General features: G+C 39.9%; 56 protein-coding genes (2 of these 56 running past the window's edge). 6 read left to right on the top strand and 50 right to left on the bottom strand.

Features of this window, described 5'->3' with window-relative positions; translation table 11 throughout:
- Window positions 1-1,285, bottom strand: partial view of a sodium/proline symporter PutP gene (putP, locus tag I6E85_RS02160; RefSeq protein WP_101217622.1) — the 5' portion only. It extends 194 nt beyond the left edge of the window; the window shows 1,285 of its 1,479 coding nt (coding positions 1-1,285); the start codon lies at window positions 1,283-1,285; the stop codon falls past the left edge of the window.
- 332 nt (window positions 1,286-1,617) lie between these two features.
- On the opposite strand from putP, the gene I6E85_RS02155 reads away from it, so the two are divergent.
- Entirely contained in the window at window positions 1,618-2,844 is a 1,227-nt protein-coding gene (locus I6E85_RS02155; protein ID WP_007584100.1) for an EAL and HDOD domain-containing protein, read from the top strand.
- A 234-nt stretch (window positions 2,845-3,078) separates the two neighbouring features.
- Here I6E85_RS02155 and I6E85_RS02150 read toward each other — a convergent pair whose 3' ends face one another.
- From I6E85_RS02150 to ccmA, 10 genes are read right to left on the bottom strand one after another with little or no spacing between them, the layout of a single operon-like run.
- Complete coding sequence (locus I6E85_RS02150) at window positions 3,079-3,810, bottom strand: VacJ family lipoprotein (protein WP_007585858.1); 732 nt, start codon at window positions 3,808-3,810, stop codon at window positions 3,079-3,081.
- Between the two features lie 9 nt (window positions 3,811-3,819).
- Window positions 3,820-5,070, bottom strand: a complete 1,251-nt coding sequence (gene ccmI / locus I6E85_RS02145; RefSeq protein ID WP_024589929.1) for a c-type cytochrome biogenesis protein CcmI — start codon at window positions 5,068-5,070, stop codon at window positions 3,820-3,822.
- Entirely contained in the window at window positions 5,071-5,532 is a 462-nt protein-coding gene (locus tag I6E85_RS02140) for a cytochrome c-type biogenesis protein (protein WP_024589930.1), read from the bottom strand.
- On the bottom strand, window positions 5,532-6,101 hold the full coding sequence (locus tag I6E85_RS02135) for a redoxin family protein (protein ID WP_007585852.1): 570 nt from the start codon (window positions 6,099-6,101) through the stop codon (window positions 5,532-5,534). The genes I6E85_RS02140 and I6E85_RS02135 overlap by 1 nt, the downstream gene beginning before the upstream one ends.
- Window positions 6,098-8,068, bottom strand: coding sequence for a heme lyase CcmF/NrfE family subunit (locus I6E85_RS02130; RefSeq protein WP_024589932.1), 1,971 nt, complete (start codon window positions 8,066-8,068; stop codon window positions 6,098-6,100). The genes I6E85_RS02135 and I6E85_RS02130 overlap by 4 nt, the downstream gene beginning before the upstream one ends.
- A 2-nt stretch (window positions 8,069-8,070) precedes the next feature.
- The gene (ccmE, locus tag I6E85_RS02125; protein WP_007585848.1) at window positions 8,071-8,550 is read right to left on the bottom strand and encodes a cytochrome c maturation protein CcmE; all 480 of its coding nucleotides are present in this window, start codon (window positions 8,548-8,550) and stop codon (window positions 8,071-8,073) included.
- Window positions 8,547-8,750 (bottom strand): heme exporter protein CcmD, encoded by a 204-nt coding sequence (gene ccmD / locus I6E85_RS02120; RefSeq protein WP_197236514.1) that lies wholly within the window; start codon window positions 8,748-8,750, stop codon window positions 8,547-8,549. Before ccmD ends, ccmE begins: the two co-directional genes overlap by 4 nt.
- Window positions 8,751-8,752: 2 nt before the next feature.
- The gene (locus I6E85_RS02115) at window positions 8,753-9,490 is read right to left on the bottom strand and encodes a heme ABC transporter permease (RefSeq protein ID WP_007585844.1); all 738 of its coding nucleotides are present in this window, start codon (window positions 9,488-9,490) and stop codon (window positions 8,753-8,755) included.
- Window positions 9,490-10,176 (bottom strand): heme exporter protein CcmB, encoded by a 687-nt coding sequence (gene ccmB / locus I6E85_RS02110; protein ID WP_002959286.1) that lies wholly within the window; start codon window positions 10,174-10,176, stop codon window positions 9,490-9,492. Before ccmB ends, I6E85_RS02115 begins: the two co-directional genes overlap by 1 nt.
- Window positions 10,176-10,796: a cytochrome c biogenesis heme-transporting ATPase CcmA gene (gene ccmA / locus I6E85_RS02105; RefSeq protein ID WP_096058052.1), complete on the bottom strand. Its 621-nt coding sequence runs from the start codon at window positions 10,794-10,796 to the stop codon at window positions 10,176-10,178. Before ccmA ends, ccmB begins: the two co-directional genes overlap by 1 nt.
- 113 nt (window positions 10,797-10,909) lie before the next feature.
- Between ccmA and I6E85_RS02100 the strand changes: the two genes are divergently transcribed.
- Together I6E85_RS02100 and I6E85_RS02095 are read left to right on the top strand one after the other, a co-directional pair.
- On the top strand, window positions 10,910-13,363 hold the full coding sequence (locus I6E85_RS02100; RefSeq protein ID WP_197236513.1) for a flagellar hook-length control protein FliK: 2,454 nt from the start codon (window positions 10,910-10,912) through the stop codon (window positions 13,361-13,363).
- 2 nt (window positions 13,364-13,365) lie between these two features.
- Window positions 13,366-13,674, top strand: a complete 309-nt coding sequence (locus I6E85_RS02095) for an EscU/YscU/HrcU family type III secretion system export apparatus switch protein (RefSeq protein WP_024589934.1) — start codon at window positions 13,366-13,368, stop codon at window positions 13,672-13,674.
- Window positions 13,675-13,705: 31 nt separating this feature from the next.
- On the opposite strand, the gene I6E85_RS02090 is transcribed toward I6E85_RS02095, so the two are convergent.
- The 31 genes from I6E85_RS02090 to I6E85_RS01940 all read right to left on the bottom strand — a co-directional run bounded on the left by I6E85_RS02090 (window position 13,706) and on the right by I6E85_RS01940 (window position 43,964).
- Window positions 13,706-14,107, bottom strand: a complete 402-nt coding sequence (locus I6E85_RS02090; RefSeq protein ID WP_024589935.1) for a DUF2802 domain-containing protein — start codon at window positions 14,105-14,107, stop codon at window positions 13,706-13,708.
- Between the two features lie 17 nt (window positions 14,108-14,124).
- A complete protein-coding gene (locus I6E85_RS02085; RefSeq protein ID WP_002959294.1) occupies window positions 14,125-14,622 on the bottom strand; it encodes a chemotaxis protein CheW in 498 nt (165 codons plus the stop codon).
- Window positions 14,623-14,646: 24 nt separating this feature from the next.
- A complete protein-coding gene (locus I6E85_RS02080; protein WP_007585828.1) occupies window positions 14,647-15,441 on the bottom strand; it encodes a chemotaxis protein CheW in 795 nt (264 codons plus the stop codon).
- Between the two features lie 3 nt (window positions 15,442-15,444).
- Complete coding sequence (locus I6E85_RS02075; RefSeq protein ID WP_165721594.1) at window positions 15,445-16,215, bottom strand: ParA family protein; 771 nt, start codon at window positions 16,213-16,215, stop codon at window positions 15,445-15,447.
- A gap of 12 nt (window positions 16,216-16,227) precedes the next feature.
- Window positions 16,228-17,187, bottom strand: coding sequence for a flagellar motor protein MotB (locus I6E85_RS02070; RefSeq protein ID WP_165721593.1), 960 nt, complete (start codon window positions 17,185-17,187; stop codon window positions 16,228-16,230).
- A gap of 1 nt (window position 17,188) precedes the next feature.
- Window positions 17,189-17,953, bottom strand: a complete 765-nt coding sequence (locus tag I6E85_RS02065) for a flagellar motor protein (RefSeq protein ID WP_007585825.1) — start codon at window positions 17,951-17,953, stop codon at window positions 17,189-17,191.
- Entirely contained in the window at window positions 17,946-19,112 is a 1,167-nt protein-coding gene (locus tag I6E85_RS02060) for a chemotaxis response regulator protein-glutamate methylesterase (protein ID WP_165721592.1), read from the bottom strand. Before I6E85_RS02060 ends, I6E85_RS02065 begins: the two co-directional genes overlap by 8 nt.
- Window positions 19,113-19,170: 58 nt before the next feature.
- The gene (locus I6E85_RS02055; protein WP_197236512.1) at window positions 19,171-21,378 is read right to left on the bottom strand and encodes a chemotaxis protein CheA; all 2,208 of its coding nucleotides are present in this window, start codon (window positions 21,376-21,378) and stop codon (window positions 19,171-19,173) included.
- A gap of 15 nt (window positions 21,379-21,393) precedes the next feature.
- Window positions 21,394-22,167, bottom strand: a complete 774-nt coding sequence (locus tag I6E85_RS02050) for a protein phosphatase CheZ (protein ID WP_007585814.1) — start codon at window positions 22,165-22,167, stop codon at window positions 21,394-21,396.
- Window positions 22,168-22,184: 17 nt separating this feature from the next.
- Complete coding sequence (gene cheY, locus I6E85_RS02045; RefSeq protein ID WP_008132609.1) at window positions 22,185-22,568, bottom strand: chemotaxis response regulator CheY; 384 nt, start codon at window positions 22,566-22,568, stop codon at window positions 22,185-22,187.
- Between the two features lie 40 nt (window positions 22,569-22,608).
- Window positions 22,609-23,319, bottom strand: a complete 711-nt coding sequence (locus tag I6E85_RS02040; protein WP_007585810.1) for an RNA polymerase sigma factor FliA — start codon at window positions 23,317-23,319, stop codon at window positions 22,609-22,611.
- A gap of 26 nt (window positions 23,320-23,345) precedes the next feature.
- Window positions 23,346-24,206, bottom strand: coding sequence for a MinD/ParA family protein (locus I6E85_RS02035; RefSeq protein ID WP_007585809.1), 861 nt, complete (start codon window positions 24,204-24,206; stop codon window positions 23,346-23,348).
- The gene (gene flhF / locus I6E85_RS02030; protein WP_007585808.1) at window positions 24,199-25,680 is read right to left on the bottom strand and encodes a flagellar biosynthesis protein FlhF; all 1,482 of its coding nucleotides are present in this window, start codon (window positions 25,678-25,680) and stop codon (window positions 24,199-24,201) included. The genes I6E85_RS02035 and flhF overlap by 8 nt, the downstream gene beginning before the upstream one ends.
- Before the next feature lie 21 nt (window positions 25,681-25,701).
- Window positions 25,702-27,813 (bottom strand): flagellar biosynthesis protein FlhA, encoded by a 2,112-nt coding sequence (gene flhA, locus I6E85_RS02025; RefSeq protein ID WP_010553901.1) that lies wholly within the window; start codon window positions 27,811-27,813, stop codon window positions 25,702-25,704.
- A 72-nt stretch (window positions 27,814-27,885) separates the two neighbouring features.
- Window positions 27,886-29,016, bottom strand: a complete 1,131-nt coding sequence (gene flhB, locus I6E85_RS02020) for a flagellar biosynthesis protein FlhB (RefSeq protein ID WP_197236511.1) — start codon at window positions 29,014-29,016, stop codon at window positions 27,886-27,888.
- Window positions 29,017-29,025: 9 nt separating this feature from the next.
- Window positions 29,026-29,805, bottom strand: a complete 780-nt coding sequence (fliR, locus tag I6E85_RS02015; RefSeq protein WP_007585805.1) for a flagellar biosynthetic protein FliR — start codon at window positions 29,803-29,805, stop codon at window positions 29,026-29,028.
- A gap of 2 nt (window positions 29,806-29,807) precedes the next feature.
- Window positions 29,808-30,077 carry a flagellar biosynthesis protein FliQ gene (gene fliQ / locus I6E85_RS02010; protein ID WP_002959325.1) on the bottom strand — a complete coding sequence of 90 codons (270 nt, stop codon included), beginning with the start codon at window positions 30,075-30,077 and terminating at the stop codon, window positions 29,808-29,810.
- 40 nt (window positions 30,078-30,117) lie between these two features.
- Window positions 30,118-30,858 (bottom strand): flagellar type III secretion system pore protein FliP, encoded by a 741-nt coding sequence (gene fliP / locus I6E85_RS02005; RefSeq protein WP_007585804.1) that lies wholly within the window; start codon window positions 30,856-30,858, stop codon window positions 30,118-30,120.
- A 4-nt stretch (window positions 30,859-30,862) separates the two neighbouring features.
- On the bottom strand, window positions 30,863-31,246 hold the full coding sequence (gene fliO / locus I6E85_RS02000) for a flagellar biosynthetic protein FliO (RefSeq protein ID WP_007377952.1): 384 nt from the start codon (window positions 31,244-31,246) through the stop codon (window positions 30,863-30,865).
- Window positions 31,243-31,641 carry a flagellar motor switch protein FliN gene (gene fliN, locus I6E85_RS01995; RefSeq protein ID WP_007585803.1) on the bottom strand — a complete coding sequence of 133 codons (399 nt, stop codon included), beginning with the start codon at window positions 31,639-31,641 and terminating at the stop codon, window positions 31,243-31,245. Before fliN ends, fliO begins: the two co-directional genes overlap by 4 nt.
- A 20-nt stretch (window positions 31,642-31,661) precedes the next feature.
- Window positions 31,662-32,753: a flagellar motor switch protein FliM gene (gene fliM / locus I6E85_RS01990; protein WP_024592743.1), complete on the bottom strand. Its 1,092-nt coding sequence runs from the start codon at window positions 32,751-32,753 to the stop codon at window positions 31,662-31,664.
- 9 nt (window positions 32,754-32,762) lie between these two features.
- The gene (fliL, locus tag I6E85_RS01985) at window positions 32,763-33,293 is read right to left on the bottom strand and encodes a flagellar basal body-associated protein FliL (RefSeq protein ID WP_007585800.1); all 531 of its coding nucleotides are present in this window, start codon (window positions 33,291-33,293) and stop codon (window positions 32,763-32,765) included.
- Between the two features lie 57 nt (window positions 33,294-33,350).
- On the bottom strand, window positions 33,351-35,432 hold the full coding sequence (locus I6E85_RS01980; RefSeq protein ID WP_197236510.1) for a flagellar hook-length control protein FliK: 2,082 nt from the start codon (window positions 35,430-35,432) through the stop codon (window positions 33,351-33,353).
- 89 nt (window positions 35,433-35,521) lie between these two features.
- Window positions 35,522-35,968 carry a flagellar export protein FliJ gene (gene fliJ / locus I6E85_RS01975; RefSeq protein ID WP_024589948.1) on the bottom strand — a complete coding sequence of 149 codons (447 nt, stop codon included), beginning with the start codon at window positions 35,966-35,968 and terminating at the stop codon, window positions 35,522-35,524.
- On the bottom strand, window positions 35,968-37,302 hold the full coding sequence (gene fliI / locus I6E85_RS01970) for a flagellar protein export ATPase FliI (protein ID WP_024589949.1): 1,335 nt from the start codon (window positions 37,300-37,302) through the stop codon (window positions 35,968-35,970). Before fliI ends, fliJ begins: the two co-directional genes overlap by 1 nt.
- A gap of 18 nt (window positions 37,303-37,320) precedes the next feature.
- Window positions 37,321-38,127 (bottom strand): flagellar assembly protein FliH, encoded by an 807-nt coding sequence (gene fliH, locus I6E85_RS01965; protein ID WP_024589950.1) that lies wholly within the window; start codon window positions 38,125-38,127, stop codon window positions 37,321-37,323.
- A 3-nt stretch (window positions 38,128-38,130) separates the two neighbouring features.
- Window positions 38,131-39,171, bottom strand: a complete 1,041-nt coding sequence (gene fliG / locus I6E85_RS01960; protein ID WP_007581881.1) for a flagellar motor switch protein FliG — start codon at window positions 39,169-39,171, stop codon at window positions 38,131-38,133.
- Window positions 39,164-40,879: a flagellar basal-body MS-ring/collar protein FliF gene (gene fliF / locus I6E85_RS01955; protein WP_007581880.1), complete on the bottom strand. Its 1,716-nt coding sequence runs from the start codon at window positions 40,877-40,879 to the stop codon at window positions 39,164-39,166. The genes fliG and fliF overlap by 8 nt, the downstream gene beginning before the upstream one ends.
- Window positions 40,880-40,899: 20 nt before the next feature.
- Window positions 40,900-41,232, bottom strand: coding sequence for a flagellar hook-basal body complex protein FliE (gene fliE, locus I6E85_RS01950; protein WP_008168784.1), 333 nt, complete (start codon window positions 41,230-41,232; stop codon window positions 40,900-40,902).
- Between the two features lie 156 nt (window positions 41,233-41,388).
- Window positions 41,389-42,855, bottom strand: a complete 1,467-nt coding sequence (locus tag I6E85_RS01945; protein ID WP_169044482.1) for a sigma-54 dependent transcriptional regulator — start codon at window positions 42,853-42,855, stop codon at window positions 41,389-41,391.
- A complete protein-coding gene (locus tag I6E85_RS01940) occupies window positions 42,852-43,964 on the bottom strand; it encodes a PAS domain-containing sensor histidine kinase (protein ID WP_007581877.1) in 1,113 nt (370 codons plus the stop codon). The genes I6E85_RS01945 and I6E85_RS01940 overlap by 4 nt, the downstream gene beginning before the upstream one ends.
- A gap of 132 nt (window positions 43,965-44,096) precedes the next feature.
- On the opposite strand from I6E85_RS01940, the gene I6E85_RS01935 reads away from it, so the two are divergent.
- On the top strand, window positions 44,097-44,693 hold the full coding sequence (locus I6E85_RS01935; RefSeq protein WP_197236509.1) for a DNA-3-methyladenine glycosylase I: 597 nt from the start codon (window positions 44,097-44,099) through the stop codon (window positions 44,691-44,693).
- A gap of 304 nt (window positions 44,694-44,997) precedes the next feature.
- Here I6E85_RS01935 and I6E85_RS01930 read toward each other — a convergent pair whose 3' ends face one another.
- Window positions 44,998-46,434, bottom strand: coding sequence for a sigma-54-dependent Fis family transcriptional regulator (locus I6E85_RS01930; RefSeq protein WP_197236508.1), 1,437 nt, complete (start codon window positions 46,432-46,434; stop codon window positions 44,998-45,000).
- Window positions 46,435-46,829: 395 nt separating this feature from the next.
- On the opposite strand from I6E85_RS01930, the gene fliS reads away from it, so the two are divergent.
- Window positions 46,830-47,231: a flagellar export chaperone FliS gene (fliS, locus tag I6E85_RS01925; RefSeq protein ID WP_121953973.1), complete on the top strand. Its 402-nt coding sequence runs from the start codon at window positions 46,830-46,832 to the stop codon at window positions 47,229-47,231.
- Window positions 47,232-47,239: 8 nt separating this feature from the next.
- A complete protein-coding gene (locus I6E85_RS01920) occupies window positions 47,240-47,554 on the top strand; it encodes a hypothetical protein (RefSeq protein ID WP_197174034.1) in 315 nt (104 codons plus the stop codon).
- 95 nt (window positions 47,555-47,649) lie between these two features.
- Here I6E85_RS01920 and fliD read toward each other — a convergent pair whose 3' ends face one another.
- The 7 genes from fliD to flgJ form a co-directional block, all read right to left on the bottom strand.
- On the bottom strand, window positions 47,650-49,083 hold the full coding sequence (fliD, locus tag I6E85_RS01915) for a flagellar filament capping protein FliD (RefSeq protein ID WP_197236507.1): 1,434 nt from the start codon (window positions 49,081-49,083) through the stop codon (window positions 47,650-47,652).
- 61 nt (window positions 49,084-49,144) lie between these two features.
- The gene (locus tag I6E85_RS01910; RefSeq protein WP_197236506.1) at window positions 49,145-49,567 is read right to left on the bottom strand and encodes a flagellar protein FlaG; all 423 of its coding nucleotides are present in this window, start codon (window positions 49,565-49,567) and stop codon (window positions 49,145-49,147) included.
- 151 nt (window positions 49,568-49,718) lie between these two features.
- The gene (locus I6E85_RS01905) at window positions 49,719-51,272 is read right to left on the bottom strand and encodes a flagellin (protein WP_197236505.1); all 1,554 of its coding nucleotides are present in this window, start codon (window positions 51,270-51,272) and stop codon (window positions 49,719-49,721) included.
- Window positions 51,273-51,583: 311 nt separating this feature from the next.
- Window positions 51,584-53,056 carry a flagellin gene (locus I6E85_RS21135; protein WP_197236504.1) on the bottom strand — a complete coding sequence of 491 codons (1,473 nt, stop codon included), beginning with the start codon at window positions 53,054-53,056 and terminating at the stop codon, window positions 51,584-51,586.
- A gap of 309 nt (window positions 53,057-53,365) precedes the next feature.
- Complete coding sequence (gene flgL / locus I6E85_RS01895) at window positions 53,366-54,634, bottom strand: flagellar hook-associated protein FlgL (protein ID WP_197236503.1); 1,269 nt, start codon at window positions 54,632-54,634, stop codon at window positions 53,366-53,368.
- A gap of 2 nt (window positions 54,635-54,636) precedes the next feature.
- A complete protein-coding gene (gene flgK, locus I6E85_RS01890; RefSeq protein WP_197236502.1) occupies window positions 54,637-56,739 on the bottom strand; it encodes a flagellar hook-associated protein FlgK in 2,103 nt (700 codons plus the stop codon).
- A 1-nt stretch (window position 56,740) separates the two neighbouring features.
- Window positions 56,741-57,671: the 3' portion of a flagellar assembly peptidoglycan hydrolase FlgJ gene (gene flgJ, locus I6E85_RS01885; protein WP_197236501.1), read on the bottom strand. 86 nt of this gene lie beyond the right edge of the window; 931 of the gene's 1,017 nt are visible here — the last part of the coding sequence; its start codon lies beyond the right edge, outside the window; it ends in the stop codon at window positions 56,741-56,743.

Below are 57,671 nucleotides of genomic sequence, written 5' to 3'. Positions count from 1 at the left end.
CTAACATACCAGATAAGGCGCCAGCAAAATTCATACGTTTCCAATAAAGGCTAAACAATACAAGAGGTCCAAAAGCAGCACCAAAGCCTGCCCATGCATTACTTACTAGGTCTAAAATAGAGCTATCTCTATCGTACGCTAAATAAATTGCAAACAGGGCAACAAATGCAACGCTAATTCGACCAACAGTAACTAATTCAAAGTCGCTAGCATCTTTACGTAAAAATGTTTTATATAAATCTTCAGTCAATGAACTTGAGCTTACTAGCAATTGCGATGAGATAGTACTCATGATAGCAGCCAAAATTGCAGCTAGTAAAAAGCCAGCAATAAGTGGATGGAACAATAACTCAGAAAGAATTAGGAAAATCGTTTCAGGATCTTCAACTACAATATTATTCTCATAAGTATAAGCAGCACCAAATATACCAGTACCAACAGCACCAAGGGCAGCAACAATCATCCATGTCATACCAATACGGCGAGCTTTAGGCATATCCTTAACACTACGTACCGACATAAAACGAACGATGATATGTGGTTGACCAAAATAACCTAAACCCCATGCCATTGCAGAAATAATACCTAATGCAGAGCCTGCTCCAATCCAGTTAAGCATATCTGGATTTACACTATGTAAAGTAGATTCTAGAGGTTGTTCAAGTAAAGAGTATGCAACGGTAGGCACTAGAATCAGCGCGATGAACATAATACAACCTTGCACGAAATCAGTTAAGCTAACCGCTAAAAAACCACCAAACAAAGTGTATAAAACAACGACACCCGTTGTAATGTATAAACCCACTTCATAACTTAAACCAAATGAGCTTTCAAACAATTTTCCGCCGGCTACAACACCAGATGACGTGTAAAGAGTAAAGAAGACTATAATCACAACAGCTGATACAACACGTAATAAGTTTGACTTATCATTGAAGCGATTTGAGAAGTAATCTGGGATTGTTATAGAGTCATTTGCTTTTTCAGTGTACACACGTAATCTAGGTGCAACTAACAGGTAATTTAACCAAGCACCAATCACCAAACCAATTGCTATCCATGTACTACTAAAACCAGTAACAAACATCGCACCAGGTAGGCCCATTAAAATCCAGCCACTCATGTCAGATGCACCTGCAGATAGTGCAGCAACACTTGGTGATAGATTTCGTCCACCTAACATGTAACCTGATACATCGCCAGTAGATTGCTTATATGCATATAGTCCGATACCTAACATTACAACAAAATATAATGCTAGTGAAATAATCATTCCTGTTTCCAAATTAGCCTCCGCATAATTATTAATAACAGGCTCTTGATCCGAATATTGACTCTTAAAATATTATAATAAAGACACTATTAGGATAAAAACCATTCTCGCTGACTATATCATGCCTAACAATAAAATCTCCAACTTGTTGCTTCCAGCTGATACAAAAATACTCATGTTGAATAATTTTAAAGCGAATTGGTAAAATATAATAAATTAAATAGAAGAAACACCTTAATTTATAATGATAATTTATTAATCATGCAAATATACGTAATGCTATTTTGAATCTTTTGCCATATATTATTACAATACCCAATTACATCACTCTTACGGAACTGTTTATGTATTTTTACGCTGCACGTCAACCGATTTTAGATAGAGATAAAAAACTTATCGGTTATGAGCTTTTATTTCGTGATGGCGTTGATAACGTATTTCCCGATATAGATGGTGACGAAGCAACAACACGACTTATAGAGGGTAGCCAGTTTAATTTTGGTTTAGAAGATTTAACCGACAATAAACCTGCTTATATAAACTTCACCCTAGAAACACTATCAAAGGGTTACCCTACACTACTAGGTAAAGACACTATAGTTGTAGAAATACTTGAAACTATCCAGCCTGGTAAGCGTTTATTAGCTATCGTTAAAGATTTAAAAGATAAAGGTTACACTATTGCTCTTGATGACTACATTCATCAACCTGTATGGCGTCATTTTTACCCATTTATTGATATTATTAAAATAGACTTTTTAGCATCCGATATAGATACAATAAAAACGGTTCTAAACGATTTAAAACCGCACTCACATATTAAGTTACTTGCCGAAAAAGTAGAAACCTATGAAATTTACCAACAAGCTTTAGAGCTTGGGTTTGATTATTTCCAAGGATTTTTCTTCTCAAAACCTGAAATGGTACAAAGTAAGGCTCTACCACCATCAGAAATGGCATTAGCTGAATTACTTTACGAAACATCAAGTGTTGATATGGATCTTAAGAAAATCACTGATGTGTTTGAACGTGATGTAAACCTATCTTATAAATTACTTAGGTATTCAAATTCTGCCGCATTTGCAAGACGCGCAGAAATAAGTACCATTAAGCAAGCTCTTATAGTGCTTGGCGCCAACGAAATTAAAAAGCTATTGTCACTACTGTTTGCAGCACAAGTATCAGCAGATAAACCTGTAGAGCTAATAAGGCTATCGCTTACGCGCGCTCGATTTGCTGAATTGCTCGCTATATCCCATGGGCAGTTTAAAGATACCGGCATGGCATTTTTAACCGGTATGATGTCGCTAATGGATGCAATTTTGGATGAGAGCATGGAAAGCGTGATGAAAAAGCTTCCACTTTCTAATGACATAAAAGCAGCGCTATTAAACGATGAAGGCTTGCTAGCAAAATATTTAAACTTAGTTAAATACTACGAGCAAGCAAACTGGTCAGCTGCAAACGAGCTAACGAAAGAACTAAATCTAGGTGAAAAAGTTCCCGATGCTTATCATGAAGCGCTAGCTTGGGTTAATGAACAAATGCAGTTAGTAGTGAACGAAAAATAAACTACCTGAACTCTGGTTAAGATATTTAAATTTATTTTTCTCTAGCCAGAGATTTTCAGTGAAAACAAGGCGAACTTACGCGTCAATAGTTGACCTATTGCAAGTAAATTCAACGTAGTTAGCGCTGAAAATAACTGCTCGAGATAGATTTATTATCCAGAGTTCAGGTTAAATATATAAACAGCAAATAAAAACGCCAGCATTTAGCTGGCGTTTTTATGAGTGGCTTTTCAATTATAAACTTTCTAAAAAGTCTTCATCAAAATCAGCTGGCTCTTCTTTTATAGGTGGGTTGCCATCGTACAGCTCATAAATTTGACGCTGGAAGTAAATATCTTTTACAAATAAGTACGGATCAAGTGAATCATTTAATAACCCTTCTTGTGGGATTAATGATGCACGTGCCTCAACTGCTTTTAAAACAAACACTAGAATAGTTTGTGGAGTCGTTAGCGCAACTTCAGGTAATACAAAGTTGTCGACTACATCACCGGTCAGGTTACGTGCTGTTGTAGGACCCATGCCAGGTAGCATTAAATAAGCGCCATCACCCACGCCCCATACACCTAACGTTTGTCCAAAGTCTTCATCTACAATTTCAAGACCAAGTGAACTGGCAACATCAAAAATACCAAAAATACCAACCGTAGAGTTAACTAAAAAACGCGCTAAGCTCACACTTGCATTACCCGGCTTACCTTGCAAACCCGCATTAATCATATCGACAGGTGCTGTAATATTACCTGTGAAATTAACAATACCATTTCTTACCGGTACAGGCGTTACTTCAACATAACCTACAGCAACTGGGCGCAATAAATAAGCATCCAGTACATCCATATTAAAGTCGTATAACGGACGATTAATACTTTGCAGCGGATCTCTGTCATCTACTTTGCTTTGTGGTACTTGAGCACACCCGGCTAGTATCAATAAACATAAAAAAGTAAAACTGTGTTTTAACATCTAACGTCCTTAAGGTATTAATGTATCAATTTGAAGTTGGTAGTCACTTACACTTTCACGCTTTAACGACTCTGAATGACCTTCTAGCTCACCAGAACTTGGCATAACCGAGTCATCTATAGAAATACGCGCCGAAATAATAATATTTTCTGCACTAGATAAGTTAAGCCCTGCAACCATTGCACTACTATCACTCAACTCAACTGTAATTGGAAATGAATATTTAGCGAGTTTAACAGCAGCTAATGGCATTGGCGAACCACTTGCTGCTTTTGCAAATATAAACAAGATACCGTCTTTTGGCTGTTTATCTATAAGCTCTTTTGCAATGTCGACTGTAACTGCAATAGCACCCGTTGTAGTAACTGGCATAACAGAACCTTCCGCTCGCATTTGCTTCTCTATATCAGCAATACGCTCAGAGATCATGCTATAACGAGAATCATTTTTTTCCATACTCGCAAGTAAAACTTCAAATGCAGCTTTGGCTTGAGGCCAATCTTTACGCTCATAAGCAATGAGTGCTAATAACGAAATTGCATCTAAATTGGTAGGCTCTACTTTTAGTACTTTTGAGAGCATACCTGCCGCACGGGTCATATTAGCTTCGCTACCTTCTAGCAATAAAACTTGGCTGTAACTAATAAGTACCTGCATATTATCAGGATTCATACGAAGTGCTTTATCAAATGACTGCTGCGCCATGTCAAATTCATTAAGCGACATAGCAACTCGTCCAAGTAGCATCCAAGCGACTTCGTCATCACCTGAGCGGCTAAGCTTTGTACGAAGTGCCAATGCAAAAGCCTGCAGCTCATTTTGGCTAAGCGGCTCACCTTTTTGCATTACAGCACGCTCGCCGTAATCAGCTAAATTATCCATTGCATCATGCCAAGCCGAAATTTGCTGCTGGCTACCCGTTAAACCATAAAAAACACCTGTTAGAGCAAGAACAAATGCGCCACCAGTTAAAGCAAAAATACGATTATTACCTTTGCTGTTTAGTGATTTTTCTGGTGATAACTCATTCAATAAACGGCGTTTTAATTCAATAATTGATTCTGCATGATTTACGGTATCAATACGCTGATTATCTAAATCGGTTTGTAAATCAACTAAACGCTGCTCATAAATGCTAATTAGCTCAGCATTGGCGTTATGAGTAATTGTTTGAACGCGCTCTTTTTTTAAAAAAGGCAACATCACAAACCCAAGAGCAACCAGTGTGAGTAAAGCAAAACACGCCCACATTAAAATCATTTAACTTTGCTCCTGACGTTTATTTTGTTCAATTAGCTTCGTTAACAGCATTTCGTCGTCACTGCTCCACGTTTGTTTTACTGATGCTTTTCGCTGGCGAATAACAATAAAACCAAAGCCGACTATGACAATTAATACAGGTAATACCCAAAGTACTAAAGTCGCTGGTGTAACTGGTGGGTCGTAATGAACAAAATAGCCAAAGCGGTCAATCATGTAATCAATCACTTCGTCTTTGCTCTTACCTTCTTTAACCAATACGAGCACTTTATCGCGCAAGTCTTTAGCAACAACAGCGTCAGAATCCGCAATGTTTTGATTTTGACACTTAGGACAGCGCAGCTCTTTAGTTAGCTCTTCAAACAATATTGCTTGTTTGTTGTTATCAAATTGATAGCGATCTTGCTCTGCAAACGCACTGATGCTTACAAAAAGGCTAAGCGTAAGTAGTAACCATTTCATTATTTAAGCTCCTGCATAATTGGCGCAAATTTGGCTCGCCATACTCGCGGGTTTATATCGCCCGTGTGATGCAACAAAATAGTGCCGTTTTTATCGACTAAAAATGTTTCAGGCGCACCCGAAACACCTAAATCCAACGACAAAGTACGATGTAAATCCAAGATATTAAATTGATATGGGTCACCCGCACGTTGTAGCATATCGCTCACTTCGGTGCGAAGTGATTGCATATCAAAAGGGCCATCAAAGTCAGCGTCGTAACCTTGTACGTAATAAAGCCCAATAATTTTAACGCCTTGCTCACGTAACTTAGTTAAATAACCAAGTTCAACTAAACATGTTGGGCACCAAGTACCCCATACATTTAGTAAGTAAACTTCGCCTTTTAAAGACTCGTTAGTCCACGGCTTATTGTCTTGCATTAAATCAGGTAGATTAAATGCTGGCATTTCTTGACCTAACCGACCCGTTTGAATTTCACGAGGATTAGCAAAAAGGCCTTGGTATAAAAATACACACACAAAAGCAAATACTAAAAGCGGCGCAATAGCTAAAATTTTACGGTTCATAAAACATTCTCCGATGCAGCTCTACGCGCTGTTTTAGCTGATGTACGGTAGCGTTTATCAAATAAAATCATAAATCCAGCTAGGGAAATAAGCACACCACCAATCCACATCCAACGAACAAACGGTTTATGATAAATGCGAAGTGACCATGCACCTTGGCTCAACTGCTCACCTAACGCTAAGTATAAATCACGTGTAAAGCCTGCATCTATTGCCGCCTCGGTCATAAACTGCATACCAATATCATACTTACGCTTTTCGGCGTGTAAGCGTGTTACTAGCTCATTGTTTTTAAGCACCGATACAACACCAGCATGACCACTGTAGTTCGGCCCGCGAATAGTTTTAACACCATCAAAGCGGTATTCATACTCGTTAAGCTGAACTGTGTCGCCTTGTTTCATCGATACGTCACGCTCAACTGAATATGCTGATGTAAGCGTTACACCTGCAATAACAAACGAAATACCAATATGCCCAAGCACCATAGCCCAGTAACTTACACCTAAGCGTTTTAAACCTTCTTTTAAGGTGCCGTGTACAGCAGATTTAGTATAAATGTCGATCCCAGTTGATATTGCAATCCAAACCGCAAGCGTAGTGGCTAGTAGCGTAAGTGGTTTTACTAAATCGTAACTTGAAAACAACCAAGCACAGGTAATCACTACACTGGCTAATACGCCCATTAATATTTTGTTTTGTAAGAAAGCCCATTTATTTTGCTTCCAGCGTAAAAATGGCCCTATCCCCATCAAAATAGCAAACGGCACTAAAATTATTGCAAACATCTTATTAAAAAACGGTTCGCCAATAGAAATACTGCCCAAGCCCATTTCTTTATGAACCATAGGTAATAAAGTACCCAGCAATACGATTAATGTAGCAACTACTAAAAATATATTATTGAGCCATAACGCCACTTCGCGTGATACAAACTTGTATCGACCTTCACTATGTACTTGCGATACACGCAGTGCATATAACGCTAAGCCACCACCTACAACTATGCCTAAAAAGGCGAGTATAAATAAGCCTCTATCAGGGTCTGTTGCAAAAGCATGTACCGATACAATAATACCCGAGCGCACAATAAATGTGCCTAATAAGCTCAATGAAAATGCTGCTATAGCAAGTAATACGGTCCACGATTTAAACACACCGCGTTTTTCAGTTACGCTTAACGAGTGCAGTAATGCGGTCGCAACAAGCCATGGCATTAATGATGCGTTTTCTACTGGATCCCAAAACCACCAGCCACCCCAGCCAAGTTCTGAGTATGCCCACCAGCTACCAATTGTAATACCTAGTGTTAAAAAGCCCCACGCAGTCATTGTCCAAGGACGTGACCATTTAGCCCACGTGTTATCAAGCTTGCCAGTTAATAGCGCAGCAATAGCAAAAGAGAAAGCAACTGATAGCCCTACATAACCCATGTAGAGTAATGGCGGGTGAATAATCATGCCCGGATCTTGAAGTAACGGATTTAAATCACGCCCTTCTACCGGGAAATAAGGAAGTAGGCGCTCAAACGGGCTTGAAAGTAGTAAGGTGTACATCATAAAACCTACACCTAAAAAACCAAGTACGCCCAATACTCGGGCACGTAGCACCCAAGGGAGTGATTTAGAACGCGCAGCGACAACTGCAGTCCAACCTGCTTGCATTACTAACCACAGTAAAATAGCGCCTTCATGGCCGCCCCATGTAGAGGTGATTTTGTAATACCAAGGTAGCGTACTACTTGAATGATATGCCACATACGATACGGTAAAATCATCCGTTACACTGGCGTAAATAAGTGCTGCAAAAGAGATTAAAACAAAAGCGAATTGCCCAATTGCTAAAGAGGGAGCTGCACGCATTAATCGAAGATTACCGGTATGCGCGCCCCAAAGAGGAAAAATACACAGTAAAACGCTTAGCACCATGGCAAGCGTTAAAGAAAAATAACCAATTTCTGGGATCATAGCTAATTACCACTATCTAAGTTGTATTTTGGTTTTTCGTGCTTAATACCTTTAACTGCCTCTGCAACTTCTGCTGGCATATATTCTTCGTCATGCTTTGCAAGCACTTCAAATGCTTCAATAACATTAGGTTCGATTAATACGCCCTGCGCTACAATGCCTTGCCCCTCACGAAACAAGTCTGGCAATATGCCTTGATAACGCACGGTCACTAATGGACCTGTATCAATTAGCTTAAAGCTTACTTGTAAGCTCTGTTCATTACGCTCAACCGTGCCTGGCACAACCATGCCACCAATACGTAGCTTTTGGCCAATGAATGGTTTTTCTTTATTAGGCCCTTTGCCATCAATAAGTTCGCTTGGCGTATAAAAAAGATTAATATTTTCTTGAAGTGCATAAAGCACTAAACCAATTGATCCACCAATACCAAACAGTACGGCAATAATTACCAATAGGCGCTTTTTACGTCTTGGATTCATGAGGCTTGTTCCTGTTTAGCTTTTTTAATTCGCGCTTCACGTATTATTTTTTGCTCAACTGAAGCCATAATACGTTTGGTATCTCTTAAAGAGTTCACTAAAATACCGAGTAAAATAAGGGCGCATGTACCAAAAGAAAGCCAGATATAAAACCCATAGCCTCCCATTGCAATAAAATCAGAAAAAGAGTCAAACTGCATAATTACCCCTTATTTAACAACAAACGCACCCACGGTCGGTGCTTTTCGCGTTGTAAAATTTCATTTTTAAGACGAATTAAAGTCACTGTTCCTACAAAAGCAGCAAAGGCTAAAATATTAACCATAAGTGGCCAAAACATACTTGGGTCTATTGCTTTAGTGTCTAGTTTTGTAATGCTTGCGCCTTGGTGTAGCGTATTCCACCACTCAACTGAGTAATGAATAATAGGTAAGTTAATTACGCCAACAATTGCTAAAATAGAAGCTGCACGCCCTGCTGACTTCTTATCTTCAAATGCATGATAAAGCGAAAGCACGCCAAGATATAAAAATAATAAAATAAGTTCAGACGTTAAACGCGCATCCCATACCCACCAAGCACCCCACATAGGTTTACCCCATGCAGCGCCAGTAATAAGCGCAATAGCAGTAATACAAGCACCAACAGGCGCTATAGCAATAACGGCAAGTTCGGCATTTCGTAGTTGCCATACAAGTGCAACAACAGCTGCAATAGCCATTGATGAGTAAGCCCCCATAGACAAAATGGCAGAAGGAACATGAATAAAGATGATACGGTAGCTGTCTTTTTGTTGGTAATCGGCAGGTGCAAAACCAAGCCCCCATACCCATCCAACAATCATACTAACTACAGTAACTACGGCAAAATAAGGCAGTAACGTATTGCATAACTGGTATGCACGCTCTGCTTTAGCATAGGGATGTAACCACTTCCACATTAACTTACACTCACTTTTAAAGCTGACGATATGGCAATTGGTGCGCTAATAATAGCAATAAGTAACATTGCACCAAGGATGGCAAGCTGCCCACTATAATCCAGCGACATGGTGCTGGTATCGATAGCCGACGTTGCAAAAATCAAAACAGGAATATACAAAGGCAGTACGAGTAAACTCATCAAAATACCCCCTTTTTGTAATCCTACAGTAAGCCCTGCGCCTATTGCGCCAATAAAGCTCAATAGTGGAGTGCCTAATAATAATGTTAAAACAGTCGCTGTTAACGCCGTACTTTCTAGGTTTAACAACAATGCAAATAGCGGCGTCATTAATACAAGCGGTAAACCTGTTACCACCCAGTGAGCAGCCACTTTAGCAAGTACGGTTAACGATAACGGGTAAGACGATGCAATTAACTGCTCCAATGAGCCATCATTAAAATCATCTCTAAACAGCTTATCCAAGCCCAACATGGTAGAAAGTAATGCGGCAACCCAAATAATTCCCGGTGCCATTCTCGCTAGTAAACCAGGCTCAGGCCCTATTGCTAACGGAAATAATGAAATTACAATTAAGAAGAACAAAATAGGATTTACAATTTCAGCGCGCTGGCGAAACGCAAGTTTTACATCTTTGGTAAATACCGCACTAAATAGCAACCAATAAGAATGTTGACGAGTCATTAGTGACGATACTCCAGTGTAACCGTTTGCAAGTTACTAAAATGGGTCGTTAAATCTTGGTGGGTCGTTAACAAAATAGCTCCACCGTTTAGTAAGTGCTCGGTAAATCGCTGCTGTAAAAAGGCAACACCGCTTTTATCAAGCGCGGTAAATGGCTCATCAAGTACCCATAATTTAGCATCACTTAACCAAAGCCTAACCAAAGCTACACGTCTTTGTTGTCCAGCAGATAACATTCTAACCGGTACATCTTCAAGTCCAACAAGGCCAAGTTGCGCTAAAATGGGATACAAGTCAGGCTGGTTTATGTAGCCATTAATTTGTAACCAATGACGAACATTTTCAACGGCACTAAGCTGAGTATTTACACCTGTCTTGTGGCCTATAAAGAGTAGTTCTCTGGCATACTCTTCGTAATACTTAGATATAGGCTGTTCTTGAAATAAAACAGCTCCTTCATCAGGCACAGAAAAGCCTGCGATAATACGCAATAGCGATGTTTTACCAGCCCCATTAGGACCCGCTAATTGCATGATTTGACCGCTATTAAGGCTAAAATTAAGATCCGCAAACAAACAACGATCTTGCTTGATGCAGGTGACGGACTTAATGTGTAACAAGATGACGATTCTCTCTGCCAAAAATTAGGCGTTAGTCTACCATAATGATAGGGTAATACGAATATTGCTTTAAAATCGATTCACTTAAAATAGAGAAAACTTGATTTAAAATAATGAATACGCCAACGCAAATAACATTATCTAATTCATTGGTTATCAATCAATCGACAAATCCTCAAACCAATGAGTTATCGCAATTACCTAATGAGATACTTGCGGCTAAAAACATTCAATTTTCGAAAGACTCGATTACGCTTGATGTATTTATTGATAAACATTGGCAGACATTAAGACTTGGCACTACAAGCGCACCTCAAAATTTACAAAAAATAGCCAGTGCTAACATACAACTTAGTCCCGATGGCAAACAGCTGAACATCACGCCAAACACTACAACCCTTACTTTAAATCAACCAGTACAATTACAGCGTTTATTAAATTATGTAAGCACGGGCACTGAGGTACAAAGCAAACCAATGGATTTACAAGTGGTTATGTCCCCTACCCCAAAATTAGTAGTTGATAAACTTAACGCCAGTATTGCCATAAATAAAGACGTAGCGCAGTTACTTTTAACCGAGCAGCCTTTAAAAGTAGTTGTTAGCACGACTAACAAAGGCGCACAGCTTAATGTTATTAATCGCTTTGCAGATACAATTCATACGCAACCACTTAGCCAAACTAAACTTACTAAATTACTCGTGGCCTTATTACCTAGTGCGCAACTTCAAGCAACACCTAAACTAGCTATTTTGACTCATCCTCAAAAGTCAGGTTCGTTTACGACGCCTATAACTAATCAACAAGTTAGTGAGCTACCTAGCACGCCCATTAAGGTAAATTTAATAAATCAGGCTGATAAATTACTTATTAAAACCGATACTAATAATATAAAAGTGACGCTTAATAACTCATTTTCTAAACCGTTTAACGAGTTACTTTTAGCTCAAAAAAGCAGTGTTCCTGAAATACCTTTTTCTGCGTCCACTATTAAAGCAAGCCCACTGCTTACACCTAATAGCCCAATAAAATCGTGGCTACAAAATAGCTTTAGTGATTTAAAAACGCGAATTAATGATGCAGTTAAATATTTTGAAAGTAAGCCCTTTGCAGCAGCAAATAAACCTGAGTTAATGCCGCCGTCTGCATCATCTGCGATACAAAGGCCGGGCTTAGTTATGCAATTAACAGTATCACCGTTAAATAGAGTGAACATTACCCAAAATGTAAGTACTGCGTTAAATAGTAATACTAGCAATACTTTACCAGAGCACTTTTCAAGACTCCCACCACTTGTACAATTAACTCAGCAAATAAAAGGAAGTGTTAGTGTTTGGCAATCACCTTCAAACACAGCAACAACCTACACGCCAATAACAAGTAACATTACTCAAAATGAAGTGGCGAGCGCTAAGCCAAGTAATTTAAACGCGAGTCAATTGAGTGCTCGGAGTATTAGTACTAACAGTAAAATTGATACGTTAATTAAGCCTACAAGTGAAGTTGTTACTAAAGGGCAAACAACGTCTTCAGTGCAACCAGTAATAAACGGCAACAATCAAAACAGTGTAAACCCAGCCACGATTAAAAACATTCTCCCATTAGCAGAGCCGTTATCTAATATTGCCTCTCGTAGTCAAATGCTACAACCAATAGAAGCAAAGCTATTAAGCACACTATTAAAGCTTCCTGATGCCACAATCCCTATGGATAGAGTAGCTGGTAACAAACAGCTTTTAAGTAGTCAAATTACTGATATTACAAATAGAGCAACAAAAGAAACGCCCGATTTAACTCGCTTAATTAACCAAGCATTTAATCGCATGGTCTCTAGTAATAATATTAACCCTGCGACCATACAGCGTGAAGTATTAGCCACCTTACAGCCATCTCAATTAACGGGTGATATACTACAAAGTAGCTTCACTAAAGGACTTGAACAAGTTGCAGTGAGTATTTTAGCAGCCCCTATAATTAGCCAATCAGTAACACCGATAAGCTTTAATAACCAAACTGGCTTAGATGCACTTTTACAAGTACTCATACCTACTTTTAAAACAGGAAACGCGGGAGCAAAAATACTTGAGCAACTGCAGCAAGCTCAAGTTCAAGCATTGGCTAGCGAAATCGTACAAGTTAAAAACACACTTACCCAAGTAAGTGTTTCAACACCAAATCAACAACCAGACACAAACCCGCTTGCACAATTTTTATTACCAATGAAATTGCCGCCTGAGGCCGCCCAAACAGAAATAACATTGGGGCAATATAAAAAGCCAAGCGCAGATAAATTAGAAGATAAAAATGTATGGTTTGTCAGGTTAAACTTTGATTATGCACAGATTGGGCAGTTACAGATTACCGCTGAGTTAATGGATAAAGCACTCGATTGCCAGCTATTAGCCTCAAGCCAAGAAGTAAGCGCAATTGCTCACCCTCACTTAGATAATTTAAGATCCAAACTAGCTAAGCATGGTTTACAGGTTGGAGAGCTCAACTTAAAGCGAGGCGATGCAAATAATCAGGCATTTTATAAATCTCATGCAATTATTAATATTAAGGTTTAGTAATGAGTGATACACCTATTAATAAGTCAGCCATTGGGCTTTTATACGAAGCTGGCAACACCCCCACTGTAAGCGTAAAAGGGTTTGGTGAGTTAGCTGACGAAATAATTGCAGCGGCAAAATTAAAAGGAATTATGATCCACGAAGATGCAGCGCTTGCTAAAACGTTGTCGCATTTAAGCTTAGGGGAAGAAATCCCTAAAGAGCTTTATTATGTAATTGCAGAGCTTATTGCGTTTTCGTATGTATTAAGAGGTCAATTTCCGCCAGGCTGGCAAGACTTTCAAGGTAAGTTAAATATTAAAGCGTGAGATTATTTACACGCTTATAACTAAAAAGGCGCTAAGCGCCTTTTTGTTTATGTAGTGAAAATAGTAATTCGGCTTCTGCTCGCGGTAATTCGCATTCGCGTATCACCTCATCGAGGTCCGCACCTAACTCTACCATTTTTACTGCACGAGAGTAAATTTTAGCATCAGGGTCATCGTATTTCTGCGCAGCTTGTTGTTGTATTAAATCTTGATTTTGTTGCTCAACCTCAAGCACTCGCTTACCAATACTTAAAAGCCCTGTTCTAAGCTCTGAAATTTCACTTCGCAAAATATGAGTTTGCTCTGAGCTATCTTTAAGCTGCTGTAATACAGCATTAACTTCATTCACTTGTTTGTTTTTTAATGCAATTATTAGCGCAAGCGATATAAGTCCTACCGCTAACGCTGATATAGCTATACTAAGTAACAGCATAATTTATTTGGTAAAGCTTATATATCGCTTAACTCATCCCATTCATCATCGCTGAGTAACTTGTTTAAATCGACTAAAATCAGTAGCTCATTATCACGATTACAAACGCCTTGAATAAACTTAGCACTTTCTTCAGTACCAACATTTGGTGCACTATCGATCTCAGAGCTGCGTAAATAAACGACTTCAGATACGCTGTCGGCTAAAATGCCGATAACTTGCTCTTCAGCTTCAATAATTAATATACGAGAATTATCGGTTGCATCAGCAGCTAACAAACCAAAACGTGCACGAGTATCAATAACAGTTACAACGTTACCGCGTAAGTTAATAATACCAATAACGTAAGAAGGTGCACCTGGTACAGGGGCTATCTCTGTATAACGAAGTATTTCTTGTACTTGCATTACATTTACGCCGTAGGTTTCTTCCTCTAGCTTAAACGTAACCCACTGTAAAATTTCATCATTATTATCTGCGTTTTTATTTGCTGACAGTAATTTATCTTGATTCATGCTATTACCCCGTAATGGTCATTACTACTGACGGCTATCTAAGCCTTTCTCTAATAATATATTTAAATTATCTACATCTATTAAAGCACACATTTTTTCTTTTATAACACCAGCAAGCCATGGGCGCTTACTTTTATTTGTACGCCATTTTACATCTTCTTTACTCAATGTAATGTTATTTATCAACTTTTCAGCTAATAAGCCCCACTGGCTATCACCTAAGGTAATTAAATACTGATAATCTAAAGACGCCTCTAATTTATCATCATACTTTTCTGGCATTACCCAACGAGCAGTATCAACAACATTAAGCTTTTCTTCTCTGTTGAGCATAACGCCTTTAAACCACTTTGGCTTACCAAATAAATGATTTACTTCACCTAGTTGATGTATACCGCCTAATGCTTTTAATGGCACAGCCAATGTTAAACCAGCAACTTCAAAAAATAATGCCTGAAATTCACCATCAAAATAGTCAGATTGGCTAGTGGTTATAATCTGTGGTTCTGGTTCTTCTGTAATCGTACTTATCGGCTCTATTACTTCATCGTCAATGGCTTTATTAACTTTTTCGGCTTCAAAAATAGGTTCAACTATTGGCTTAATTTCAGAATTAAGTAAGTCTTGATCAAATATTTTTTCTGCCGCTTTTATCTGTTCTTTTGGTTTTAAATGAATATGTTCTTGCTGCGAGTCATGTGGCATTTGCTCAAGTAATTTTGCGACTGGCTCAAGGTTATCTACAGGCTCGTCTTCACATAACAAAGCCCCTAGGTATTGTTTCATTACTTTTTCATTAGCAAATAATTGCTTACTCATTCATTAACCTTGTTCAATTAAATATTCTAGCAGTGCTTTATATGCGTATACACCACGCGAACGAGGACAATACTCTACAGGCACTTTTTGCGCAAAGCTTGCATCTCTAAATTTAGTATCTACCGGTATCACACCTGGCCAGACTTTATCACCATACGTACTTTGCAGTGTTTTATATGCTTCTAACGATGCTTTAGTACGTTTATCATACATAGTAGGGATTATAGTATATTGATAATCTTTCGCTTGAGAGGTTTGCATTAATTCCATAGTGCGCATCATTCTATCAAGCCCTTTCAGTGCTAAAAATTCCGTTTGCACTGGCACTAAAATTCGCTCACTTGCTGCAAGCGCATTAACCATTAACACCCCTAAAACTGGGGGGCAATCTAAAATGGCATAATCGTAATGTTCACTGATTTTTGCAAGCGCTTTTTTTAGTATTAATCCCATACCTGTTTTATTACCCATGCTTCTATCAAGCGTGGCTATCGCCATTGTTGCGGGTAAAATATCTAGGTTTTCAAGTGTTGATGGGCATAAAGCTTGAAGTATCTCTTCACTTTGCATGCTCGTGCCACGCGCAAAAATATCATATACGCTGGCTTCCAAATCTTCTGAGTCAATGCCAAAGTAATAAGTGAGTGATGCATGAGGGTCTGTATCAATAAGCAACACACGCTTACCCTGCAAAGCTAAAATACCAGCAAGGCTCACTGCTGTTGTTGTTTTACCAACACCACCTTTTTGATTTGCGACAGTCCAAATCTTCACATTACATCCTAATTACTGTTCATTGCGCGTTGTTATGCGAATACCACCATGAGGCAAACGAATTATTTTTATTGTATCGTCATCTGAAGGGAGCTCAATTTCAGGCTCTGCCACTACTGGCTTGACGGCCTGTTCATCACCTTTAATGTCTTGTATTGGCGGTAAACCATACTTAGAAAGTGCAATAACAACTTTACGATTTTCTGCTCGCCCTTGTTCTGTATCGTTACTTACAAAAGGTGAATATTGACCATAACCTTCTATCGCCATTCTGGCAGAATTAATACCTAATGCTTCCAACTCTACTAAAATAGATGTTGCTCTAGCAACCGAGAGTTCCCAATTTGAGCGAAATATTTCATTGCGAATACTTTCATCATCAGTATAGCCACGCACCCTAATATAGTTATCTACTGGAGCAATAATATCTTTAACAATTTTGACGACTTGCTTTGCCCTAGAGTGTGCAACTGAGCTACCACTTGAAAATAACATACCTGAGCTTAGCTCTATAATCAGCCAATCTTGATTAAGCTCTAAACTGGCTTCTCCATCACGAATTTCATCAATAAGCGCTGACTGCAGCTTAGCAAGTAAGCTATCGAGTGGTTTTCCTAAATATTTTTGTTGTATGTTACTTGTATCACTTTGACCGTCGAGTAACTCTGGACCTTGTTCTTCTTTTAAAATACTTTCACCATAAAGAACTTCTTGTTCAGGTGTCACTCTATCAGTCAATATTCCATTACCATTGACGCCCTCACCTTGCTGGGAGTGCTGGCGGGCAGATTTATCAAAAACGTGTTCAAGGGAGTCTGACAATATTTGAAATTGTTCTTCTTTGTTGATCGCTATCGCATACAGCACCACAAAAAAAGCAAACATAATGGTCATGTAATCGGCATACGATACAAGCCAACGCTCTGTATGTTGACTTTTAGGAGCAGAGTGACGCAGTCGTCGGCGTAGCATGTTATTCGTCCACTAAATTAGGACGCTCTACACGATAGGCTTCAAGCTTTAATTCTATATTTACTGGGCTTTCACCAACGCTTATTGCAATCACACCTTCGGCAAGCATTTCATGGTAAAGCATTTTTTGCTCTACACGCTGTTTTAACTTATTTGCCATAGGTAAAAACAATAAATTAGCTAAACCAACACCATAAATGGTCGCAATAAATGCCGTTGCAACTCCTGCACCAAGCATTTGTGGATCGGTAATAAACGACATTGCCTGTATTAAACCAAGCACAGCACCTAAAATACCAATGGTAGGACTGTAGCCCCCCATCGCTTCATAAACACGTGCGGCTTCAAGCAAGCGATCGCGTTCTAGCAGTAAATCAATTTCAAGCGTGTCACGTAGTTTTTGCTCTGAGCAGCCATCTACAAGCAAGCTTAAACCTTTTGCTGCATATGCATCTGGGTGAGCTAGCGCTTCGTTTTCAAGCGCTAAGTAACCTTCTTGACGTGCCTTATGAGACCACCGCTTAACTTGCTCTATTGCATCTTCAATATCATATTGTGGCGCAACAAAAACCCAAGAGCTCATATTTAGCATTTTTTTAAAGGTACTTGCTGATGTTTGCAACATAACAGCACCAAGCGTGCCGCCTAATACAATAATAAGGGCAGGACCATTAAATAAAGCAGAAACAACGCCGCCTTCTAAAGAGTAACCTAGACCTATTGCACCAAGTGCTACAAATAGTCCAAATATTGAGAGTTTATCCACAACCTACCTCTCTCTTGATACGTGCTGCAACATCGCTTAATGCTAAACTTTCACTCGAAAGCCCCGCATTAGCAATGGCTTGAGGCATTCCATAAACAACACAGCTTTTTTCATCCTGTGCCCAAATGGTTGCACCCGTTTGTTTTAACATTCTTGCACCGTCACGTCCATCAGCGCCCATGCCTGTTAAAACGATAGCAAGCACATCGCCTTGATACGTTTTTGCTGCACTGGCAAAAGTTACATCTACACTCGGTTTATAACTTATTCTCTCGCTATGATCTTCAAATACGCGCAGAGTTCTATTTGCACCACGCCCTTCTACCATCATCTGCTGTCCGCCAGGCGCTAGATAAGCAGTTCCTGGTTGTAAGCGGTCACCTTGTTGCGCTTCTTTCACTTTTATTTGGCACAGACCATTTAAACGTGCCGCAAATGCAGGTGTAAAAGCAGCTGGCATATGCTGAATAAGCAAAATAGGATGAGGGAAATTAGCAGGCAATTGAGTTAATATAGTTTGTAGTGCAACAGGGCCACCTGTAGAAGTGCCAATAGCCACAAGCTGGTATTGCTTTCCACTTGCTCGCATTGAGGCAATATTTGAACCTGACGATGTTGTAGGGGCTGCTCTTTGAAAGCTTCTATCGGGTTGTTTTATCGAAGGCGTTAGTGTGTTTGTTCTTTGCGAAAGTGAGCTTGTTATCGGTTTAGTTGATATTACTGGCTTAGGTGGTGTTGCAGCTTTAAACGTTCGCGGTAAACGTCTTCGCCCTATATCTTTCACTTTATTTTGTAAAAGCTTTATAGCGTCTTCATTATTGCGAGCGATGTCTTCAAATTTTTTCGGTAAAAAATCCATTGCTCCAGCATCTAGCGCATCAAACGTTGCTGTTGCGCCATCACGTGTTAGTGATGAAAACATTAAGATCGGGGTTGGATTACTCGCCATTATCTCTTTAACTGCGCTAATACCATCAAGCACAGGCATTTCTACATCCATAGTGATCATATCTGGACGTAGCTGAGCTGCTTTTTCAACAGCTTCTCTGCCATTCACAGCAAAGCCTATAACTTGTATGTCGCTATCTTGCTCAAGAATTTCGCTTACCCTGCGGCGAAAAAAGCTTGAATCATCAACAACTAAAACTTTAACGGCCATTTAGCTCTCTTATTAAATTTATGCGTAGGTATATATTAAATATATACCTACTTTATTATTAGCCTGCGTAATGTTTTAACATGTTTGGAACGTCTAAAATCAGTGCAATGCCACCATCTGAAGTAATTGTAGCGCCTGCCATACCTGGGGTACCTTGTAGTAACGCATCAAGTGGTTTAATTACAACTTCTTCTTGGCCAATTAATGAGTCAACAACAAAACCAATTTGCTGCGTACCAATTTGCACAATAACTACATGGCCTTTTGCTTTTCGCTGTGAACGATCTGAGCCTTTAACTAACCAGTGCTCGAGGTAGAATAACGGTATTGCCTTTTTACGCACAATAATTGTTAATTGCCCATCAACCACATTTGTTTTCGTTAAATCTAAGTTGAATATTTCACTAACACCTGCAAGTGGTAACGCAAATGTTTGTGCGCCAACAATTACCATTAAGGTCGGTAATATGGCTAAGGTAAGTGGTACTTTTATCTCTAAAATAGTACCTACACCTAACTCAGATTGAATACTTACAGAGCCGTTTAATTGGGTGATTTTAGTTTTCACCACATCCATTCCAACACCACGACCTGAAATATCAGATATCTCTTCTTTTGTAGAAAAGCCAGGTGCAAAAATTAGGTTGTATGCTTCAGTGTCAGAAAGTCGACTCGCTTGATCGTGGTCGAGCACGCCTTTACTAATTGCTATTTTTTTCAGTTTCTCAGCATCCATACCAGCGCCATCATCTTTAATGGTCAACAAAATATGGTCGCCTTCCTGAGACGCTGATAAAGTAACATTACCTGTTCTAGGCTTACCGGCAGCCTCACGAACAGCTGGCATTTCAATACCGTGGTCAACTGAGTTTCGAACTAAATGCACAAGCGGATCGGCTAGTGCTTCCACTAAGTTTTTATCTAAATCGGTTTCTTCACCTACAAGTTGTAAGTCAATGTCTTTGTTTAAGCTGCGTGCTAAATCGCGTACTACGCGAGGGAAACGACCAAATACCTTTTTAATTGGTTGCATTCGCGTTTGCATAACCGCGCCTTGAATATCAGCAGTCACTACATCTAAGTTAGAGATTGCTTTACCCATTGCTTCACTGTCTGAATTGGTCGCTAAACTAACCAAACGATTTCGCACAAGTACTAACTCACCAACCATATTCATAATTTGGTCAAGTCGTTTTGTATCTACGCGAACTGTCGTCTCTGCTGCTGGTGGCGCTGATTTTTTAGGCGTTGCTGGCGCTGCTTTAGCAACCGGTTTTTCTACCGGTTTAGAAACGGGTGCTTTTACAGGTTCTGGTTTTTTTACAGGCACACTCGCTTTTGCAGTTGGTTTAGCTGGGATATTGGGCTGTTTCACAGCTGGAGTGCTTTCTATTGATTTAGGTGCAGTGCCTTTACCATGAAGTTCATCAAGAAGCGCTTCAAATTCATCATCACTAATTTCATCATCTGATGAATTAGCAGTATTTGACGCTGGTTTAGCTGGTTCTACAGGTGCTTTAACTGCACTACTTTGCTCAGGTGCTTTACTCGCAACCTCACCAAAACTGCCAACTCCATGTAACTCGTCTAATAAGCTGTCAAATTCATCATCAGTAATATCACCATTAAAATCACTACTACTTGCTACTGGCTTTTCAACTGCAGGACCTTGTCCTTTACCGTGTAGTTCATCAAGTAAGTTTTCAAATTCATCTTCAGTGATTTCGTTTATTTCAGCATCACTAACCGAAGGAGTTCCGCTAAACATTTCATCAAATGCAAATGGATCTTCCTCATCAGCTATTGGCGTATCAACTACTTCATCAAGAGGTTGTTCAACGTCAGTTTCTGAAGCGACTCCGTTAAGCTCGGCTTCTGTTGGAGGTAGGCCCAAAATATGGAGGGTTTGAAGTAACTCAGGATCTGCTGGTTCTGGCTTATCCCTATTTTGGATAGTCGCGAACATTTCATTAATGGTGTCGAGCGCTTGTAAAATAACATCCATTAACTCTGAATTGACCGTTCGCACGCCTTGACGTAGTAAATCAAATACGTTTTCAGCGCCGTGGCAAGCATCAACAAGTTCTGTCATAGCTAAAAAGCCTGCACCACCTTTTACAGTGTGAAAGCCTCTAAATATGGCATTTAGTAACTCGGTATCTTCTGGATTATTTTCCAGTTCAACTAACTGTTCAGATAAAAGCTCTAGGATTTCTCCTGCCTCTACAAGAAAGTCTTGTAAAATATCTTCATCGACTTCAAACATGCAGTTACTCTCCTCTTAGAAGCCCAAACTTGATAAAAGATCATCGACTTCATCTTGATCAGACACAACATCATTACGCGATTCTTTATCAATAATAGGGCCTTCAGGACCTGCTAAAGTTTGTGTGGCAACTGGTTCTTTTATTTTTTGTTGTTCTACTTTATTCGCTGTGTTGTCACTGTCATCTTGTTCAGCAAACGCTGTTAAAAGATGAAGTAAGCTTTCTTCTACTTCTCTAACAAGTTCTATAACACGGCGAATAACTTGACCTGTTAAGTCTTGATAGTCTTGAGCCATTAGTACATTTGTCATTAAGCTTTGAAGCTCATCCGTTTTATGATGAGAGTTATTCATAAACTTATCGATACTATGGCAAAGTTGTTTAAACTCACCAAGCTCAATCTCCCGGCTCATTAAACGATCCCATGTCGGTTTGATATGAGATATTTCATCTGCAAGTTGCTGAGCTATAGGTAAACTAGCCTCAACAGCATCCATTGTTTTATTAGCCGCATTTTCTGTCATTTCTATAACATAATTAAGCCGCTTTTTAGCATCTGGAATCGCATCTGTCGTTATGTTAGTTAAGCGAGTATCAAGCTCAAAGCTTTTAAGTGCTTCGTGCAGTTGACGAGTCAACTTCCCAACTTCAGCAAATAATTTAGACTGCTCTTGCGAAGCTGTCTCTAAAATCAACTGATTAGCTTTATCTTGCTCATCGTTTTCTAAATAAATGACGAGTTGACGAGCTTGTTCTAACGTTATTTGAGGCGCAGCTGGTGCTGACATAAGCCTCTCCCCCATCATTAGCCTAAGCGTTCAAATACTTTTTCTAATTTAGTTTTTAATGTTCCAGCCGTAAATGGCTTAACAATATAACCATTAACGCCAGCTTGCGCTGCAGCTATTATTTGTTCTTTTTTAGCTTCTGCCGTTACCATCAGTACAGGGATATGTTTTAACTTATCATCTGCACGAATTGCTCTTAAAAGGTCAATACCTTGCATTCCCGGCATATTCCAATCTGTAACCACAAAATCAAACACTTGATTTTGTAACATAGGCAAAGCTGTAGACCCGTCATCAGCTTCTTGAACGTTAGTGAAACCTAAGTCACGTAATAGGTTTTTTATAATTCGTCTCATCGTTGAAAAATCATCAACTACAAGAATTTTCATGTTTTTATCCAAAACATCCCCCAGTGAGGTATTAACCTTAGTTTACTTACTACTAGTTTATCCAGTCATTGATTTTAGCTTTAAGCTTAATCATCGCCTGACCATGTATCTGACTTACACGCGATTCGCTTACATCGAGTATATGTCCTATTTCTTTTAAATTCATTTCATCGTTATAGTATAAAGAAAGTACCATCGCATCACGCTCTGGTAATGACTTTATTGCATTTAGCAAAGACTCATTAAACCGATCATTTTTAACATTATTAAAAGGTTTGTCTAGCGCTAAATCTTGGCCTACGGGAGTAATAACATCCTCATCTACACCAAGGTCTTCTATGCCTAATACTTTACTGGTATTAACATCATTTAAAATATGATGGTACTCATTGAGTGAAATTTCAAGTTTTTCAGCAACTTCTGTATCTGTTGGTTCGCGATTCAGACTGCTTTCGAGCCCAGTAATTGCCTCTGCAACTTGTCGGCTTTTACGGTGTACTGAACGAGGAGCCCAATCACCACGGCGCATTTCATCAAGCATAGCCCCGCGAATACGAATACCGGCAAAGGTTTCAAAGCTTGCGCCTTTTGTTGCATCAAAGTTTTTTGAAGCTTCTATTAAACCTATCATTCCTGATTGAATTAAATCATCAAGCTGAACGCTAGGTGGTAATCGAGCAATTAGATGACATGCCACTTTTTTGACAAGTGATGCATGTTTCTCAACAATCACATTTAAGTTTTGTGTTGATTGATATCCCATAGCTCTATTCACCAATGTTGTCATAATTAGCCGTTTACTAGTTTCTCAATGAAAAACTCTAAATGCCCAGATGGTTGATTTGGTATTGGCCATTTAACTGCTTTTGTCGCCAGCGCTTTAAACGCGAGAGCGGCTGGCGAACTTGGAAAGAGCTCAACAATCACCTTTTGGCGACGTGTTGCTTTGCGCATATTTTCGTCATAAGGAACCGTTGCTACTAGCTCCATTGAAACATCTAAAAAGCGATCGGTAACTTTAGATAGTTTTGCAAATAATTCAGTGCCTTCACGCATACTGCGGACCATATTGGCAACAATTTTGAACTTATAAACACCGTGCTCGCGGCTTAATACTTTAATAAGTGCGTAAGCATCGGTTATTGATGTTGGTTCATCGCACACTACAACCATTACATCTTGTGCTGCTCGTGAGAAGCTTAGCACCATGTCTGAAATACCAGCGGCTGTATCTACAATTAAAATATCAAATTCGGTATTCAATTCGCTAAATGCACGAATTAGCCCGGCATGCTCAGATGGCGATAGTTCAACCATACTTTGCGAGCCCGATGTAGCGGGTACAATTTTAATACCAGCAGGGCCTTCAACTAAAATCTCGTCAAGCTCACATTCACCTGACAAAACGTGTGATAAATTGCGCTCTACACGTAAACCAAGCATCACATCACAGTTTGCTAAACCTAAGTCAGCATCCAGCACTAATACTCTATTACCTTGTTGCCCTAGTGCAATAGCGGTATTTAGAGAAACATTTGTTTTCCCTACCCCACCTTTACCACCGGTTACAGCGATAACTTTTACGCCGTTGTTATTGTTTTGACTCATTTTGCGCAGGCCGCTTGCTTGATCTAATACTGTGTTAATCATACATCCCTACTGTACTTGGCGCCACTGCTTGGTGCCTTGAATGTTGTGCTTTTGTTCTTTTTAAATATAATTGCTCAGCCTTTTTCACTAGTTTCTCAGCATTTGCAACACGAATATCTTCTGGCACTCGTTGACCGTTAGTAAGATACCCTATTGGGAGGCGATTTTGAATCGCAATACTAATAATCTCACCCAAACTTAATGATTCATCTAACTTAGTGAAAATACAACCACTTAACTGTACTTTTTTAAAGTGACGTACTGTTTCTTGTAATACATTAATTTGTGCCGTCGCGCTTAGTACTAAGTAGCTGCGAATATCCACACGTTGGTTACGCATTAACGTGTTTAACTGCTCAGTCAAACGTAAATCTCGCTGACTCATACCTGCTGTATCAATTAATACTAGACGTTTATTTCGTAAATGATATAAAACTTCAGCTAATTCATTAGCATCTTTAACTTGCTTTACACCACAACCAATAATACGGCCGTAAGTAGCAAGCTGTTCATAAGCACCAATTCTGTATGTATCAGTGGTTATTAAGGCCACTTTATCAGCGCCATATTTTTGTGCACCTAACGCTGCAAGCTTAGCAACTGTTGTTGTTTTACCAACACCTGTTGGACCCACTAACGCATATACACCACCTTGGCGAAGTATTTCATTATTGGTTGTTTGCATTTGATCTTCGACCATCGTTAACAACGCTTTCCAGCCTTGCTTACGAGATACATCATCAGGTACAAAACATGCCATTTGTTGCGCTACTTCTTTATCAATACCCATACCGACTAAGCGGTCAACCATGCAAGCGCGTGTTGGATCGCGACGCGCCATATCTTGCTGCATTAAGCCTGATACTTGATGCTCAAGTAATTGACGAATTGCGTTCATTTCTTCACGCATTGTTGTCATTTCTTCGCTTTCATTATTGGGTGTTTGTTGGCGAGCAGTTACTGGACTATCTAAATCATCAAAGTCGCTGTCTAAATCATCAAAACCTAAGCTATCCGCTTGAGTTTGTGGACGAACTGGCGCTGCATTTTCAGGTGCAAACATATTTTTAGTACGCTGTTCCATAACTGGTTCTTGATAGTTATCGGTAGTATCAATACCTGATTGTGAAAACATTGATGCAAGCTCAGGAGAACGAGGACGCGGTGATTGACGCTCTAATAAAGCCTGTAGGCTGTCAGCCACTTTTGCTTGCGGCTCTGGTTTGGCACGCTGAGGCTCTGGTTTTACAAAATTATGCATGCTTTGCTGTGGTGCTTGAGCGCGCGGTTCTGCAGTACGTTGTGGTTGCGCTGCTACTTTAGGGGCTGCTTTGTCATAATCAACTGCCGCTACAATTTCTACACCGTTAGCCAGCTTCTTATTTGACATAATAACCGCATCAACACCTAACTCATCTTTAACTTCTTTAAGTGCTGTGCGCATATCTTTAGCAAAAAAACGTTTAATTTTCATGATTCAACCCCTGTTAAAATCTTATTGTTGGCCTACAGAGCTAACAATCTTGATCTGTCTTTCGTCTGGTACCTCTTGATAAGACATCACTCTCAATCCTGGAATGGTGTACTTAACAAAACGAGATAACACAGTGCGTAACATTCCTGACGTTAGCAATATAGAAGGTTCACCGGCCATTTCTTGATTTTGATGCGCTTGTGTCAATGACACTTGAAGTCGCTCTGCAAGTCCAGGCTCAATACCGGCACCTTCATCGCCTGCATTTTGTAATGACTGATGCAACATCTGTTCCAACTCAGGTGCCAAGGTTATGACAGGGATTTCTGATGACATACCAACCGCATCTTGAACAATTAACCTACGCAGAGAAATACGCACTGCAGCCGTTAATACATCAGGGTCTTGGCTACGCGGGCCATACTCAACAAGGGTTTGAACAATTGAGCGCATATCGCGAATAGCTACACCTTCATTCAATAAATTTTGCAGTACTTTTACAATTGCAGTTAATGGCAACACATCTGGTACTAGCCCTTCTACTAAGCGAGGGTGGCTTTTAGCGAGCATATCAAGCAGGTTTTGGACTTCTTCATGCCCTAGTAGCAACGCCGCGCTGTTAGTTAATAACTGGCTAATATGAGTGGCAACTACCGTGGCTGAATCTACAACGGTATAACCTAGTGATTGCGCTTCATCTTTTTGATCTGGCTTGATCCATACTGCATCAAGGCCAAACGCAGGATCTTTAGTTTCAACCCCTTTAATTGGGCCAAATACTTGCCCTGGGTTAATCGCTAGCTCGTCACCATGTTTAAGTTCGCTTTCACCGGTTGAAACACCCATTAGCGTTATTCTGTAAGCATTAGGGTCAAGCTCTAAATTATCGCGAATATGAACAGGTGGTACTAAAAAACCAAGTTCTTGAGAAAGCTTTTTACGTACACCTTTAATACGATTAAGTAGCTCACCACCTTGAGATTGATCTACCAACGGAATTAATCTATAGCCTACTTCTAAGCCAATTACGTCAACCTGTTGAACATCATCCCAACCAAGTTCTTTTTGCTCTTGTTTATTGGCAATACCTGTTGCAGCGCTTCCGCCACTGGCGGCTTCTTCGGCCTCTGCTGCAGCGGCTTTTAACTTAGTTTGCTGTGTGTAGTAAGCTAAATAACCCAGTAACGCACCTAAACTTAAAAAAGCAAAATGCGGCATACCAGGCACTAACCCCATGATGATCAAAATACCTGAAGCAATAAAGAGTGATTTTTCGTTACCTAGTTGTTTCTTAAATTGGTCACCCATATTGAGCGACTCATTTTGGCGTGTTACAACAATCGCGGTACCAATTGAAAGCAGTAAAGAAGGGAGTTGAGCAACTAAGCCATCGCCAATGGTAAGTAATGTATATACTTCCATTGCGTTGCCAAAACTCAAATTATGCTGAATCATACCTACAAATAAACCACCAACAATATTGATGATTAATATAACAATACCTGCAATGGCATCGCCTTTTACAAATTTACTCGCACCATCCATTGAGCCGTAAAAATCGGCTTCGCGAGTTACTTCCTCACGGCGGTCACGCGCTTGCTCTGCGCTGATAAAGCCTGCGTTTAAATCGGCGTCAATTGCCATTTGTTTACCCGGCATTGCATCAAGGGTGAAACGTGCAGATACCTCAGATATACGCCCAGCACCTTTAGTAATTACCACAAAGTTAATAATGATCAGGATTAAAAATACGACCAAACCAACAGCGTAGTTACCACCAATAACAACTGAGCCAAACGCTTCAATTACCTTGCCGGCAGAATCACCACCATTATGACCTTCAAGTAATACAACTCGAGTGCTGGCAACATTAAGCGCTAAGCGCATAATCGTAGCGATTAGTAATACAGAGGGGAATATACCAAACTCAACCGGCTTCATCGTGTAAACAGTCACGAGTAAAACCACTAATGCGAGGGCAATATTAAACGAGAAAAGGATATCGAGTAAAAATGGCGGTAACGGTAAAATCACCATTCCCAAGGCAGCAAGCACAAGCAAAGGAGTACCTACCCCTTTGGCATAGTCTTTTTTGTCTCTGTTAAGTTGTTGTAATACCGCTTTAAAACTCATAATTCTACAATTTCAAAAAATTGACACTACGTAGAATTAGCAATAACTATTCCAAGTTACTAAGTTAGCAGTTTAATACTTATAGTCGTCGGGGATTGGGAGCTTGTTATTGAGCTTAGTTGGACGTTTACCGCGCCCTTTATTAAAGCGCTTAAGCTGAAATACATACGCTAAAACTTGCGCTACAGCAGTAAATAGCTGATCAGGTATTTGCTCTCCTACTTCAGCCGTATGGTAAAGCGCTCGGGTCAACATGGGGGATTCTAAAATAGGTACTTCGTTCCCTATTGCTACTTTTCTAATTTGCATCGCCATTTCATCAATACCTTTAGCAAGTACTATAGGCGCACCTGCGCGCTCTGTATCGTATTTTAATGCTACAGAGTAGTGAGTTGGGTTGGTAACAATAACATCAGCGTCAGGGACATCTTGCATCATACGGTTTTGCGACATTTGCCTTTGTGTTTGCCTAATACGCGCTTTTATTTGTGGGTCACCTTCAGAGTTTTTATACTCATCTTTAATTTCTTGCATTGTCATTTTAAGTTGTTTGTTATGGTTATAACTTTGAAATGGTGCATCAATAGCCGCAATAATAATTAAAGTGCATGAAAGGCCTAAAAACATCCAGCCTAAAATCTCTAAGGCATGAATAATATTACCTGGTGCACTTTCTAAACTTAAATGCAGTATTTCATCAAAATAGGTATTAATTAAAAATATAGCAAAACTTGCAACCAAACCAAATTTTAAAAGTGACTTTACAAGCTCAATAGCCGCTTGCGGGCCAAACATACGTTTAAAGCCTTTCATTGGCGACATTTTACTTGCTTTAGGTGCAGCGGCTTCCCAGCTAAAATTAAAACCACCTAGTAACGTATTCCCAATAAATGCAGCCAAAACTATAATTAATACAAACATAGCCATAGGAAACATTAAAGCGTCTGCAACCTCTCCCCATACGGCAAACATTTTAGTGGTATCAAAGGCTTCGTTGCGATTTAAGCTAAGGGTTCGGCCCATTACATTGTATAAACCTTTGCCAATTTCTGGCCCATACATCAAAAGCGATATAGCCGAAAAAATAAGTACAAACATGGTACCTAGCTCTTTTGAGCGCGCTATTTGGCCTTTCTTTTTAGATTCTTCAAGCTTTTTGGATGTGGGTTCTTCTGTTTTTTCTTGTCCTGAGTCTTCAGACATGACTTTCCCCTAAGGTGAGCAACCAACTAAAGTACACATTAGCTCAACCATTTTTAACCATTGAAACTCAAACTGAGTAACAAAGTTACCTAGTGTCGCCCAAATAATAATAAGTCCCGCTACCAAGGTAAACGGAAAACCAATAGAGAAAATATTTAATTGCGGTGCTGCACGCGTCATAATACCAAACGACATATTAATAACGAGCATCGCGGTAAGCGGTGCAAGTGAAAGTACAAGTGCTGTAGTAAACATCCAGCCGCCCCAGGTCACTATGTCCCAGTAATGATCTACAGACCACCATGTGCCATCAATGGGTAGCACTTGAAAACTATGCACCACCATTTGAATCATCATTAAATGACCGTTAAAAGCAAAAAATAATAGGGTGGCCAAAATAAGGAAAAACTGGCCCACAGCAGGCACACTCGCGCCATTAGAAGGGTCAATAACCGAAGCAAAACCTAAACCGGTTTGCATCGCGAGTATTTGCCCTGCTAACACAAAAGTATTTAGTAAAAGTATAGATGCAAAACCAATAGCAACACCAATCAGCATTTGTTGAATAACGACTAAAATCATCTCAAACGAAAATAAATTAGTGAATGTAGCTGGGGGCAAAACAGGAACTACAACAAAAGTTACAACAACCGATAAACCCATTTTTATACGTGTAGGAACATTTTTAGCCCCCAAACCAGCCATAATCATAATCATTGAGCTAATGCGTACCAGCGGCAACAAAAAATCGCTCAACCATTGAATAACGACAGCAAAGGGGTATTCCACGTTTAACCTGCAATTTCAGGAATAAGTAATACTAGGCGAGTAAAAAAGTCCATTAGTTCTTGAGTAAGCCAATGCCCACCCACAATAAGCGCACTAATGGTAATTAATAAACGAGGTAAAAAGCTCAATGTTTGTTCATTGATAGACGTTGCGGCCTGAAACACAGCTACAACTAAACCAATAATTAAGCCTGGGACTACAATTGCAGACACCAGCTTAATAACTAAAAAAAGAGCGTCACTTAGGATATCAACAAAAATTTCCGGTTCCATGTTGTACTCCTATTGTTGGGTCATGTTAATGCTTTGCATACTAAGTCCCTAAACCAAAGCTTTTGGCTAGAGTCCCCATCACTAAGCTCCAGCCGTCTACAAGTACAAATAACATAATTTTAAACGGTAAGGACACAATCATGGGTGAAAGCATCATCATACCCATCGCCATTAATACCGAGGCGACCACTAAATCAACAATTAAAAATGGGATAAAAAACATAAACCCTATTATAAATGCGGTTTGCAATTCGCTGGTTACAAAGGCGGGTATAAGCACTATTAACGGTGTATCTTGTGGCGAATCTAGCTGATCGTAACCGGCAATTTTAGCAAACGTTTCTAAATCTTTTAAACGCACTTGCGAAAGCATAAATGCTTTCATTGGCTCTTTAGCCAGCTCTAAAGCCTGTACTGAAGTAACCTGCTCATTTAAGTAAGGTTCTATAGCTCGCTCGTTTACCTGCTGATAAATAGGCGACATTATAAAAATACTTAGAAAAAGCGACATCCCTAATAACACTTGGTTTGACGGTGTTTGCTGCAAACCAATTGCTTGGCGCAAAATGGCGAGTACAACAATTATTCGTGTAAAGGAGGTCATCATAATTATGGCAGCCGGTATAAAACTCAGCGCCGTCATAATTGCTAAAACTTGTAACGTTACTGAGTAATCCTGTGTGCCATCAGCGTTTGTTGTAATAGTAAGCGCATCAATTCCTTCTGCGCTTACACTTGGTACAAACACCATGGCAAAAATAATAAGCAGCCACTTTGTCATAGGTTTAATTCTTTTTATTTTGGTTTGATTGCGGGTTTAAAAGTTTACCAAATCGTTTAGCGAGTTCAGGTAGTTCTTTTTCACTTAATGGGGTTTCTAACTTGTGTAAGTAATTAATACTGTGGGGAGTTACACCAAGTAAATGCTGAGCATTATCTATCTCAACAACCATTAAACGCTCGCGAGAACCCAAAGGTAGACTTCTGACTACTTTAAATTCATCGCTGTTTGCTAAATTTGGATTAAGCTTTTTAACAAAAAATGCCAGCACAATAATTAGTACTAGCACCATTACAAGCGACAGCACCATAGAGAGTATATCCCCAGTTGGTGTTGCCACATCTGCTTTTGAAAAAACGGAACTCGTTAAAGCAACTAATAAGCTCATCGTAGTTTTTTGATCCGCTCTACTTGGCTTATCACGTCAGTTAAGCGAATACCAAACTTGTCGTTTACTACAACTACTTCACCATGGGCTATCAAAGTACCATTAACTAGCACGTCTAGCGGCTCGCCCGCAACACGGTCAAGCTCAACAACAGAGCCTTGGTTAAGTTGCAATAAGTTACGAATATTAATTTTAGAGCGTCCTACTTCCATTGAAATAGTAACGGGGATATCTAAAATAGTGTCGAGTTTTCGTTTTTCATCGCCACTCATTTCGTGTTTTGAATCACTTAACTCATCAAGCTCTGCAACATGTGCTTCGCTACTATCATCTGGAGCTTCGGCTTCTGCTAATGCTGCTGCCCATTCATCCATTGTGTCTTGATCATCGCTCATACTTTTAACCTTTTAATCAATTACCAGTCTAAGTCTACACCGTCAGAGAGGTGTAAATCATCTTCTAGTTCTGCTAATTCTGCATCTGAGTCAATTTTCTTGCCGCCTTTGGTAAATACATGCAGCTCAGATTTAACTGAATCAGGTCGTTTAATTTTTTCACTAATTTGAAGCGCAACATTATCGCGAGAGCGACCCATTTTGGCTCTAAATGTAGGTAGTTCTTCAACAAACACGGTTATATGCTCAGGCATTTCAACCGGAATAATATCACCGGCTTTGAGTTCCATAATTTGTTTTAAGGTTAAATCAACTTCAAGTAACTGAGTTGATATTTCAACCTCTACATCCATTATTTCATCGCGAAGCGCTTTGCTCCAACGTAAATCAGTATCTTCAGTATCAGACTGAACACCCGCATCTAACAGCTCTCGAATTGGCTCAAGCATAGAGTAAGGTAAAGCAATATGAAAATCGCCACCGCCACCATCGAGCTCAATATGGAAAGAACTAATAACCACAACCTCAGTTGGGCTTACAATATTAGCCATAGCTGGGTTTACTTCAGAATCGAGGTATTCAAACGATACATCCATAACCGGTGCCCATGCTTCTTTATAATCTTCAAAGATGATCTTAAGGAGCATTTGCACAATACGACGTTCTGTAGGCGTAAATTCTCGGCCTTCTATTTTTGCATGATAACGCCCGTCACCACCAAAAAAGTTATCTACCAAAATAAACACAAGTCGTGCTTCCATGGTAATCAGGCCAGTGCCTTTTAAAGGTCTAAAACGCACCATATTTAAGCTGGTTGGAACAAATAAAGTATGAATATACTCGCCAAACTTAATCATTTGCACGCCGTTAATAGACACCTCTGCGGTGCGGCGCATCATGTTAAATAGGCTAATTCGCATATGACGAGCAAAGCGTTCATTAACAATTTCCAGCGTCGGCATACGACCACGTACGATCCGATCTTGCGAAGAAAAATCGTACTGAAGCGTACCTCCTCCGCCATCTTCACCGTCGTGTATATCTTCCTCTTCAACGTCATCAACGCCATGTAATAGCGCATCAATTTCGTCTTGGGATAATAAATCGCTCACGCTAACCCCTTATTGCATCACAAAGCCGGTAAACAATACCCGCTCAATTACTTTGCTGCCTTCAACATCCATTAAAGCTTTTTGTACCTTTTCAAGTGCAGAAAAACGAAGTGTTTCTTTACCAGAGCTCGTACTTAACTCATCAGCTGTTGTAGTAGAAAACACACTTAATAGCGTCCCTTCTATTAGTGGAATGTGTTTTTTGGCTGTTTCTTCATTTACTTCGCCACGTACTAGTAACTGTACTTTAATTTGCACAATTCTGTCGCGACTTGAACCGGGAACGTTAAATACAAATGGGCGTGGCATTGACACATATAAAGCACTGCCTATTTCAGCTGAATCACCAACTGCAGCAGAGGGTGCATCTGCTGACATCGCAGTCTCTTCATCTAAGGTTTCAACTGGCGCATCCGAACCCGACATAAAAAAGTAACCTGCAGCACCGCCTACAATAAGTAGTACAGCTACTATGATTATTATTAGTTTCTTTTTGCTTTTACCGGTTTCTTCAATTTCTAAACTTGTTTCTTCAGCCATCATGATTCCTTTAATCGCAAAGGTACTTGCTTGTTTTAGTTATTATAATAGCAGCACTTAGGCATAGTAATCTATTGATGATGAAGTTTGTTGTCGAGAACTTTGTGCAGTGTTATTTGCTTGCTCGTCGTTTTCATCATTAACTGACTTATTATTAGCTAAATTACCTTGGGTTCCACTCTCACTTTGCTCAGCAGTTTCACCACCTGATTGCCCATAAGAAATAGTACTTTCACCAAGCTCTAATCCTTGTTGCGCTAACATTTCACGTAAGCGCGGCATTGATTGTTCAAGTGCTTCTTTGGCTTGCTGGTTTTGTACTACAAAGTTTATATGTGCTTGTTCTGCATCGCTACGAATACGTATTTGCATACTGCCCATTTCGGGAGGATCTAGGCGAATTTCTGCTTCTTTGTTATTAATGCTCAGCATTGAGCTAACGCGCTCTTGCAGTAATTTAGCTGCATCACTTTTAACAATATTAATTGCCTGCATTACACCAGGATCAATACTTACTTGCTTAACTTGCGATGTACTTTGTAATTGTTGAGTTTGTATTATTTGGGTATCAAGTAAGCTCTGCTCATAACTTAATGAGTCGTATTGGCTTAATGTGCTCACTTGCTGAGTATTTAAAGCAGCTGTAATTTGCGTAAATATTTGTGCCACGCGTACAGGAGTTTGTTCTGCAGTTATTTTTTTAAGGCCATCTTTTTGTAATTCTTCAAGTGATTTTAATAAATCATCACGCTTAGTTGAGTTTGTTACGGCTTTATTTAAATCAGCCCCTTCGTTTGTTGATGTCTTTAAGCTTAACTTTTGTGGATTATATACTGTGTTAGGAGTCTCTGACGCTACAAACGTTTTTGAGTCTGTCTTAGCGGTATCGGCAAGTCCTATTTCAATTGAAGCTTTTAATTCATTAACTGTTTGCTTAAGCACTGCCAATTGCTCGCCTTTAGGCTGCTCTGCTTTAATATAAGCGTTTAATTGCGTTAATAAGCTTTGTTTTTCAGTTGTATTAAGTGAATTGATTTCTGCGCTAAAAGAGTGTTTTGTGCTCGTGCTCTGCGTTTTTTCGTTATCAGTAATAAATTGCGCAAGCATTTGCTTAAGATTTGAAGTGCTACTAGTTGCGTTACTTGTTGAATCAGTATTTTCTAATACTTTAACTTGCGCGTTAAGTTGTGAGCGCTGCTCAGGCGTTAAACTAGCAATAACATCATTAGCTTTAATTAAGCTCGCATCTTTAGTCATTAACGTATCTATTGCTGCATTATTATCTGCTTCAGTTGCGACTAAAGAAGACTGAGTAACGCCCGCTTTGTCGGTGAGTGTTGGCAAAACTATATTATTTTCATCAGCAGACTTATTTTGTCCTAGCTGCTCTTTAAAACTCATTGATGCAACTTCAGGTTTTTCTAATATAGGGCCAATGCTGTCATCGGGCTTTTTATTTATAGAATTTAATGGCCCTTCAATAGCTTCAGCAACACCACTTTTACGATGCTTGCCTTCATTTAATGGTAATGAATTCAAAGATGGTGAGCTAAAGTTATCGCTTTTTGAATCAGTTAATTTAGCCGTTTTAGAGCCTACATTAGTGGCAATTGGATTTTGCACTACACTGGCTGTATTCGCTTCTTTAGCCGATACTTCATCACTTGTATTAGTGGATGAAATTATTGGTGTGCTTTGTAATTCTGAATTCTCTATTTCTGTGTTTTCTATTTCGGTATTCTCTGCTTGTGTAGCTTCTAGCTCTGCATTTTCTGATTCTAAACTGTTAGTTGCATCGAACGGCTTATTGACCGAAGTGCTCATTGCTTGTGCTGAATTAATTTGATCAAGCATCTCAACAGACACAAAAGTAACTTCATCTGTTGTTATTTCATCTAGCTTTATGCTCAGATTTTCATTTTCTTCTGGCTGTTTATGCTTAGGTATGGCAATCGAATTTTCGGCATCGGGATTTTTATTGCCTTTAAGCAATGGCTCCATAGAGTTATGCGCTTCGTTTAGCTGACTTAAAAATTCATCGCCTAAATTTTCTTCGCCATTAGCTAAGCTATTGTCTTTAAAAGCTAACAGTGAATCTTTTTCAGAAGAAACTAAAAACGAAATGTTATTCATCGCCATAAATCACCTAATACCATTACGGCAATATGCCACCGCATACCGCCAAAAGTTGAATTCCACTAAGTAACAAAGCAATTAACGTGCCTGAATTACAAAGCTTTACGACGTTGAAAAAACTGATTAGCTGAAAATTCATCTAACATTTTTTGCTCATTTTTAGCCATTAACGCATTTGCTTTGAGTTTTTGATTTTCGATTAGTTTGGCAACTGCTTTAGCTTTAATTTGCTGCTTAAGCCATAGAGTTTTACGTTGAGTAACAACTTGCTTAGCGGTATTTACGGTACTTGCTTGTTGGCGAATTGCTTCTTCAATTTTAGCTATAAAAGCATGGTACTGACCAAACCCTGCACTAGATAAACCCGACTTACCTTTTAGGTGTAACTGCTGAGAGTATTCAAGTCTAAAATTGTTTAAACCTTGTAGCTTTTGTTGATTCGATTGCAAGTTTTGATTAGCTTGTAAGTAACTCATGCGCAAATTTTCTTCTTTATCATTTTCAATTTTGAGCAATAAATCGAGTTTGTTTTTAGCCATTATGCTTGTCCTAGTAACTGAGCAAGACCTTGCAGACCATCATCGTAACTAATGACATCTCGCATACCTTGTTGTAAAAATGCATTTACTCTTGGCATCATATTTATAGCTTGGTCGAGCATTTGATCGGTCCCTTTTTGATAAGCGCCTAAAGTAATCATGTCTTTGTTTTGTTGATACATTGAATACACTTGTTTAAGCACTCGGGCTTGTTGCATATGCGGCTCAGAAACAACTTGAGGCATAACACGCGAAATCGACTTTTCAATATCTATAGCGGGATAGTGCCCACTGTCAGCTAAATCACGCGATAGTACAATGTGGCCATCTAATATAGCTCGCGCTGCATCAGCAATAGGGTCTTGCATATCATCGCCTTCACTCAACACCGTAAAAAAGCCAGTAATTGAACCTTGCCCTTCACCGCCATTACCAGCACGCTCCACCAGCGCAGGTAATTTAGCAAACACCGAAGGCGGATAACCCTTTGTAGCGGGCGGCTCGCCAACAGCAAGTGCAATTTCACGTTGTGCCATTGCATAACGCGTTACCGAATCGAGTAACAATAATACGTTTAAACCCTGATCTCTAAAATACTCTGCAATAGTTACGGCGCTCTCACAGCCTTTTAAACGCATAAGTGGTGATGAATCAGCAGGCGCTGCGACAACAACTGAACGTTTGCGCCCTTCTACACCGAGTATTTCTTCAATAAATTCTTTTACTTCGCGGCCACGCTCCCCCACTAAGCCAACCACAATGACATCAGCTTCGCTACCTCGGGTCATCATACCGAGAAGTACTGATTTACCCACACCAGAGCCTGCAAACAAGCCCATACGCTGGCCTTGCCCTACTGTGATAACCGAGTTAATAGCACGCACACCTACATCCATAGGCTTAGTGATTGGTCTTCTTGAAAGCGGGTTTATAGTATTTTGCGCAAACTTTAAATGATGCTCAGCATTAATTTTACCCAAGCCATCTAGCGGTCGCCCTAAACCATCCACCACGCGGCCTAATAAACTCATCCCTACAGGTAAACCTAAATTATTTACTTGAGGAATAACACGCGCACCAGGTAATACACCAGAGATGTGGTCGTTAGGCATTAAGTACAAAGTTTGATCGTTAAAACCGACTATTTCGGCGTCTACAAAGCCGTTCATAGTTTCTATTTTACATTGGCTACCAACGGGTGCACGTAAACCTCTAGCCTCAAGGGTAAGGCCAACAACACGCGTTAAAATACCTGCCACAGCAGGCGCCGGGGTTTTAATATGTTGTTGATATTGAGATAAGCGTTCGCTTAAAGGTGCACGTTGAGTTGACATAACACGCCAATAAAATAGTTAGATACCACTATTATGCAAAAAACTATCCAACGTTTCTTTGACACGTGTTTTAAGGGTCATGTCGAGTGACGATTGCGCTGTTTTAACTTCACAGCCACCGCGCTCAAGAGTGGGCTCTGCCATTAATTGCCAGTTATTATCAATAATGGTTTGTTCGCCGTAGCTCTCTTTTATGAGTTCTAAGTCTTCGGGGTTTAAATGGATTCGTACTTTTTCTTGCTCCGCATTAAGTGAATCAATACTTTGCTTTAACGTATGTAAAATTACATCAGGCGATGTTTTTACTTCTTGATAAATAACAGCTTCAGCTAACATGCTAGCAAGTTGTACTAATTGCTTTTCAGCTTGTTCGTCCACTTTATCTAGCGGTGCAGTTAGCCCCTCTAAAATGGCTTTTAAACTTGTTAACTGCTCTTCAATTAATGGTTTTACATCTTCAAGGCCTTGTGTTTTACCTTGTTCTAAGCCTTCTTTGTAGCCTGCTTCTTTACCTTCGCCAACACCTTTTTCAAAGCCGTCTATGTAGCCTTGCTCATGACCTTGTTTAAGGCCTTCTTCGTACGCGTCTTGTCTAATGCGTTCAAGCTCAACCATCGTAAGCGCAGGGAGTTCTGGTTCTTGTGGTTCATCAATAGGCATTTCTTCGGCTAATTCTTTTTTGTACAACTCACTAAGCGGTGTGCCGTAAGCCGTAGAGCGATTGCCAAAGCTGCTCTCATCTGGTGCTACATCTGGAATAGCCCAGTTTTTTAATAATTCATCTGCTTCATCAGCCCGAAGTGTGCGTCCTTTGAGTTTGCTCATGGTTTACAAGAACTCCTCGCCACCGCCGCCGCCCAGCTGAATTTCACCTGAGTCAGATAAACGACGCGCTGTTGATAAAATCTCTTTTTGCGCCGCCTCTACTTCGCTTATACGTACCGGTGCCATAGCTTCTAAATCATCAGCAAGCATTTCGGCTGCACGTTTAGACATATTGCCCAGTATTTTGTCTTTAAGCGCATCGTCGGTGCCCTTAATTGCTTTCATTAATACGTCTTGTTGTACTTCTCGTAGGATTGCTTGAATACCACGGTCTTCAACATCCATTAAGTTTTCAAACACAAACATTAAGTCTTGAATTTGCTGCGACATCTCTTCGTCATGTTCACGAATAGAGTCCATTAACTGCCCTTCTACATTGGTATCTAGGTAGTTCATAATATCTGCAGCAGCTTTTAAGCCCCCCATTTTAGCGGCTTGTGCACCTGCTTGGCCGGCAAATTGTTTTTCCATGATTTCGTTTAGCTCTTGCAGTGCTGCTGGCTGAACTTCTTCAAGGTTTGCAATACGCATGGTTAAATCTAAGCGCACTTTTTCAGGGAACTGAGCAATAATCTCAGCAGACTGCTCGGGCTCTAAGTACGATAATACAATGGTTTGAATTTGTGGATGCTCATTACGAATAATGTTTGCTACCTGCTTAGAGTCCATCCATTTTAATGAATCCAAGCCTTTAGCGCCTGAGCCCATAACAATTTGGTCAATAAGGCTAGCGGCTTTATCTTCACCAAGTGCTGCTGTAAGCGCTTTTTTAATAAAGTCTTCTGACTGAAAACCAATGGTACTAAAGCTTTGAATTTGTTCTATAAACAAGTTGTGTACAGCGCTAATCTTAGCCTGTGATAAGTCCTGTAACCCAGCCATCGCCATACCCACTTTTTGCACCTGTTTAGGTTCTAAGTGTTTAAGGATTTGCGCGGCATCTTCTTCTGATAAACTCAAAAGTAATATAGCGGCTTTATCTACCCCATCTAGCTTATCAACATCAAAGGCTGGCGGGAGTTGTTTTTGTTCTTGATCAGTCATCTTCTGTTAACCACGCTTTGACTACTTGTGATGATAGTTCTGGTTCGTTAGCTACAAGGGCACGAATTGCTTTGAGTAAATCTTCGTCGCCATGTAAATCCGGTAACTGCAGTGTACCATCACTTGAGAAACCAACCGAAGCAGAATCAAAGTCTTTATTTAGCATATCAAGCGTGTTGTCGCCAATATCTACGCCTGAACTTAATGCATCTTCGTCGTATTCTTCTAGTGTATCGTCTGGGTAAATTAAGCGTTTAAGCATTGGTTTTACTACTGCCATTATCAATACAATGATAACTAAGGCGCCTAATACAAGGCGGGCTATTTTCATAAACCAGTCTTGTTCCCACAGTGGCACTTCTATTGCTAAATTTGTTTCTTCACGTACAAACGGCACTGTTACGACTTCAAGTGCATCACCACGTTGCATATCAAAACCTACACCACCTTGCAGTAAGCGACGAATATTTGACAATGCCTCTACCGAACGTGGAGTCATGGTTGTTTCGCCGTTTTCTCCCACTTTAGCAATGTAGTCAACAGCAACTGATACGCTTATTCTACGTATTACACCACTTTGCTGGCGCTTATGAGAAATTGTAGTGTCGAGTTCATAATTACGCGTGGCTTCTTTGTGGCTGCGTGTTGGTGATGTAGCTGTGCCTGCACCACCTTGCCCTGCAACCTCAGGAATGTTCGAATTTAACGGTGGCTGGTTTGTAAGCGCACCTGGAATACCAACAGCTAGGCCGCCAATGTTATTTTCTTCAAATGTGGTTTCGCTTCTAACCGCTGGTAGGTCTGGGTTATAACGCTTTTGAGTTTCCTCAATCGAGCTAAAGTCCATGCTCAAATCAACTTGGGCTGTATAGTTTGCAAGCCCTACAACCGGTATTAAAATACTGTCTATTTTTTCAAGGTACTCTTGTTCGCGCTTACGTTCTAAGTCGTATTCTTTACGAGAGCGTGCTGCTAATGAGCTTTGCGAACCTGAATTTAGTAATCGACCATTTTGATCGGTAACAGTAACTCGCATAGGCTCTAAACCCTGTACTGCCGAGGCAATCATATCAACAACAGAATCTACTTCTTCACGGTCAAGTGAGCGCCCACGTTTAAGTGTTAATACAACGGTAGCTGATGGTTTTTTCTCTCTGCGGGCAAATACGTTTTCTTTAGGAATAGCTAACAATACTTTAGCGCGAGTAATGTTGTTAAGTTCTTCAATGGTGCGTGCTAACTGCTGTTCTCGACCATGTTTTAGGCGTTCGCGCTCTAAGCGTTGGCTTACACCAAAGCCCATATCTTGCATAATTATATCAGAGCCCGACGCTGGCCCTTGCTCTAACCCTTCGCGGGTCATTAACAATTTAATATTTTGGTATTCGCTTTCATCAACCGATACAACATTGCCATCGAGTTGATATTCAATTTGTTGCGCATCTAAAAAGTCTAGGGTTTGAATCAGCTCTTCAGTTTGCATTTTGCCCAATGGGCGCATATCTGGCTGACGAGCCCAAATAATAATGAAAATCGCGATAGCTAAACAAATAGCCAATGCTATAACCAATGTTACTTGGCGCAATACATCAACACCATTTAAAGCACTTAAGTAGCCTGACTTTTGTTCTTGTTGATCATCACCACCACTTTGGTCAATACCGCCACCAGCAAGTGCTAGGTCTGTAGATTGGTTAGATTGCGCCACAATAATTCTCCACTACCTAATTAAACAGGCATGTTCATGATTTCTTTATAAGCTTCAACAAGTTTATTACGAACCTGTACTGTAGCCTCAAAAGCAACTGACGATTTTTGAGAAGCAATCATCGCCTCAGCAAGCGATACACTTCGATCACCCATTTCAACCGCTTTTACTTTTTGACCTGCATCTTGCTGTAAACCGTGCACTGTATTTAGTGCATCACTTAGCATGTCGCCAAACTGGGAAGTAGAAGTAGGCTGAACTTGAGTCGGCAATTTATTTATTTGATTATTACGGCCGGCTTCTAAAGCCATTGATTGCATTTCTTGAAATACAGCACTGTTTTGAATTTTCATAATTTATCTCTGACACGCAGTGAACTCTTACAAGTAATAAAGCACAAAGCATGCCAAATAATTAATCATTAAAATACAATAGGTTAACTTTGATTTGTGTTAGTCAGAGTTTTGACAACCCTAAGTTCGTAGCGCAAACTTAGGGTTTATAGGAGGTTATGCAGGAAGTGAAATACCTAAATCGCGCATTTGCGCTAGTTTATAACGTAAAGTTCGTGGGCTTATGCCCAACGTTTCGGCAACGTCTTTACGCTTGCCTTGGCAACGTGCAAGGGTTTCTAAAATAATGCGATGCTCTTTGTCTTTAAGCTCATCTTTATAGCTACCGGTATCCGCCGCAAGTAAACCTTGTTTGGGCTCATCCTCGGCATGCGATTTTTCATCATAATATGCAGAGCTTAGTGTGCTTTTGTCAACGCCTTTATCTGCGTGAGCTAATTCTGTTGGCGATACTGTTTGCGCTGGTGCCAATGATGGCTCCATAACAAAGTTATTAGATACTAAGTTTTCGATAAAAATAGCATGCTCGTTTATTGTGTTACCCGTGCGCAATATAAGTGCACGCTGTATAACGTTATCAAGCTCGCGCACATTACCAGGCCACGCGTGAGCCAGTAACTTTTGCTCGGCAGCTTTATCTAAATACGCCATAGGCTCTTTGCTTTTACTTATATGGCGCTCAATTAAATGCTTAGCCAATACAATAATATCGCCAGGGCGTTGGCACAATGGACGCCACATTAGTGGAAAAACATTAAGCCTATAATATAAATCTTCTCTAAACTGATTTTCAGACACAGCTTCTTTTAAATCACGATTACTGGTTGCCAAAATACGTACATCGAGCTGAATTGTTTTACGACCCCCTAAACGCTCAACTTCACGCTCTTGCAGTACGCGTAACAGCTTAGCTTGTAGCCCTAAGTCCATCTCAGTAATTTCATCAAGTAAAATAGTGCCGCCCTGTGCTTGCTCAAACTTACCCGGACATGCTTGAATCGCGCCCGTAAAAGCCCCTTTTTCGTAACCAAATAAAGTGGCTTCGAGCATGTTTTCAGGAATAGCCGCGCAGTTAATCGCTACAAAAGGCTCATTACAACGACTCGACTTATCATGAATATAACGAGCGAGTACTTCCTTACCTGAACCACTTGGGCCAAGTACCATTACACTTGCATCAGAGCGTGCTACTTTACTCGCAAGCTCCAATAATTGAATACTAGTTGGGTCGGCAACAATAGGTCCGTCGGTTTCTTTTGCTTTTTCAGGCAAATAACGGCTCACCATATTTAACAGCACTTCAGGTGCAAATGGTTTAGCCATGTAGTCAATTGCACCTAGGCGCATGGCTTCTACCGCATCGTCAATTGTGGCGTACGCCGTCATCATCAATACAGGTAAATCAGGGTGGTTTAATTTAATACTGCGTAGTAAATCAAGTCCACTCATTGCGCCCATTTGCACGTCGCTTACAACAAGCGAAAATTGATCTTTTTTAAGCAGTAACATTGCTTGCTCAGCACTGTTAGCTGCAACACATTCAATACCCGACATTTCAAGGGTATCTATTAAGGCTTCACGAAGCCCTGCGTCATCTTCGACAACTAAAATAGTGTTACTCATAATGACCCCTCTAATTTAGATGTTGCCTTAATAGGCAGTAACAAACTAAAGCAGGCACCACCCTGCGTATTATTGGTCACATCAACACGACCTTGGTGCGCACTAGCCACCGAACTCACTACAGCAAGCCCTAAACCTGTGCCCTGACTTTTTGTAGTAAAAAATGGTTCAAAAATTTTATCGCTTTGGCTTAAATCAACACCTGGGCCATTGTCGCTCACACTAATACGAACCATATCTAAATCTTTTAAATCTCTTTGTGCGCTAATTTTTACTTTTGCACCGCCGCCAATAACTTGAATACTATTGTGCACAAGATTTTGAATAGCACTGGCCAATGCCGTTTTATTACCGACTATTTGTATATCTGGCTCTGGTAAGCTTACATCCAGCTCACTTTCATTAAGTGCGACCATCGCATCAGCGCCCGCTTTAACTTCTGTTAAAAGCTGCTGCATTGAAACTTGCTCAACAACTTGCTGATCGCCACTTTTAGCAAATAACAGCATGTCGTTTACTTGAGTTTCTAAATCTTTTAAACGCGACATTAACTTTGTTTGAAAGTTATCGCGAGATGCTTCGGGTAAGCGCTTTGATCCTAAATTAGCGGCGTAAAGCATAGCGGCTGAGAGCGGTGTACGGACTTGATGCGCCAGTGACGCAACCATTTTACCCAGCGCGCTTAATCGCTGCATATGTGCAACACGTTTTTGTAAACGGCGAGTTTCGGTTAAATCCGTCATTAAAATAAGTTGCCCAGGCTCTGGTGCTAAAGCGGTAATATCAAGCTTTATTAGGCGCCCGTCTTTTAAAGACACTTCGTGGCCATCATCTTGATGCGGCCTAAAAGAGCGCTGAATAACATTAAACCAGCGTTCGCCTTCAAGTGGCTCGCCAAGCATATCAATCGCTATTTGATTCGCTTTTGCAATCAACCCTTTGCCATCAAGTACAACCACGCCTGCTGGCATGGTATCAACCAAATGCGAAAGCCAACTTGCTTGCTTGCGCAGATCGCTTAATTCACCAATGTACTCCTCTTGAAGTAAACATGGGTTATACTGATTTGCAGAAAAAAACTGTGGTTTAAGCACGCTAGCAAGGGCCATAATCAAATCTCGAATTGATGTAGATATATGTCTAAATGCACGATTTATACCAAAATTTATTTACATACTTATCATTAAGTTACATCAATAATTTGAGCGACATAAAAATGACGCACACAAAAAGGAATAATAATGAGTGAGCAAATAAAGTGCCGTTGCCCGTGGCTCGACACCACTAAACCCGACTACGTTATTTACCATGATGAAGAATGGGGCGTGCCTCTTTATGATGATACAAAGCTGTTTGAATTTATCACGCTAGAATCAGCGCAAGCCGGCTTAAGCTGGTACACAATTTTAAAAAAGCGCAGCGGTTATAAAAAAGCATTTGCTAATTTTGATGTAAAAAAGGTAGCCCAATTCACACAAGATGACGTTGAGAGACTAATGCTTGATGAGGGGATTGTGCGCAATCGCTTAAAAATTTCGGCAACTGTTAACAACGCAAAGCGCTTTATAGAAATCCAAAAAGAATTTGGAAGTTTTAGTAACTACCAATGGCAGTTTGTGGGTAATAAGCCGATTATAAGTAATTTAAATAACGCTGAGGACTACCCAGCAATTACAGAGGGATCAACCGCATTTGCTAAAGACTTAAAAAAACGGGGTTTTAAGTTTTTAGGCCCTACAACGGTTTACGCTCATATGCAGGCCTGCGGTATGGTTAACGATCACAGTAATGATTGTTTTAGAAAAGAAGAAGTTATTGAGGCTTTTAGTAGTAAGTGATTAAAAGCCATAAAAGTAATTTGTTCACAAAGAGGTTAAGAGACGCTGTGCTTTAGAGAAGTAACGCGTAGGTTGACTATGGCTTCTCATTTACCCTCGTTTTTTCTCTTTGTGAAATAACGTTTTAATTAAATGATTAAAAGCTACGCTTTTCACGCGAGCAAGCTCAGCGTCTACCGCCAAGGTTTAAGTTTGTGTTTATCTTGTAGACGCGAAGCTTGCTTGCGTGACGGGCAAAGCCCGTAAAGTGATTGATCACAAATGAATAATAAATAACGAAAAGTATTTCACCATTTTCGTATTTCTAATCTCTTGAAAGATTATACTTTTTCATTTTCTCAACGAGTGTTGTTCTGCGAACCCCTAATATCTCTGCAGCGCGAGCTACAACGTAATCATAGCGCTCTAACGCTTGGGTAATTAAGCTTATTTCAAGTTCGGCTAAATAATCTTTAAGTTCAATACCATCATCAGGTAATAGCCCACTACCCGTTTGGCTAAACTCAGCGTCTGGCTCACTTTCGTAATCACTAAAGCCTGTGCTAAATATATCGTTAAAGGCGTCTTTTTCCATTAACTCTTCAGGGTATTCTGGCTCGTAGGCTTCAACTTCAATGTAACGATATTTGTTAGGTAAATCAGGAATATCGACCACTTTGTCAGGGAACATAATAACCATACGCTCCACCAAATTAGCAAGCTCACGAATATTACCAGGCCAAGCATGTTCTTTTAAGCTCTCAACTGCGCGCTCTGTAAACTTAGCGGTAGAACCAGTCTGGTCGTTAACACGGCGCATTAACTCTTTTAAAAGCAGCGGTATATCATCAGCACGTTCACTCAGCGATGGGTTTTCGATAGGGAATACATTTAAACGGTAATATAAATCTTCCCTAAAACTACCCTCTTCAATCATTGTTTCAAGATTACGATGCGTGGCCGCAATAACGCGTACATCAGCTTGGATTGCCTTTGTACCACCAACACGTTCGTAGCTGCGTTCTTGCAATACTCGCAGCAACTTAACTTGCATTTGCAGTGGCATATCGCCTATTTCATCTAAAAATAGCGTCCCACCTTGAGCGAGTTCAAACCGTCCTTTACGAGCCGATATAGCACCAGTAAACGCGCCTTTTTCGTGGCCAAATAGTTCACTTTCGAGCAGCTCCGCTGGAATAGCACCACAGTTAACAGGCACAAACGGTCCATTAATACGCTTTGAAAGCAAGTGTACATTACGGGCAACCACTTCTTTACCTGTGCCTGATTCGCCTAAAATTAAAACATTGGCGTCGGTTTTTGCCACTTGTTCAATTAAAAAGCGAACATCTTTTACGGCCTCTGTTTCACCAACAAGTCCGTCAAAAGTTTTATGTGGTTTAGTATGCTTATGCTCATTTGGCAACATGCGCTGATACTGTTGGCAATCGTGAAGTAACTGCGTTGTCACTTCGTGATTAAATGGCTCGCAAATAAGCCCCACCACATTAGCTATACTTAATAGTGGTTTTAGCGTTTCGCCAATTAATAAAAACGGTAATGTTGGATAGCGTTTAATTAAGCTTTCGTGGTCAAGTGATTGCAACGCTCCTAAAATAATCATGCATTCTTGCTGCTGATATTTTTTGCATTCTTGTTCAAAGCAGTCTTCGCTTAATAGTTGAGCAGCTTCACCAATAAAGCCAAGTGAAGCATTTAATCCTATTGCGCGGTTGTTATTATTATCTAAAATCAAGATCATATTTAGCGAGCCGTACTTTCACTAATTTGTATAATTAGTTAAATTGTAAGCCAGTTCAGCATGGATGCAAGTGATAGCGGCAGTTTTTTGACATAAACGCCAAAAAACAGACGGGCTAGTTAAGTCAATCATACTTAATAGTTAATCATTAAGTATGGGTTATAGTTTTAACTTAGTTATTACTTAGCCATTACTTAACTATTACCTAACTATAACTTAGCCCTAAAAATTAATTTACTCGGCAATAAAAATGCTATTGTTAGTAAATAAACTCAATTATAAATTTAAGTTGAAGTTACAAATGCCGATACATAAATAAGTGAAAATGCTTGGCATTAATATTGCTTTGTATTAGCTTTCACATAATTTTATTGTTTTAAATTTTAGGATTTTCCATGGCTCACATCTCAGTAAAAAAATACGGTCAAGTTCGTGCTAGTAGTATTGCCGAAATGACTCCTTACGAACAAATAAACCTTATATTTAGTAATATTATCGGCCGTTTAGCAGCTACAAAAGGGTTTATTGAGCGCAAAGAAATAGCTAAAAAAGGTGAGAACATTTCAGCTTGCATTTTATTGCTTGGTGCTCTGCAAGATGCACTTAATTTAGAAGTAGAGCAAGACCCTAGTATTTCTAACAATTTATTGGCACTTTACGATTACTGCCAACGCCGTTTAACTCAAGCTAACTTACACAACGATATTGAAGCAATTACTGAAGTATCAAGTATTGTTAAAGAAATTAAAGAAGGTTGGAATAACATTCCGCTAGATCAACGCAGCCCTGCGGTTTAATTTAAATTATGGACTCGCCAACATCTTCGCAGCAATTAACAAGCCATGCAGAGCAAATACAAACACTGCTTAGTAACATTGAAGTATTAGTAAATGATAATAATGCAGATGAAGCTCCGCCTTTTTTAGATACTTTAAACACTAAACTAAAACAATGGTGCGAAAACAGTGAAGGCCCAAGCGCAGAGCAATTAGAATTAATTCAGCTTCGTATAAATACTATTTTAGTTAAAGCAAATAGCGCTAAAAACGAGTCATCTAAAGCCATTATTAAACAAAAAAAATCTGGCAAGGCAATTAAGGCATATAGAGCAGCCAAATAAAATTCACCTCAAGCAGTAAACATAAAAAAACCGTTATAAATAACGGTTTTTTTATGTTTTTGGTTTAGCTATTAAAACTATATGCTATTTATATATTAAGAGTTATCTCGTACAACCCCAGGCATATTTTCCAGCTGAGCTTGAACATATGTACTGGTGTTATTAAGGCTTGCCACTAATAAATCCATCGCATTATATTGAGCATACAACCTTGACGATAGCGACTCCATTTTACTGGCAAGACTCAAGCGCTGGTCATCTAAATCGTCTAGTTGGTTTGTTTTGCTGTCTATACGGTTTTGAATAATACCGTCGGAATCGGTGTAAAAGCTTAATTTTTCGTCAAACGATTGTGCGAAGCCATCATCATCGTCACCTACAAAAAACTGCTGCACTAAATCTACATCGCTTGCTATTTTTTCATTGAGTGTTTCTGTATTTAGCGTTAAAACACCGTAGCGGTCTGTTTCTACACCTAACTGCGAAAGCGATAGTGAGTTGCCATCACCCAAATCAACTGATTCAGTGATTTCACTACGAAGCTTTGACATAACGCCACGAAGTAGTGAATCACCAGCCATAACGCCTGCGCCAGCTTCACTTGACGCACCCAAGTTATTGCTGAGCTCTAACAGTTCGTTATAACTTGTAATAAAGTTATTTAAACCTGTTTTAATATTATTATTATTTTCGGTAATTGATATGTCGCTTATGTCATCATCGGTATCATGCGGTTTTTTAGCTGTTATATCCACGCCATCAATCACGTTACTAAATTCATTAGTGTTGCTTGATACAGTTAACGTGCCATCAATCGTTATTTGTGCATTTTGAGCAGCATTAACTTGCGTTAGGTTAGTTGTATGATTAGCTGGGTCTGCGTCTGATACATCATAAGCTAATCGAGATAGGCCACCTGTATCAGTATTATTACCGTCATCGTCTTGTACGGTTATTGTAATTGCGTTATCTTCGCCAGTTTCTTTACTTGTAAGTACTAAATGCTGACCAGTATCACTAGTTATTATAGTGGCGACAACCGAATCATTACTATCGCTGCCAGTAAAAGGGCCATTGTTAATCTGGTCGCGTAAATCTTCTAATGTATTTGTAGCCGATAAAACAGTAGAGAAGCTATTTGCACCAGAACCGATTGTAATTACGCCAGCTCCAATTGCCTCATCAGCGGCAAATGCGGGGGAAGATAATTTATGAGCTTGTGCTAATGCATCTACTTTTATATTGTAACTACCAGGCTGAGCGTCTTTATCCGAACTAATTGATATAAAATCATCATTACCCGATGCAGTTCGTTTTTGATAGTTATCACTATCACCCAGTGCTTCCATTGATGTTTGTACTTTTTCAAGCGCAGACTTTAATGCACCAACAGCTGAAATATCCGTTGTTAATTTACCTTCTGTAGTATTTAAACGAGCTTCAGCAGGGGCTTGTTCAGCATTAACTAGTGCATCAACAATATCTGCTACCGCTAACCCTGAGCCTAAACCATTAAACGTAATAGACATACCTTACCCCTTTAAACACTCAAAAATAAACTAACTCAATATTAGTAATGCAAACTACCGATTAAACTGTTTGGTCAATTAAAATACCTGCCGATTCAGACAATTTAGAAACCAAACTTAATACTTCTTCAGAAGGATACTGCTTGATAACTTCGCCGCTGTCTTTATCGAGTACTTTAATTACATCACGACCTGAATCTTCATCAACCTTAAATTGCAAACTACGGTTCATTTCGCCCATAAAGTCCTGCAATTGTTGCGCCATTTGTTCTAGTTGTTCACGCTCTAACGGCTGAGCAGTAACTTTTTGATTATTTTTTTCGTATTGGTTTTGCTGTAATCGTTGTTGATTTTGTGTATCAGCTTGCTTTACATCGTCAACAGCGCGTTCAGTTAGCGAACTAGCTGCTTGGCCAGCTACTTTATCTTCACCCGCTAGCGGGGTTGGTAATGTAACTTCTGCATTGGAATTAATGGTATTCATAACAGATTCCTATTTATTGGTTAATTAAACAATAGCTCAATTAAAACCCTTAAACCACAAAAGGAGGTAGCTAAAGCCACCTCCTTTATTGTAAAACTAATACTGACTTTATGTACTAGCTAGCTAAACATTAAGCTATTACTTTAACTTATTAACCTAATAAGCTAAGTGCTGCTTGTGGTAACTGATTCGCTTGCGACAAGATTGACGTACCTGCTTGTTGCAATATTTGGTTCTTCGTCATTTGCGCTGTTTCTGTAGCAAAATCGGTATCTTGAATACGGCTACGTGATGCTGATACGTTTTCAGATATATTTGCAAGATTACTAATAGTATGGTCAAAACGATTTTGAACCGCACCTAAATCAGCACGTTCGCTATCAATATTCTTAAGTGCGGCATCAATTACATCAATTGCTGATTGAGACCCACCAGCGGTTGAAATATCTAGGTCTGCAACATTAAGCAACTTCGTGCTAGTATCTTTAGTTGCACTACCCCCCCCCCCTAGAGCACCTGAACCAGTAATAGTTAATGTTCCTGCGTCAGCAGCCAACACAGCGTCAGAAAAATCTAAATTTCCCGTTACTGTTGTAGTGGTACCTTTGGTTTCGTCAGCTGCTGCGGTGACATCGACATCGTTACCCGTTGTTGCTGTACCATCCCATGCGCTAATTTTTGCTGTTGCATCAGTTGATGCAGCACCAGCAACAGCCAATGTGACTTCGATATTTTCGCCTGTTGAATTAGTAAAAACCAAGCTATCATCACTAGTACCTGCACCTGAAGGTGTATTTACACTATAAGTAATGCCTTTGGCTGCTAATGCCTCTTTGATTGCAGCGCTACCATCTATGGTAGCCTTCAAGGACGCAACAGTAGCATCACCAGTCGTTTCAACATTATCACTATTCGTAATCTGAATACCTGCAACAGATAATGAAACCGTGTCACCTGAGCCAGTAAAAGCACCAAAAGTGATAGCTGCCTCCGTTTTTGCTCCAACACCAAATAGCCCTTCTGTACTATTAACCTCTCCGGCCAAATCAGCAGCTGACATTCCCGCCTTCAAGCTTAGGTCGTTGCTTACAGCTCCAACTGTTACATTTAACGTATTCCCGTCTGGATCAAAAGCTGTTTCATTCGCACCAGAAAAACCACTTAACGCCGTGGCCATTGAAAAACCCACACCAGTTAAGCCAATATCTTCAGCTGCGGTTGAGTTCAGAGTCACACCAATAGTTTCGTTACTATTAGAACCTACTTGGAATTGTTTAGTACCAAAATCGCCATTTAATAACTGTTGGCCACCAAACGAAGTTGTATCAGAAATACGGGTTAACTCAGACTGTAAAGCTGACACTTCTTTTTGTAGAGAAGCTCTATCATCGTCAGAGTTTGAACCATTGGCTGATTGTAGGGCTAATTCACGCATGCGCTGCAAGATATTAGTCGACTCACTCATCGCCCCTTCAGCAGTTTGCGTCATTGAAATACCATCGTTAGCGTTACGCTGCGCTACACCCAAACCATTAATTTGCGATGTTAAACGGTTTGAGATTTGCATACCTGCCGCGTCATCTTTTGCGCTATTGATACGCATACCTGATGATAAACGTTCCATTGAAGTTGCTAAGTCAGAACCTGATTGAGATAGGTTACGTTGAGCATTTAGTGAAGATACATTTGTGTTTACTGAAATCATAATAAAACTCCTGATTACTTTCGTAATGTTGCTATTTTAATTTAACCAAGAGCTGTCACAAATGTATGCTCAGCTCCGTACTGATTAAGTTAACGGCAGGAGGTAAATTATCTTTAGAAGTATTTTAAAAATAAATTAGTTTATTTGTTTAATAAAACATAACTAACTGTTTTAAAATGAAAAGTAGTTACTTATTAATTTTTATAGCGCATAAGGTTATGCTCTAAATAATTTTTATTACCTCAAAAAACAAAAAAACGCACTTCAAGTTGAAGTGCGTTTATATAAACAGTTACTAGTAAACTAAATAATTAGCCACCTAATAAACTAATTGCTGCTTGTGGTATTTGGTTTGCTTGCGAAAGTATTGACGTACCCGCTTGTTGGAGTATTTGATTTTTAGTCATTTGTGCAGTTTCGGTCGCAAAATCTGTATCTTGAATACGACTACGTGACGCAGATACATTTTCTTGAATATTAGCAAGGTTACTAATTGTATGACCAAAACGGTTTTGAACCGCACCTAAACCCGCACGCTGCTCATCAATTTGAGCAAGTGCACCATCAATTATCGATATTGCATCTTGAGAGCCTAGCTCTGTTGTTAAATTTACCGTATCGACATTATTTGCTGTAGCAGTAGCTGTAGCCGCTAAGTTTTTTGTATCTGTCGATGCCACTGAGAACTCTTTAGAAGCCGTTAACTTTAAAGTACCAGTTATTCTTGCTGCAACATCACCACCTTCTGTTAGGGTTATAGGGGTGTTTAAATCACCATTACTGTCCACGGCAGTTAATGTTACCGTATCATTTCCAGCAGTAGCATTAGCGTATGAGTCAATTATAATATCAGCGCCAGTCTCATCCGTTAACGTAATCGCCCCCGTTGTCGAATTATGAGAGGCTGCAACTCCAGTTTCAGCTGTAGAAGCATTAATCGCATCTGCAATTTCTGATTGGTTTGTGGCACCAGTAGTGCCTGAAATTGGAATGCCATTTAAGTTAAAGCTTACTATATCACCTGCAGTTGAGGCCATCCCCACAACTACTGATGTTGATGCTCTAGCTATAACACCATGCTCACTAGTTGTATCGTTTATTGCTGCTGCCGCATCTAGTGCCGACGAGCTAGCTGTAATATTGACCGATGTAGTTTGCTCACCTGTAGTAAATGATACCGTTGAATCTGCTATAGCGGATGCAGGTGTAGTAGCGCCAGGCAACACGCCACCAAAACCTGTGTTAACAGCACCTTCAAGTTGTGATTTAAAGCCACCTATATCTTCTGCTGCTGTGCTTGCTAAACTAAGTGAAATTGTTTCGTTGGCATTCGCGCCAACCTGAAAATTTCGAGTGCCATATGAGCCATCTAATAATTGCTGACCACCGAACGATGTAGTGTCGGAGATTCGAGTTAGCTCTTCTTGTAAGGCTGACACTTCTTTTTGCAATGCATCACGATCTTCAGCTGAATTTGAACCATTAGCAGATTGCAGGGCAAGCTCTCGCATACGCTGTAGTATATTAGTCGATTCTTGCATAGCGCCTTCTGCGGTTTGCGCCATTGAAATACCATCATTGGCATTACGCTGAGCAACGGCTAGACCATTTATTTGCGACGTTAATCTGTTTGAAATTTGTAGGCCGGCGGCATCATCTTTCGCACTATTGATACGCATACCTGATGATAAACGCTCCATTGACGTTGCTAAGCCTTCGCCAGATCTTGTTAGGTTACGTTGTGCGTTTAGTGACGACACATTAGTATTTACTGTTAATGCCATTTTACCATCTCCTAGGTTTAAACAGAGTGTGGTTCAACACGATTTAACAGGAACCACTGTTCGATAATTTCTTACAATAAGAAAAGCATTTACTGTGCCAACTTTAATTTATTTTTAACTTGTTGTTTTAAAGGGTAAAAACATGAACTGCTGAATTATAAATAATTAGTGAAGTTATTTAGAAGGGGGTGACATTTTTTTGCCGCGGTTTTGTAGCCAATTCTTGCCGCGATTTTGTAGATAGTTATTGCCGCTTTAAAGTAGCTAAAGCGGCAAGCTATTTCTGCTTATAATCTGCTTATAACTTGCTTATAAGTAATCGAATAATGAAAGGTTAGTTAAACGGCCAAACGTGGCTTGTGACGCTTGCAGTGCCGTTTCTTGTTTAGTCAGTTCGCTAATAGCTTCTGCCATATCAACTTCAACTAAGTTAGAGCGATTACTTTTATTTTGAATATCGAGTGCTAAGTTTGAATCGCTTACTCTTTCAAGCGCGTTCATACGCCCGCCTAAACTTGCTTGGGTAAACACCACTTGCTCACTCGCATTTTGTAATTGCACTAAGCCATCAGCAAGTACTTGCTGAAAGTCATCACCTTCAAGTGCGCCATTATTAAGGCCGGTAATAAGTGATTGCAGTGTATTGAGTACGTTTTCTTTATGTGGTTTTTCAAGGCTAAAATCGAGTTGGCCAGGCGCGCTACCCTCAAATTGAATTTTCATACCTGCAAATTCAATTGTATCATCTGTAACTTCACCAGTTTGAGGCGGGGTAAGCGACACGCCATCTTGTAAAATTTCATATGTATCTGGATCGTTTGTTGTCGCACCAGCGGTTGTAACTACACTAAAAGTATTTGCTGTAGGTGAAACTGGAGTCGTTGGATCGGCATTGTATTGAGCTTGATGGAACTTATCGAACTCGGCTTGGCCATCAACATAAACAGTGCCTTTAGTAATATTATTGGTCGGTGTTGTTGTTGGTATGTCTGCTTTATTATCGAGTACATTTAGTCTGGCATCTGTTTTTTCAAACGTATCAAAGCCGTTATCACTCGCTTTAATTGATACGCCTTCAGCTATTGTAATTTGGTGCTGACCTTGGTCGCCTTTATAGTTATATTCACCTGATTCGAGCTGATAAGGTTGCGTGCTGTCTTGGTAGCCTGAAAATATGAATTTTCCGTCTTCTGAGCGGGTGTTCATTAAATTAGCAAGGGTTTCTTGAATACCACTCAACTCTGATGCAATCGATTTTAAATCGTCTTTGGTGTAAGCACCATTACCCGCTTGTAATGCCAGTTCCTGTGCTTGTTGAATATTAGTATTAATACTCTGTAATACGCTTTCTTCTGTTTCTAGGCGACCATTAAGCTGATTAATATTTTTTGTGTATTGCTCGTTGGTTTGTATTTTATTTGAATACAGCATTGCTTGTGAAATATCTGCTGGTGCTTCAGACGTTGTTAAATACTTTTGACCCGTATTAACTCGTTCTTGTGCATTGGCTACACCTTGTTGGTTGTCGAGTATTTTATTTATGTTGTTTTGGTACATTAAATTATTTGATAAACGCATAATTACCTCGCCGCATTTAATAAGGTGTCAAAAATTTCTTGAGCTGCTGCTAAAACTTGTGCTGATGCTGAATATGATTGTTGAAAACGCAGTAAATTTGCGGCCTCTTCATCAAGGTTTACACCCGATAGTGATTCATACCATGCCTCAGATTGCTGTGCGAGTGCGTCAAATGCAGCCCCACTTGTGATTGCTTGGCCAGTTATAACACCTATATCACTCACTAATCCTGAATAAGCTTGGTTAAAGGTTTTATGGTTGTCGGCCGTTGCTGTTGTTTCTACATTTAAACGGACTAACTCGCCATTTTGTAAATCAGCTAATTTTAAACCATTACGGTTATCATCAAAGCCGCCTTCGTTAAACTCAAGTGTAAAGGTGTCGCCTGTTGCAGGTGTACCTTCTATATCAAAGTCAAAACCATATGAATCATAAGGGGCACCAAGACCTGCTAAAACGTTTTTACCTGGGGGCGCTATAGTTACTGCCACATCAGTGCCACTACCGTCGCTAATTAAATAATCATTGGTACCTGTAGCTTTAACAATTTTAATATCACCATTAGCAAGTACTGGTGGATTAACTGGTATGGGCGGTGTAGTGAGAGGTGTTTCTAAAGTAAATCCACCTGAAATAACGCTACTAACTGTACCCACTGAAATAGTTGCAGTACCGGTATTATCTATACTGTTAGCTGTACGAATAGGCGATGCTAGTGCTAAATCTTCTGCGCGCCCTGTTGCAAGCGTAATGCTAGAAGCCGAGTCAGAATTAAGTTTAATTTGAAACTGATCTCCCACGTTACCTGTTTTGGTTGCATCTATATTTAATTGTAGTCCGAAGGAGTCTTTTACCGTTGCTAACACTTCTGATGTTGTAGCTGTTGCCGCTTGATAAGGGACTGCATTTCGAATATCGTCTGCATTTATGATCCCATCAGCTGGGATATCTGCAACTGATGGATCACCTAGCGGCTCGCCTTTATTATCTACTGGTTGAATAGAAACCGATGTCGCACTGGTATAAGTAATAATAAAGTCACTAGCAGGAAGTTCACTGCCTTTACCGGGCTCTACAGTTGCAGTCATACCAGCATCACCAGTATTCGCTTGATACGCATAAGCGCCAACGGTAGGTATATTAAAAATATTACCCCCTAGCTGACCTGTTGCATCCATACCGAGTTTGTTTTGCTCGTTAAATGCGTCGGCTATCGCTAAGCCCATTTGACCAATTTGGTTTTGAGCAGGGACTAATATGTCATCTCTAAAAGCAAGTAAGCCGCCAATTTTGCCTTTAAGCTTACTTACATCAACTTCAAGCGGCACTGCTTTGCCACCATTAACGTCAAGCGTGAATTCTTTAAAGTTAGGATCGGGGTCGCCCGTCATCGAAAATAAGTTAAATGCGCCATTTTGCATAACCACTGCTTCGCCTGTGCCCATAAAAACGAGTTTTTCGCCATTTGGACCATCAAGCGTTTCAATGTCTATTAGCTCTGATAAGTCGCGTATTGCTTTATCGCGTTCGTTATAGGTAGAGCTCGCATCTGCGGCGTTATTAGTGCCATTAACTGCTGCAATATTTTGATTTAGCGTGCTAATACTTTGAATTAGTGAGTTTGCTTCATCTGAAAATATTTCGAGCTGCTCGTTCACTACACTTTTTTGATCAAGCACGATGCCCGAAAGCCTATCCATTTGATCAATTAAGCTTTGCGCATCTGTCATTACTAATGAGCGGGCAACGGTAGATGACGGCTGATTTAGCGCTTCTTGCACGTTATTAAATAAAGAGTTAATTCCAGTCGAAAGGTTGTTCGACTCTTCAGAAAAAATAGTATCAACTCGATTAGCCTCAGTAATAAACTGATCGAAAAACGATTTATTAGAAGTGTCACGATTTAGCTGTGACTGAGCAAACTCGTTTAGTAATCGGTATGTTTCGCCCCGCCCCACTTGGTTATCAACCATAGTGGTAAATTCAGTACGCTCACGTACGTAGCCTACGGTATTTACATTGGCAATATTTTTACTTGTCGTTTGCAATAGCTCCGAGCTTGCTCTAACCCCAGAACTGGCAATGTTTAATAAATTAAACGACATGTTACTCTACTCCTTGGCGGATCACGTTTGCCGCAATGTCTTTTAGCTGGCTGCTATTGAGCACATTTTTTATTTTGCTGGCATAATTTGGATCGGTTGCATAACCTGCTTTTTGTAATGAATCTAAAAAGTCATTTGGTTTTGCTGTATTTTGTAATGCTTCTTGGTAGCGTGGGTTTTGCGTTAAAAAATCAACGAAGTCGTTCACGCTATCTTTAATTGAATCGTAGGCTCTAAAGCTTGCTTGTTTTTTAACGGGTGTGCCTTGCTCAAACTCAAGCGTTACTTTGCTTGCTTTGTCGCCTTCCCAGCTTTTATCTGACTTAATATTAAATAGGTTATTTGAACTGCCGCCGTCACTTTTATTAATAATGTGTTTACCCCAACCGGTTTCAAGTGCCGCTTGTGCAACCATTACCGCAGGATTTAAACCAATTTTTTGCGCTGCAGTTTTAGCGTGTTCCCATACTGAACTTACAAACTCTTCTGCATTTTTAAATGTTGGGCTATCGGTTTTAGACTCTGGAGTATCGACTTTAGGCTCAGCAATATCGGCTTTAGTGTTATTAACGATAAGATCGGATTGCTTATTTTTTTGCTCATGAGGAAGAGCAGAACCCACTTGTGTATCGCTAAAAATATCGTTGGTTGTTCTAAGTACAGAGCCTGGCATAAAGCTTTTAGACTCAGGCGATAACTGCTGAACAATTAAATCGGCAAGGCCTAACGAGCCATTTGAAGAAAGCTCTGTTGAAAGTTGCTGGTCGTGCATTTCTTCAAAAAACTTTACGCCACTTGAATTAAATGGGCTGTCTTTATCTTCAAATGCTTCGTTAGCTTTGCGCATTCCTTTGAGCAGCATTTGCGTAAAAATAGCTTCAAATTGTGCGGCCGCTTTTTTGAGCGCAGCTTTAGAGGCATCAGTTGATGCA

The organism is Pseudoalteromonas sp. NZS71 (assembly GCF_015864715.1).
Lineage (GTDB): Bacteria > Pseudomonadota > Gammaproteobacteria > Enterobacterales > Alteromonadaceae > Pseudoalteromonas > Pseudoalteromonas arctica.
This window is presented reverse-complemented; position numbering and strand designations above follow the sequence as displayed.

Coding starts and splice junctions, on each gene's coding strand:
- I6E85_RS01935 (WP_197236509.1), top strand. CDS start 44,097: ATGAGTGAGCAAATAAAGTGCCGTTGCCCGTGGCTCGACACCACTAAA.
- I6E85_RS02150 (WP_007585858.1), bottom strand. CDS start 3,810: ATGTTAAAACACAGTTTTACTTTTTTATGTTTATTGATACTAGCCGGG.
- I6E85_RS01910 (WP_197236506.1), bottom strand. CDS start 49,567: ATGAATACCATTAATTCCAATGCAGAAGTTACATTACCAACCCCGCTA.
- I6E85_RS02140 (WP_024589930.1), bottom strand. CDS start 5,532: ATGAAATGGTTACTACTTACGCTTAGCCTTTTTGTAAGCATCAGTGCG.
- I6E85_RS02115 (WP_007585844.1), bottom strand. CDS start 9,490: ATGTGGAAGTGGTTACATCCCTATGCTAAAGCAGAGCGTGCATACCAG.
- flhA (WP_010553901.1), bottom strand. CDS start 27,813: ATGAGTTTTAAAGCGGTATTACAACAACTTAACAGAGACAAAAAAGAC.
- I6E85_RS02040 (WP_007585810.1), bottom strand. CDS start 23,319: ATGGGATATCAATCAACACAAAACTTAAATGTGATTGTTGAGAAACAT.
- I6E85_RS01905 (WP_197236505.1), bottom strand. CDS start 51,272: ATGATTTCAGTAAACACAAATGTATCTTCACTAAATGCTCAACGTAAC.
- I6E85_RS02070 (WP_165721593.1), bottom strand. CDS start 17,187: ATGCTACGCCGACGACTGCGTCACTCTGCTCCTAAAAGTCAACATACA.
- ccmE (WP_007585848.1), bottom strand. CDS start 8,550: ATGAATCCAAGACGTAAAAAGCGCCTATTGGTAATTATTGCCGTACTG.
- I6E85_RS02035 (WP_007585809.1), bottom strand. CDS start 24,206: ATGATTAACACAGTATTAGATCAAGCAAGCGGCCTGCGCAAAATGAGT.
- I6E85_RS01940 (WP_007581877.1), bottom strand. CDS start 43,964: ATGGCCCTTGCTAGCGTGCTTAAACCACAGTTTTTTTCTGCAAATCAG.
- ccmB (WP_002959286.1), bottom strand. CDS start 10,176: ATGACTCGTCAACATTCTTATTGGTTGCTATTTAGTGCGGTATTTACC.
- I6E85_RS02095 (WP_024589934.1), top strand. CDS start 13,366: ATGAGTGATACACCTATTAATAAGTCAGCCATTGGGCTTTTATACGAA.
- fliO (WP_007377952.1), bottom strand. CDS start 31,246: ATGAGCTTATTAGTTGCTTTAACGAGTTCCGTTTTTTCAAAAGCAGAT.
- fliQ (WP_002959325.1), bottom strand. CDS start 30,077: ATGGAACCGGAAATTTTTGTTGATATCCTAAGTGACGCTCTTTTTTTA.
- I6E85_RS02050 (WP_007585814.1), bottom strand. CDS start 22,167: ATGTCAGCACCAGCTGCGCCTCAAATAACGTTAGAACAAGCTCGTCAA.
- I6E85_RS02060 (WP_165721592.1), bottom strand. CDS start 19,112: ATGGCCGTTAAAGTTTTAGTTGTTGATGATTCAAGCTTTTTTCGCCGC.
- I6E85_RS02055 (WP_197236512.1), bottom strand. CDS start 21,378: ATGTTTGAAGTCGATGAAGATATTTTACAAGACTTTCTTGTAGAGGCA.
- I6E85_RS01945 (WP_169044482.1), bottom strand. CDS start 42,855: ATGAGTAACACTATTTTAGTTGTCGAAGATGACGCAGGGCTTCGTGAA.
- fliL (WP_007585800.1), bottom strand. CDS start 33,293: ATGGCTGAAGAAACAAGTTTAGAAATTGAAGAAACCGGTAAAAGCAAA.
- I6E85_RS02135 (WP_007585852.1), bottom strand. CDS start 6,101: ATGAACCGTAAAATTTTAGCTATTGCGCCGCTTTTAGTATTTGCTTTT.
- fliS (WP_121953973.1), top strand. CDS start 46,830: ATGGCTCACATCTCAGTAAAAAAATACGGTCAAGTTCGTGCTAGTAGT.
- I6E85_RS02090 (WP_024589935.1), bottom strand. CDS start 14,107: ATGCTGTTACTTAGTATAGCTATATCAGCGTTAGCGGTAGGACTTATA.
- fliJ (WP_024589948.1), bottom strand. CDS start 35,968: ATGGCTAAAAACAAACTCGATTTATTGCTCAAAATTGAAAATGATAAA.
- flhB (WP_197236511.1), bottom strand. CDS start 29,016: ATGTCTGAAGACTCAGGACAAGAAAAAACAGAAGAACCCACATCCAAA.
- flhF (WP_007585808.1), bottom strand. CDS start 25,680: ATGAAAATTAAACGTTTTTTTGCTAAAGATATGCGCACAGCACTTAAA.
- flgK (WP_197236502.1), bottom strand. CDS start 56,739: ATGTCGTTTAATTTATTAAACATTGCCAGTTCTGGGGTTAGAGCAAGC.
- fliN (WP_007585803.1), bottom strand. CDS start 31,641: ATGAGCGATGATCAAGACACAATGGATGAATGGGCAGCAGCATTAGCA.
- flgL (WP_197236503.1), bottom strand. CDS start 54,634: ATGCGTTTATCAAATAATTTAATGTACCAAAACAACATAAATAAAATA.
- ccmI (WP_024589929.1), bottom strand. CDS start 5,070: ATGATTTTAATGTGGGCGTGTTTTGCTTTACTCACACTGGTTGCTCTT.
- fliI (WP_024589949.1), bottom strand. CDS start 37,302: ATGTCAACTCAACGTGCACCTTTAAGCGAACGCTTATCTCAATATCAA.
- I6E85_RS01980 (WP_197236510.1), bottom strand. CDS start 35,432: ATGGCGATGAATAACATTTCGTTTTTAGTTTCTTCTGAAAAAGATTCA.
- I6E85_RS02155 (WP_007584100.1), top strand. CDS start 1,618: ATGTATTTTTACGCTGCACGTCAACCGATTTTAGATAGAGATAAAAAA.
- I6E85_RS21135 (WP_197236504.1), bottom strand. CDS start 53,056: ATGGCATTAACAGTAAATACTAATGTGTCGTCACTAAACGCACAACGT.
- fliD (WP_197236507.1), bottom strand. CDS start 49,083: ATGTCTATTACGTTTAATGGTTTAGGCTCAGGGTTAGCGGTAGCAGAT.
- fliE (WP_008168784.1), bottom strand. CDS start 41,232: ATGAAAATTCAAAACAGTGCTGTATTTCAAGAAATGCAATCAATGGCT.
- fliH (WP_024589950.1), bottom strand. CDS start 38,127: ATGAGCAAACTCAAAGGACGCACACTTCGGGCTGATGAAGCAGATGAA.
- I6E85_RS01930 (WP_197236508.1), bottom strand. CDS start 46,434: ATGATCTTGATTTTAGATAATAATAACAACCGCGCAATAGGATTAAAT.
- I6E85_RS02100 (WP_197236513.1), top strand. CDS start 10,910: ATGAATACGCCAACGCAAATAACATTATCTAATTCATTGGTTATCAAT.
- I6E85_RS02130 (WP_024589932.1), bottom strand. CDS start 8,068: ATGATCCCAGAAATTGGTTATTTTTCTTTAACGCTTGCCATGGTGCTA.
- I6E85_RS02080 (WP_007585828.1), bottom strand. CDS start 15,441: ATGAGTAAGCAATTATTTGCTAATGAAAAAGTAATGAAACAATACCTA.
- fliP (WP_007585804.1), bottom strand. CDS start 30,858: ATGACAAAGTGGCTGCTTATTATTTTTGCCATGGTGTTTGTACCAAGT.
- ccmD (WP_197236514.1), bottom strand. CDS start 8,750: ATGCAGTTTGACTCTTTTTCTGATTTTATTGCAATGGGAGGCTATGGG.
- I6E85_RS01920 (WP_197174034.1), top strand. CDS start 47,240: ATGGACTCGCCAACATCTTCGCAGCAATTAACAAGCCATGCAGAGCAA.
- fliG (WP_007581881.1), bottom strand. CDS start 39,171: ATGACTGATCAAGAACAAAAACAACTCCCGCCAGCCTTTGATGTTGAT.
- I6E85_RS02085 (WP_002959294.1), bottom strand. CDS start 14,622: ATGAATCAAGATAAATTACTGTCAGCAAATAAAAACGCAGATAATAAT.